The organism is Rhodococcus sp. 4CII (genome assembly GCF_014256275.1).
Taxonomy (GTDB): Bacteria; Actinomycetota; Actinomycetes; order Mycobacteriales; family Mycobacteriaceae; genus Rhodococcus_F; species Rhodococcus_F wratislaviensis_A.
This window is the reverse complement of the sequence record NZ_JACCFE010000002.1, coordinates 3,080,001-3,137,050: the sequence shown is the minus strand read 5'-3', so window position 1 is coordinate 3,137,050 and position 57,050 is coordinate 3,080,001. Positions and strand designations below refer to the sequence as shown.

General features: G+C 67.9%; 54 protein-coding genes and 2 tRNA genes (2 of these 56 cut by a window edge). 39 read left to right on the top strand and 17 right to left on the bottom strand.

What is annotated here, in order from left to right:
• The 5 genes from H0B43_RS15230 to H0B43_RS15210 form a co-directional block, all read left to right on the top strand.
• Window positions 1–1,122: the 3' portion of a multicopper oxidase family protein gene (locus H0B43_RS15230; protein ID WP_185727163.1), read on the top strand. 654 nt of this gene lie to the left of the window's left edge; only the last 1,122 of its 1,776 coding nucleotides appear in the window; the start codon falls outside the window, past its left edge; its stop codon occupies window positions 1,120–1,122.
• A 91-nt stretch (window positions 1,123–1,213) separates the two neighbouring features.
• A complete protein-coding gene (locus tag H0B43_RS15225) occupies window positions 1,214–1,807 on the top strand; it encodes a TetR/AcrR family transcriptional regulator (protein WP_312033739.1) in 594 nt (197 codons plus the stop codon).
• Entirely contained in the window at window positions 1,804–3,294 is a 1,491-nt protein-coding gene (locus tag H0B43_RS15220; RefSeq protein ID WP_185727165.1) for an NAD(P)/FAD-dependent oxidoreductase, read from the top strand. Before H0B43_RS15225 ends, H0B43_RS15220 begins: the two co-directional genes overlap by 4 nt.
• A complete protein-coding gene (locus tag H0B43_RS15215; protein WP_185727166.1) occupies window positions 3,291–5,003 on the top strand; it encodes an FAD-dependent oxidoreductase in 1,713 nt (570 codons plus the stop codon). Before H0B43_RS15220 ends, H0B43_RS15215 begins: the two co-directional genes overlap by 4 nt.
• The gene (locus H0B43_RS15210; RefSeq protein WP_185727167.1) at window positions 4,987–5,637 is read left to right on the top strand and encodes a hypothetical protein; all 651 of its coding nucleotides are present in this window, start codon (window positions 4,987–4,989) and stop codon (window positions 5,635–5,637) included. The genes H0B43_RS15215 and H0B43_RS15210 overlap by 17 nt, the downstream gene beginning before the upstream one ends.
• Before the next feature lie 12 nt (window positions 5,638–5,649).
• On the opposite strand, the gene H0B43_RS15205 is transcribed toward H0B43_RS15210, so the two are convergent.
• Window positions 5,650–6,060 (bottom strand): SRPBCC domain-containing protein, encoded by a 411-nt coding sequence (locus H0B43_RS15205; protein WP_185727168.1) that lies wholly within the window; start codon window positions 6,058–6,060, stop codon window positions 5,650–5,652.
• A complete protein-coding gene (locus tag H0B43_RS15200) occupies window positions 6,057–6,368 on the bottom strand; it encodes a helix-turn-helix transcriptional regulator (RefSeq protein ID WP_185727169.1) in 312 nt (103 codons plus the stop codon). The genes H0B43_RS15205 and H0B43_RS15200 overlap by 4 nt, the downstream gene beginning before the upstream one ends.
• An 85-nt stretch (window positions 6,369–6,453) precedes the next feature.
• Between H0B43_RS15200 and H0B43_RS15195 the strand changes: the two genes are divergently transcribed.
• The 3 genes from H0B43_RS15195 (at window position 6,454) to H0B43_RS15185 (ending at window position 9,552) form a co-directional block, all read left to right on the top strand.
• Window positions 6,454–6,966 (top strand): Fur family transcriptional regulator, encoded by a 513-nt coding sequence (locus H0B43_RS15195; RefSeq protein WP_185727170.1) that lies wholly within the window; start codon window positions 6,454–6,456, stop codon window positions 6,964–6,966.
• A 57-nt stretch (window positions 6,967–7,023) separates the two neighbouring features.
• A complete protein-coding gene (locus H0B43_RS15190) occupies window positions 7,024–8,493 on the top strand; it encodes a catalase (RefSeq protein ID WP_185727171.1) in 1,470 nt (489 codons plus the stop codon).
• Between the two features lie 255 nt (window positions 8,494–8,748).
• Entirely contained in the window at window positions 8,749–9,552 is an 804-nt protein-coding gene (locus H0B43_RS15185) for a metal-dependent hydrolase (RefSeq protein ID WP_185727172.1), read from the top strand.
• A 17-nt stretch (window positions 9,553–9,569) separates the two neighbouring features.
• Here the strand turns inward: H0B43_RS15185 and H0B43_RS15180 are convergent, their stop codons facing one another.
• The 3 genes from H0B43_RS15180 to H0B43_RS15170 form a co-directional block, all read right to left on the bottom strand.
• A complete protein-coding gene (locus tag H0B43_RS15180) occupies window positions 9,570–10,577 on the bottom strand; it encodes an ABC transporter substrate-binding protein (RefSeq protein WP_185727173.1) in 1,008 nt (335 codons plus the stop codon).
• 125 nt (window positions 10,578–10,702) lie between these two features.
• Window positions 10,703–10,776: transfer RNA gene (locus H0B43_RS15175), tRNA-Pro, on the bottom strand.
• A gap of 54 nt (window positions 10,777–10,830) precedes the next feature.
• A complete protein-coding gene (locus tag H0B43_RS15170; RefSeq protein ID WP_185727174.1) occupies window positions 10,831–11,802 on the bottom strand; it encodes a metallophosphoesterase in 972 nt (323 codons plus the stop codon).
• Window positions 11,803–11,869: 67 nt separating this feature from the next.
• Here H0B43_RS15170 and H0B43_RS15165 point away from each other — a divergent pair, with 67 nt between their 5' ends.
• Entirely contained in the window at window positions 11,870–12,337 is a 468-nt protein-coding gene (locus H0B43_RS15165) for a GatB/YqeY domain-containing protein (RefSeq protein WP_005248498.1), read from the top strand.
• A gap of 52 nt (window positions 12,338–12,389) precedes the next feature.
• Here H0B43_RS15165 and H0B43_RS15160 read toward each other — a convergent pair whose 3' ends face one another.
• The gene (locus H0B43_RS15160; protein ID WP_185729951.1) at window positions 12,390–14,735 is read right to left on the bottom strand and encodes a transglycosylase domain-containing protein; all 2,346 of its coding nucleotides are present in this window, start codon (window positions 14,733–14,735) and stop codon (window positions 12,390–12,392) included.
• 257 nt (window positions 14,736–14,992) lie between these two features.
• On the opposite strand from H0B43_RS15160, the gene H0B43_RS15155 reads away from it, so the two are divergent.
• Entirely contained in the window at window positions 14,993–15,316 is a 324-nt protein-coding gene (locus tag H0B43_RS15155) for a WhiB family transcriptional regulator (protein ID WP_005248496.1), read from the top strand.
• A 67-nt stretch (window positions 15,317–15,383) separates the two neighbouring features.
• Here the strand turns inward: H0B43_RS15155 and H0B43_RS15150 are convergent, their stop codons facing one another.
• Entirely contained in the window at window positions 15,384–16,523 is a 1,140-nt protein-coding gene (locus H0B43_RS15150; protein WP_185727175.1) for an ArsA family ATPase, read from the bottom strand.
• Window positions 16,520–17,536: an ArsA-related P-loop ATPase gene (locus H0B43_RS15145; RefSeq protein ID WP_185727176.1), complete on the bottom strand. Its 1,017-nt coding sequence runs from the start codon at window positions 17,534–17,536 to the stop codon at window positions 16,520–16,522. The genes H0B43_RS15150 and H0B43_RS15145 overlap by 4 nt, the downstream gene beginning before the upstream one ends.
• Before the next feature lie 54 nt (window positions 17,537–17,590).
• On the opposite strand from H0B43_RS15145, the gene H0B43_RS15140 reads away from it, so the two are divergent.
• Genes H0B43_RS15140 through H0B43_RS15130 form a run of 3 tightly spaced genes read left to right on the top strand, consistent with a single transcriptional unit; the run spans window position 17,591 to window position 19,033 of the window.
• Window positions 17,591–17,755: a DUF4177 domain-containing protein gene (locus H0B43_RS15140; protein WP_005248493.1), complete on the top strand. Its 165-nt coding sequence runs from the start codon at window positions 17,591–17,593 to the stop codon at window positions 17,753–17,755.
• A 5-nt stretch (window positions 17,756–17,760) separates the two neighbouring features.
• Entirely contained in the window at window positions 17,761–18,237 is a 477-nt protein-coding gene (locus H0B43_RS15135; RefSeq protein WP_185727177.1) for a RidA family protein, read from the top strand.
• A gap of 4 nt (window positions 18,238–18,241) precedes the next feature.
• Window positions 18,242–19,033, top strand: a complete 792-nt coding sequence (locus H0B43_RS15130; RefSeq protein ID WP_185727178.1) for an MBL fold metallo-hydrolase — start codon at window positions 18,242–18,244, stop codon at window positions 19,031–19,033.
• A gap of 65 nt (window positions 19,034–19,098) precedes the next feature.
• On the opposite strand, the gene H0B43_RS15125 is transcribed toward H0B43_RS15130, so the two are convergent.
• Together H0B43_RS15125 and H0B43_RS15120 are read right to left on the bottom strand one after the other, a co-directional pair.
• Window positions 19,099–19,773, bottom strand: coding sequence for a Crp/Fnr family transcriptional regulator (locus tag H0B43_RS15125; RefSeq protein WP_005256089.1), 675 nt, complete (start codon window positions 19,771–19,773; stop codon window positions 19,099–19,101).
• Window positions 19,774–19,992: 219 nt separating this feature from the next.
• The gene (locus H0B43_RS15120) at window positions 19,993–20,265 is read right to left on the bottom strand and encodes a hypothetical protein (protein WP_185727179.1); all 273 of its coding nucleotides are present in this window, start codon (window positions 20,263–20,265) and stop codon (window positions 19,993–19,995) included.
• Window positions 20,266–20,286: 21 nt separating this feature from the next.
• Here H0B43_RS15120 and nth point away from each other — a divergent pair, with 21 nt between their 5' ends.
• The 4 genes from nth to marP are packed head-to-tail and all read left to right on the top strand — an operon-like array spanning window position 20,287 to window position 23,752.
• Window positions 20,287–21,132, top strand: coding sequence for an endonuclease III (nth, locus tag H0B43_RS15115; protein WP_185727180.1), 846 nt, complete (start codon window positions 20,287–20,289; stop codon window positions 21,130–21,132).
• Between the two features lie 12 nt (window positions 21,133–21,144).
• On the top strand, window positions 21,145–21,807 hold the full coding sequence (locus tag H0B43_RS15110) for a TlpA disulfide reductase family protein (RefSeq protein ID WP_185727181.1): 663 nt from the start codon (window positions 21,145–21,147) through the stop codon (window positions 21,805–21,807).
• Complete coding sequence (locus tag H0B43_RS15105; protein WP_185727182.1) at window positions 21,804–22,565, top strand: CoA pyrophosphatase; 762 nt, start codon at window positions 21,804–21,806, stop codon at window positions 22,563–22,565. Before H0B43_RS15110 ends, H0B43_RS15105 begins: the two co-directional genes overlap by 4 nt.
• A complete protein-coding gene (gene marP, locus H0B43_RS15100) occupies window positions 22,562–23,752 on the top strand; it encodes an acid resistance serine protease MarP (RefSeq protein ID WP_185727183.1) in 1,191 nt (396 codons plus the stop codon). The genes H0B43_RS15105 and marP overlap by 4 nt, the downstream gene beginning before the upstream one ends.
• A gap of 3 nt (window positions 23,753–23,755) precedes the next feature.
• Here marP and H0B43_RS15095 read toward each other — a convergent pair whose 3' ends face one another.
• Genes H0B43_RS15095 through nhaA form a run of 3 tightly spaced genes read right to left on the bottom strand, consistent with a single transcriptional unit; the run spans window position 23,756 to window position 26,460 of the window.
• A complete protein-coding gene (locus H0B43_RS15095; RefSeq protein WP_185727184.1) occupies window positions 23,756–24,694 on the bottom strand; it encodes an alpha/beta fold hydrolase in 939 nt (312 codons plus the stop codon).
• 9 nt (window positions 24,695–24,703) lie between these two features.
• Window positions 24,704–25,228 carry a phage holin family protein gene (locus H0B43_RS15090; RefSeq protein WP_185727185.1) on the bottom strand — a complete coding sequence of 175 codons (525 nt, stop codon included), beginning with the start codon at window positions 25,226–25,228 and terminating at the stop codon, window positions 24,704–24,706.
• Window positions 25,225–26,460: a Na+/H+ antiporter NhaA gene (nhaA, locus tag H0B43_RS15085; protein WP_185727186.1), complete on the bottom strand. Its 1,236-nt coding sequence runs from the start codon at window positions 26,458–26,460 to the stop codon at window positions 25,225–25,227. The genes H0B43_RS15090 and nhaA overlap by 4 nt, the downstream gene beginning before the upstream one ends.
• 178 nt (window positions 26,461–26,638) lie before the next feature.
• Here nhaA and H0B43_RS15080 point away from each other — a divergent pair, with 178 nt between their 5' ends.
• Window positions 26,639–28,024, top strand: a complete 1,386-nt coding sequence (locus tag H0B43_RS15080; RefSeq protein ID WP_185727187.1) for an MFS transporter — start codon at window positions 26,639–26,641, stop codon at window positions 28,022–28,024.
• 71 nt (window positions 28,025–28,095) lie between these two features.
• A complete protein-coding gene (locus H0B43_RS15075) occupies window positions 28,096–29,913 on the top strand; it encodes an adenylate/guanylate cyclase domain-containing protein (RefSeq protein WP_185727188.1) in 1,818 nt (605 codons plus the stop codon).
• Window positions 29,914–29,963: 50 nt separating this feature from the next.
• Here the strand turns inward: H0B43_RS15075 and acs are convergent, their stop codons facing one another.
• A complete protein-coding gene (gene acs / locus H0B43_RS15070; RefSeq protein WP_185727189.1) occupies window positions 29,964–31,928 on the bottom strand; it encodes an acetate--CoA ligase in 1,965 nt (654 codons plus the stop codon).
• 390 nt (window positions 31,929–32,318) lie between these two features.
• Here acs and H0B43_RS15065 point away from each other — a divergent pair, with 390 nt between their 5' ends.
• From H0B43_RS15065 to H0B43_RS15045, 5 genes are read left to right on the top strand one after another with little or no spacing between them, the layout of a single operon-like run.
• Window positions 32,319–33,935 (top strand): ABC transporter substrate-binding protein, encoded by a 1,617-nt coding sequence (locus H0B43_RS15065; protein WP_185727190.1) that lies wholly within the window; start codon window positions 32,319–32,321, stop codon window positions 33,933–33,935.
• 38 nt (window positions 33,936–33,973) lie between these two features.
• Window positions 33,974–34,900: an ABC transporter permease gene (locus tag H0B43_RS15060; RefSeq protein WP_185727191.1), complete on the top strand. Its 927-nt coding sequence runs from the start codon at window positions 33,974–33,976 to the stop codon at window positions 34,898–34,900.
• Window positions 34,893–35,870: an ABC transporter permease gene (locus H0B43_RS15055; protein ID WP_185727192.1), complete on the top strand. Its 978-nt coding sequence runs from the start codon at window positions 34,893–34,895 to the stop codon at window positions 35,868–35,870. Before H0B43_RS15060 ends, H0B43_RS15055 begins: the two co-directional genes overlap by 8 nt.
• The gene (locus tag H0B43_RS15050) at window positions 35,867–37,612 is read left to right on the top strand and encodes an ABC transporter ATP-binding protein (RefSeq protein WP_185727193.1); all 1,746 of its coding nucleotides are present in this window, start codon (window positions 35,867–35,869) and stop codon (window positions 37,610–37,612) included. Before H0B43_RS15055 ends, H0B43_RS15050 begins: the two co-directional genes overlap by 4 nt.
• Window positions 37,613–37,643: 31 nt before the next feature.
• Window positions 37,644–38,393 (top strand): oxidoreductase, encoded by a 750-nt coding sequence (locus H0B43_RS15045; RefSeq protein WP_185727194.1) that lies wholly within the window; start codon window positions 37,644–37,646, stop codon window positions 38,391–38,393.
• Window positions 38,394–38,807: 414 nt separating this feature from the next.
• Here H0B43_RS15045 and H0B43_RS15040 read toward each other — a convergent pair whose 3' ends face one another.
• Window positions 38,808–39,644 (bottom strand): HAD-IB family hydrolase, encoded by an 837-nt coding sequence (locus H0B43_RS15040; RefSeq protein WP_185727195.1) that lies wholly within the window; start codon window positions 39,642–39,644, stop codon window positions 38,808–38,810.
• A gap of 382 nt (window positions 39,645–40,026) precedes the next feature.
• Between H0B43_RS15040 and ssd the strand changes: the two genes are divergently transcribed.
• From ssd to H0B43_RS15000, 8 genes are all read left to right on the top strand, one after another.
• Window positions 40,027–41,115, top strand: a complete 1,089-nt coding sequence (gene ssd / locus H0B43_RS15035; RefSeq protein ID WP_185727196.1) for a septum site-determining protein Ssd — start codon at window positions 40,027–40,029, stop codon at window positions 41,113–41,115.
• Window positions 41,112–42,314 carry a TadA family conjugal transfer-associated ATPase gene (locus H0B43_RS15030; RefSeq protein ID WP_185727197.1) on the top strand — a complete coding sequence of 401 codons (1,203 nt, stop codon included), beginning with the start codon at window positions 41,112–41,114 and terminating at the stop codon, window positions 42,312–42,314. Before ssd ends, H0B43_RS15030 begins: the two co-directional genes overlap by 4 nt.
• Window positions 42,311–43,102: a type II secretion system F family protein gene (locus H0B43_RS15025; RefSeq protein WP_185727198.1), complete on the top strand. Its 792-nt coding sequence runs from the start codon at window positions 42,311–42,313 to the stop codon at window positions 43,100–43,102. The genes H0B43_RS15030 and H0B43_RS15025 overlap by 4 nt, the downstream gene beginning before the upstream one ends.
• Complete coding sequence (locus H0B43_RS15020) at window positions 43,099–43,686, top strand: type II secretion system F family protein (protein WP_185727199.1); 588 nt, start codon at window positions 43,099–43,101, stop codon at window positions 43,684–43,686. The genes H0B43_RS15025 and H0B43_RS15020 overlap by 4 nt, the downstream gene beginning before the upstream one ends.
• Window positions 43,687–43,743: 57 nt before the next feature.
• A complete protein-coding gene (locus H0B43_RS15015; protein WP_185727200.1) occupies window positions 43,744–43,962 on the top strand; it encodes a DUF4244 domain-containing protein in 219 nt (72 codons plus the stop codon).
• Complete coding sequence (locus H0B43_RS15010) at window positions 43,962–44,336, top strand: TadE family type IV pilus minor pilin (RefSeq protein WP_185727201.1); 375 nt, start codon at window positions 43,962–43,964, stop codon at window positions 44,334–44,336. Before H0B43_RS15015 ends, H0B43_RS15010 begins: the two co-directional genes overlap by 1 nt.
• The gene (locus H0B43_RS15005) at window positions 44,333–44,689 is read left to right on the top strand and encodes an Rv3654c family TadE-like protein (protein ID WP_185727202.1); all 357 of its coding nucleotides are present in this window, start codon (window positions 44,333–44,335) and stop codon (window positions 44,687–44,689) included. Before H0B43_RS15010 ends, H0B43_RS15005 begins: the two co-directional genes overlap by 4 nt.
• 186 nt (window positions 44,690–44,875) lie before the next feature.
• Window positions 44,876–46,285 (top strand): MFS transporter, encoded by a 1,410-nt coding sequence (locus H0B43_RS15000; protein WP_185727203.1) that lies wholly within the window; start codon window positions 44,876–44,878, stop codon window positions 46,283–46,285.
• Between the two features lie 10 nt (window positions 46,286–46,295).
• On the opposite strand, the gene H0B43_RS14995 is transcribed toward H0B43_RS15000, so the two are convergent.
• Window positions 46,296–47,192, bottom strand: coding sequence for a LysR family transcriptional regulator (locus H0B43_RS14995; RefSeq protein WP_185727204.1), 897 nt, complete (start codon window positions 47,190–47,192; stop codon window positions 46,296–46,298).
• Between the two features lie 83 nt (window positions 47,193–47,275).
• On the opposite strand from H0B43_RS14995, the gene H0B43_RS14990 reads away from it, so the two are divergent.
• Together H0B43_RS14990 and H0B43_RS14985 are read left to right on the top strand one after the other, a co-directional pair.
• Window positions 47,276–48,190, top strand: coding sequence for a CoA transferase subunit A (locus tag H0B43_RS14990; RefSeq protein ID WP_185727205.1), 915 nt, complete (start codon window positions 47,276–47,278; stop codon window positions 48,188–48,190).
• A complete protein-coding gene (locus tag H0B43_RS14985) occupies window positions 48,187–48,969 on the top strand; it encodes a CoA-transferase subunit beta (protein WP_185727206.1) in 783 nt (260 codons plus the stop codon). The genes H0B43_RS14990 and H0B43_RS14985 overlap by 4 nt, the downstream gene beginning before the upstream one ends.
• An 18-nt stretch (window positions 48,970–48,987) precedes the next feature.
• On the opposite strand, the gene H0B43_RS14980 is transcribed toward H0B43_RS14985, so the two are convergent.
• Complete coding sequence (locus tag H0B43_RS14980; RefSeq protein ID WP_185727207.1) at window positions 48,988–51,351, bottom strand: DEAD/DEAH box helicase; 2,364 nt, start codon at window positions 51,349–51,351, stop codon at window positions 48,988–48,990.
• 397 nt (window positions 51,352–51,748) lie between these two features.
• On the opposite strand from H0B43_RS14980, the gene H0B43_RS14975 reads away from it, so the two are divergent.
• The 5 genes from H0B43_RS14975 to H0B43_RS14955 form a co-directional block, all read left to right on the top strand.
• Complete coding sequence (locus H0B43_RS14975) at window positions 51,749–51,952, top strand: cold-shock protein (RefSeq protein WP_005248460.1); 204 nt, start codon at window positions 51,749–51,751, stop codon at window positions 51,950–51,952.
• A gap of 140 nt (window positions 51,953–52,092) precedes the next feature.
• Window positions 52,093–52,677 (top strand): hypothetical protein, encoded by a 585-nt coding sequence (locus H0B43_RS14970; RefSeq protein WP_073368736.1) that lies wholly within the window; start codon window positions 52,093–52,095, stop codon window positions 52,675–52,677.
• Window positions 52,678–52,814: 137 nt separating this feature from the next.
• A complete protein-coding gene (topA, locus tag H0B43_RS14965) occupies window positions 52,815–55,733 on the top strand; it encodes a type I DNA topoisomerase (protein ID WP_185727208.1) in 2,919 nt (972 codons plus the stop codon).
• A gap of 52 nt (window positions 55,734–55,785) precedes the next feature.
• Window positions 55,786–57,000: a DNA polymerase III subunit delta' gene (locus H0B43_RS14960; RefSeq protein ID WP_185727209.1), complete on the top strand. Its 1,215-nt coding sequence runs from the start codon at window positions 55,786–55,788 to the stop codon at window positions 56,998–57,000.
• 31 nt (window positions 57,001–57,031) lie between these two features.
• Window positions 57,032–57,050 (top strand) — tRNA-Thr (locus H0B43_RS14955); it runs 54 nt beyond the window's last position.

The following is a 57,050-nucleotide window of genomic DNA, read 5'->3' as shown; positions in this document are numbered from 1 at the left end:
GGCCTGCCCGCGGGTGAGTTCGAGCTCCCGCTGGTGCTGCAGGACAAGAACTTCACCGACGACGGAAAGCAGAGCGTCCGCTCCAATCCGCTGAATCCGCAGGGCAGCTGGGAGGCCGCCACTCCCGGCGACGTCGGCGTCGTGAACGGCAAGGTGTGGCCGGAAATGTCGGTGGCGCGGGGCCTGTACCGCCTGCGGATGGTCAACGCGGCGTCGTTCAGCGTGTGGAATCTGTTCTTCGAGAACCGGATGAGGTTCTGGGTGATCGGCGCCGAGGGCGGGCTGCTCGACGCGCCCGTCGCCACCGACCACGTCCGCCTCGGACCGGGGGAGCGGGTGGACCTCCTCGTCGACTTCGGTGCTCTCGCACCCGGTACGACGGTGGAACTGCGCAACGACGAGCCGATTCCGGCGCAGGTCGCGCAACGCGGTGTGCAGATCATGCCGCGGTTCTGCCGGTTCCGGGTGGGGACCGCCGCAGGGTTCACCGGCGGTGTGCCGGAGACCCTGCGGGGCGGAAGCCGCGGTCCCGCCGCGCTCTCGCCGCCCGCGCAACCGTCGGTCGTGCGCAACGTGTCGGTGATGCAGCTCGCGGACGGACCGGGCCAGCCGTCCCCGCTGATGTCGTTGAACAATCTTCGCTACACGACCGAGGACATCGAGATGCCCCGGCAGGGGACCGTCGAACAGTGGAACATCGTCAACGTCACGCCCGAACCGCACCCGATCCACCTGCATCTGGTGACGTTCCGGGTGATCGGACGGCAGGCGATCGACACGAACGCGCTGATGCAGGCGGTTCCGGTCCCCGCGATCGGGATGCGGTGGACGCCGTCGGCGGACCCGTTCGTCGTCGGGCCGAACCTGGCGCCGCAGGTATGGGAGTCGGGGTTCAAGGACACCGTGATCGCGGACGCGAATTCGATCACCCGGATCATCGTCCGGTTCCCGACCGCGGACGAGCTCGGGTTCGACCCCGACGCGACGTTCGGGATGTCGGGGGACATGGGCGGGCACGACCACGGGTCGGGTGCGCATCCCTTGCAGGGGTACGTGTGGCACTGCCACATGCTCGACCACGAGGACCACGACATGATGCTGCGGTACCGCCTGGTGCCCTGAGGCCCGTGAGTACTTGTTCAACCGCGGGACGTTGACAAGTGCTCACGGCAACTTAAAGTCAGTCTGGACTGTTTTCTTTTTTCCACCTACAGTGCTGGGTGTGACACCTGACACAGCAGTAGCCAAACCGACCCGCACGCAGGCCGAGCGAACTGCGGCGATGCGCACGAAGCTGCTCGACGCGGCCGTCGACTCCCTGGTGGAGTTCGGGTACGCCCGCACCACCACGCAGGGCATCGCCCGGCGGGCGGGAGTGTCGCGCGGCGCCCAGCTGCACCACTTCCCGACCAAGGAGTCGCTGGTCGTGGCCGCGGTCGAACATCTCGTGGACAAGCGGATGGAGGAGATCCTCGCCGCCGAGGTGGACGCCGGCCGCGGCGTCGAAGTGCTCGCCGACGCCTTCTCCGGTCCGCTGTTCTACGCCGCGCTCGAGTTGTGGGTGGCCGCCCGGACCGACCCGGTGCTGTACGAGGCGACGGTTCCGCTCGAGCGGAAGGTCAACGACGCGCTGCGCCACGGGTCGGCGGAGGTGTTCGGCGATCGCTTCGACGCCGACACCATCGAGCTCAGCATCGAATTGGTTCGCGGTCTCGCGGTGTCGGCGCTGTTCCGCACCGCCGAGGCCGAGCAGTCGCTCCGCGCGCGGCTACTGCCCGTGTGGGAATCGAAGATGGAGAAGTCGTGAATCTTCCACAGCATGTGCACACCCTGATCGTGGGGGCGGGTTTCGCCGGCATGGGGCTGGCCGCACGCATTCTGCAGATGCAGCCGGACGCCGACGTCCTGATCATCGAGCGCGGGCAGGATGTCGGCGGGACGTGGCGCGACAACACCTACCCGGGCTGTGCCTGCGACGTCCCGACGTCGTTGTACTCGTTCTCGTTCGCGCCCAGCGCCGACTGGAGTCACACGTTCGCCCGCCAGCCCGAGATTCACCGCTACCTGAAGAAGGTGGCCGTCGACACCGGCGTCGGATCTCGCGTGGTGACCGACTGCGAACTGCAGGAAGCTCACTGGGACGACGCCGAGGCCCTCTGGACCGTCCGGACCAGTCGTGGAACGGTGACCGCGAACGTCGTGGTTGCCGCGACCGGCGCGCTCTCGACGCCCAGCGTGCCGGACATGCCGGGGCTCGAGACCTTCGGCGGCACCACGTTCCACTCGGCGACGTGGAACCACGACCACGACCTCGCGGGGGAGCGGGTCGCCGTCATCGGCACCGGCGCGTCGGCCGTGCAGTTCGTCCCGGAGATCGCCCCCGTGGCCGGGCACGTGACCGTGTTCCAGCGCACCCCCGCCTGGGTGATCCCGCGCCTCGACCGCGAGCTGTCGGGGGCCGAGAAGAAACTGTACCGGCGACTTCCGCTGGTGCAGAAGGCCGTCCGAGCGTCCGTGTACAGCTTCCGGGAAGCTCTGGGTGGGGTGCTCGCACATGCCACTGGGTTGCTGCCCGTCTTCGAGATGGTGGCCCGGGTGCACCTCCGCAGACAGGTACGGGATCCCGAATTACGCCGCAAGCTCACGCCCAACTTCACGATCGGCTGCAAGCGGATGCTGTTGTCGAACGACTGGCTCCGGACCCTCGACCGCCCCGACGTCACGCTGGTCGACGCGGGACTCGCCGGAGTCACGCGGGACGGCGTCGTCGACGCGACCGGACGCGAGCACAAGGTCGACACCATCGTCTTCGCGACCGGCTTCACCCCGACGGAACCGCCTGTGGCGCACGCATTGCGTGGCGTCGACGGCCGCACTCTCGCCGAGCACTGGGGCGGCAGCCCGAGCGCGTACAAGGGGACCACTGTCGCCGGGTTCCCCAACCTGTTCCTGATGTACGGTCCCAACACCAATCTCGGTCACAGCTCCATCGTCTACATGCTCGAGTCGCAGTCCGAGTACGTGGCCGACGCGCTGAAGGTGATGCGTCGCAGCGGGATCGCCGCTTTCGAGGTCACCGAGGAGGCGCAGCGCCGGTACAACGCCCGCATCCAGTCCGACCTGCGGACCACCGTCTGGAACAAGGGCGGCTGCTCGAGCTGGTACTACGACTCCGAGGGCCGGAACTCGGTGCAGTGGCCGACCTTCACCTGGAGATTCCGCTCGCAACTGCAGCGTTTCGACCAGGAGAACTACGTGTCACGACGCGGGGCCGCGCGGGAGACCGTCGCATGACGCATTACGACGTGGTCGTGGTCGGCTCCGGGTTCGGCGGCAGCGTCGCGGCACTGAGGCTCACGGAGAAGGGGTACCGGGTCGGCGTCCTCGAGGCGGGCAGGCGCTTCGCGGACGACGAGCTGCCGGAGACGAGCTGGCGGTTGCGCCGTTACCTCTGGGCGCCCCGGCTGGGCTGCTATGGCGTGCAACGGATCCACCTCCTGCCCGATGTCCTGGTCATGGCCGGGGCCGGGGTCGGCGGCGGATCGTTGAACTACGCCAACACGCTGTACCAGCCGTCACCCCGCTTCTTCGAGGACAGGCAGTGGGCGCACATCACCGACTGGCAGTCCGAGCTGGCCCCGTATTACGAGCAGGCGAAGCGGATGCTGGGCGTGACGACCAACCCGTCGTTCACCCCCGCCGACGCCGTCATGCGCGAGGTGGCCGAGGAGATGGGCGCCGGCGCGACGTTCACGTCCACACCGGTCGGCGTGTTCTTCGGCGAGCCGGGAGCGACGGTCGCCGACCCGTTCTTCGGAGGAGCGGGGCCCGACCGCACGGGATGCACCGAGTGCGGGGGCTGCATGACCGGCTGCCGTGTCGGCGCGAAGAACACGCTCGTGAAGAACTACCTCCACCTCGCCGAGAAGGCCGGTGCACGGGTTCATCCGCTGACGACCGTGACGGAACTGCGGCCCCGGCCGGGCGGTGGTTACACACTGCGGACCCGCCGCACCGACGGGATTCGCAAGCGGGAGTACACGTTCACCGCCGACCAGGTGGTGGTCGCGGCCGGCACGTACGGCACCGCGCGGCTGTTGCTGGCGATGAAGGAATCCGGCGCGCTGCCGCGATTGTCGCCGCGGTTGGGGTCGGTGGTGCGCACCAATTCGGAGGCGGTCCTCGCCGCCACGGCGAAGAACCGCGCCACCGACTTCACCCAGGGCGTGGCCATCACGTCCTCGTTCCACCCCGACGACCACACCCACATCGAACCCGTGCGGTACGGCAAGGGCAGCAACGCGATCGGGCTGCTGCAGACCGTCCTCAGCGACGGCGGCGGCAGAACACCGCGGTTGCTGAAGACGGTCGGCGTCGCGTTGCGTCGACCCGGGGCGTTCCTGCGCAGCCTGTCGGTGCGGCACTGGTCGGAGCGCACCGTGATCGCGCTCGTGATGCAGACCGACGACAATTCGCTCGAACTCGCGAAGGGGAAGGGCCGCCTCGGTCGCGCGGTCACCAGCCGGCCCGGGCCCGGTGATCCGCCGCCCGAATGGATTCCGCAGGGCCACACGGCCATCCGCAAGGTGGCCGACCGGATCGGGGGAGACCCCGGTGGTTCGGTCGCCGACGTCGTGAACATTCCGATGACCGCGCACTTCCTCGGGGGCTGCGCCATCGGGGACTCACCGGACACGGGTGTCGTCGACCCCTACCTGCGGGCGTACGGACACGACGGCCTCCACGTGGCCGACGGGTCGGTGGTGAGCGCGAACCTGGGGGTCAATCCGTCGCTCACCATCACCGCCCAGGCCGAGCGTGCATTCGCGCTGTGGCCCAACAAGGAAGAGCCCGACCCCCGGCCCGCGCCGGGCAAGCCGTACGTACGTATCGAACCCACTTCGCCCCGGAATCCGGTGGTCCCCGCCGACGCCCCGGGCGCACTGCGGCTCCCCCTGACGGTGGTCACGCGAAAGGAGACAGTCGATGTGGAGCGTGCCTGAATCACACACCGATCGCGCGGACTGGCCCGCGAGCTCACCGCCCCCGTGGCCGGCGGGGGTGCGCGCGACGCTCTGGTGGCACCGCAGCACCGACACCGCTCGGGTACTCGGGCCCGACGGCGCGACCGTGCCACTGACCCTGGTGATGGTGGTCGACTACCTGGACTCACCCGTCGGGCCCTACCGCGAGATCCTGGGCAGCCCGGTGCTGCGGGCGCCGGGTCGTCGCACCGGCTACCTGCCGCGAATGGCGGTGCCGTTCATCGCGGTCGACTCGGAACCGTCCGTGCACGGCGGACGCGTCCACTGGGGACTGCCGAAGGTCCAGGCCGAGTTCGGCGGCGACGTGCACGGCGCCTTCTCGGCGACGGGCGAGTCGTGGCGCGTCACGACGAGCACTCGGCCCCGCGGGCCGCGGCTACCGATCGCCGGGGCACTCGGATTCGCGCAACCGGCCGAGGACGGGCAGGGGCTGGTGACGGCGTCGGCGCGGCTGCGCGGGCATTTCCGGTACGCCCGCGTCGACGTGCGAGCCGAAGGTCCGACCCTGGCCGCGTGGCTGAGGCCCGGCGTCCACCACGGCATCGTGATCACGGACGGCCGGATGACCACCGGTCCCGCGCGTAGGCGCTGACAGCTCGGCGCGCTACTCGATCTCCGCGGCGACGCCGGCGAGGCGCGGCAGCACCGTGTCGCGCCAGCCCGGACCCATCCGCTCGAACGCGTCGCGACTGCGCTTGTCGTCGAGGTCGAAGCCGGAATGTTCGAGGAACAGGCGGGTGCCGGTGCCCTCGGGTGTCACTGTCCAGGTCAGCGTCCAGTTCTCGGTGAATGTGTAGACGAAGCGCCGTTCGGGTTCGACCTCGACCACCTCGCAGGGCACGGAACCCCAGCCGGGCATGTCCAGGTGGAACCGATGCCCGACCGCCGCGGCGATGTCGCCCGCGGCCCACCATCGCGCCAGCAGTTCCGGCTCGGTCAGAGCCCGCCACACCGCGGCGGGCGGCGCGGCGATGAACTGGTCGACGGAGATCACGGTGGTGGTGCGGTCGGTCACGAGTCCTCCTCGAGGATGTCGGCGAGTGTGCGCAAGCGGCCGCGCCAGAACCGCTCGAACGGGTGCAGCCAGTCGCCCACGTCGGCGAGTGGCTGTGCGGTCAGGTGGTAGTGCCGTTGCCGTCCCGAGGGTTCGTCGCGGACCAGCCCCGCCTTGCGCAGCACCTGGAGGTGCTCGGCGACGGCGGGACGGCTGAGGTCGAAACGACCGGCGAGGTCGCCTGCCGTCCGGGGTCCGTCGGCCAGGATTTCCAGCAGACGACGGCGCACGGGGTTCGCGAGGGCGAGGAAGACGTCGTCGTCGGGCACGACACGACAATATGTCGGAAGTTTCCGACACGTCAAGGTGAATCCTTTTCTTGACTAATTCCAAATAACGGAGATACTGGAACACATGCGACACGACACGGATCCCCGAGCGCAACTGCGCGCCGCGGGCCTGCGTGTCACTGCCCCGCGAGTTGCAGTGCTGAATGCGGTTGCCGTACAGCCACATTCCGACGTCGACGACATCGCGGCCGTAGTTCGCGGCGAGCTGGGTTCGGTCTCCACCCAGGCGGTGTACGACGTCCTCAAGGCGTGCACCGCCGCCGGCCTGCTCCGCCGAATCGAGCCCGCGGGTTCGCCCGCACGGTTCGAGACCCGTACCGGAGACAACCACCACCACCTCGTGTGCCGCAGCTGCGGGACCGTCGTGGACGTGGATTGCGCAGTCGGCGAGGCACCGTGCCTCGACCCCTCGCAGTCCCACGGTTTCGAGATCGACGAGGCCGAGGTCGTCTTCTGGGGGCTCTGTTCGCAGTGTCAGACCGGCGCGCAGAGCTCGCAGCGTCAGACCGGCGCGCAGAGCTCGCAGCGTCAGACCGGCGCGCAGAGCGGAACCGGGTCGGCAGCAGCCCTGTCCTGACCCGTCCCTCCGTCCCCACCGCTACACCCTCATCCGATGCAACCTGGAGGCTTTGCCATGCCTGAAACACAGCGCGCGACCACCACCAACGCCGGAATTCCCGTCGCCAGCGACAACGAATCGCTCACCGCCGGGCCTCAGGGTCCCATCCTCCTGCACGACCACTACCTCGTCGAGAAGCTCGCGCAGTTCAACCGCGAGCGCGTCCCGGAGCGCGTCGTTCACGCCAAGGGCGGCGGCGCATTCGGCGAACTGGTGGTGACCCACGACGTGAGCCGGTTCACGAAGGCCAAGCTGTTCCAGCCCGGTGCGAAGACCGAATCGCTGGTGCGCTTCTCCACCGTCGCCGGCGAGCAGGGCAGCCCCGACACCTGGCGCGACCCGCGCGGATTCGCCGTGAAGTTCTACACCGAGGACGGCAACTACGACCTCGTCGGCAACAACACCCCGGTCTTCTTCATCAAGGATCCGATCAAGTTCCCCGACTTCATCCACTCTCAGAAGCGTCTGCCGGCATCCGGTCTGCGCGACCACAACATGCAGTGGGACTTCTGGACGCTGCGGCCCGAGTCCGCGCATCAGGTGACCTGGCTGATGGGCGACCGCGGAATCCCGAAGACCTGGCGGCACATGGACGGATTCGGCTCGCACACGTACCAGTGGGTCAACGCCGAGGGTGAACGTTTCTGGGTGAAGTACCACTTCAAGACCGACCAGGGCATCGAGTTCCTCACGCAGGACGAGGCCGACACCCTCGCCGGCAACGACCCCGACCATCACCGCGCCGACCTGTACGACACGATCGCCCGCGGCGAGTTCCCCAGCTGGACGCTGAAGGTCCAGGTCATGCCCGTCGACGAGGCAGAGGGGTACCGGTTCAACCCGTTCGACCTGACGAAGGTGTGGTCGCAGAAGGACTACCCGCTGATCGAGGTCGGCAAGTGGACCCTCAACCGCAACCCCGACAACTTCTTCGCCCAGATCGAGCAGGCGTCGTTCGAGCCGTCGAATGTCGTTCCGGGAATCGGCTTCTCACCCGACAAGATGTTGCTGGGCCGCGTCTTCTCGTACGCGGACGCACACCGGTACCGCATCGGCGCCAACTACACGCAACTGCCGGTCAACGCGCCGAAGAACCAGGTGAACTCGTACTCACAGGACGGCGCGATGCGGTACGCCACCAACTCGCCCGAGACCCCGGTGTACGCGCCGAACTCCTACGGCGGCCCGCACGCCGACGCGTCACTCGCGGGCGACGAGGGTCTCTGGGCGTTCGACGGTGAGTCGGTACGCGCCGGCTACGTCGAGCACGCCGAGGACGGCGACTTCACGCAGGCGGGCACGCTCGTCCGCGAGGTCCTGGACGACGACGAACGCGACCGCCTCGTGAGCAACATCGTCGGTCACGCACTCGGCGGTGTCAGCGAGCCGGTCCTGCTACGCGTCTTCGAATACTGGAAGAACGTCGACCCCGACCTCGGCAAGCGAGTGGAAATCGGTGTCCGGGAAGGGCAGAGCCGGGGCTGACACGGTGGTGGGGCAGGCGTCAGAGCAGGCCCCACCAATAGATCAGACAGGCGAGAACGAACACGACCACAGTTTCCATTTTCGACCCTCCCTTCGCCCGACTGCACGCAGTCGGACAGTTCCATCATCCACCATGCGCTTCGCACCTCACAGGGGTGTGACGGATGTGTCGGATGTTGTTGCTAGGTTAGGCGGTGTCAGGACACCGGCTCGGATGACCGTGTCCCGAGTCGGGGTCGAAAGGTGCTGTCTTCCATGGTGATGGGTCCTACCCACGCAATGTCCGGTGCGGCTGTCGGTCTGGCGGTGGCAGATCTTCTGCCGCTCGACTGGGGTGGGCCCACCTCGACGGCCGAGACGTTCACGTTCGCTGCGGTGTGTGCCGGCGCGGCGCTGCTCCCGGATCTCGACACGAGCCAGTCCACCGTCTCGCGGTCGTTCGGTCCGGTCAGCAGCGTCGTCGCGAAGGGTGTCGACGCGGTGTCGCTGGGTTTCTACACCGTCACCAAGGGCAGGCGCGACGGTAAGCGGCGCGGCGGGCACCGCACGCTCACCCACACCGCGTTGTTCGCGGCGGGTATCGGGGCGGGCGTCTCCGCGCTGGTCGTCCAGTTCGGCAAACCGGCCATCATCGGAACGTTGTTCGTCTGCCTCGGGCTCGCGCTTCGCGGGCTGGCCGGAGAGCTGGCCAAAGAAAAAGGCTGGCTGGCAGTTTCGGTGGTCGCTGCCGTGCTGTCCGCCCTCACCTGGCAGTCGTATCCGACCGAGGCAGGCTCCACCGGACTCGGTGTCGCGGTGGCGCTCGGCTGCGTCACGCACTGTCTCGGGGACGCCATCACCAAGGAAGGCGTCCCCTTCCTCGCCCCGTTCCTCACGCTCGGCAAGGAACGGTGGTGGGAGTTCCGGCTTCCGTCGTTCCTGTCCATCCGGGCGGGCGGGCCCTTCGAGAAGATCGTGCTCGGGCCCGCCCTCACCGTGGCCGTCGGGCTCATGGTCATCTGGGCCATCGACGGTGCGCCGCAGGCAATCTACGACGCGTTCATGCCCGCCCCCCAGTAAGTCAGCGACTCGGTGCTTCAGGCTGCGAGCATGCTCTCGAGGTCGTCCAGGACGAGCATCGCGCCGGTGGGGCCGAGGGCGAGGAACCAGGTCTCGTCGCTGACGTGCACGGATTTGCCGTCCTTCACTGCCTGCATCTGATTCCACAGCGGGCCGCCGACCACGGTCGACTCGTCGGTGGTGTCGGGCGCGCCGTAGCTGGAGTAGAAGATCCGGTCGGCGTCGGCCTCCCCGATCGTCTCCTGGCTCACCTCGACGGCGAGTTCGTCGACGTTCTGCACCGTCGGACGCGGCAGCCCGACGTCGTTCAGGATGACGCCGATGAACGACAGGTTGCCGTACAGGCGGATCTTGCCGGACATGAACCGCACCAGCGAGATCGTCGGTGCACCCGTGATCGACTCCCGGACCTCGTCGGCCCGGGACTGGTAGGCGTTGAGCACGTCCTGCGCCTTGGTCTCCTCACCGAGCGCATCCGCGACGAGCAGGAAGTTCTCCTTCCACGGGAAGCCGGGACGGATGCCGAACACGGTCGGAGCGATGGACGACAGCTGCGGGTACAGCTTGTCGGCGCGCAGTTTGCTGCCCAGGATCAGGTCGGGATGCAGCGCGGAGATCGCCTCGAGGTTCAGGTTGTTGGTGGTCCCGACGTCCGGCACTCCGGCCAGCTTGTCGGCGAGGTAGGAGGGCTGCCCTGCGGCGCTCTCCGGGCTGGCCAGTCCGACGGGCGTGATCCCCAGGGAGAGCACGTCGTCGAGTTCGCCGCCGTCGAGCACGATCACGCGTTCGGGCTTCTTCTCGATGACGGTCTCGCCCAGCGCGTGGGTGATGGTCCGGGGGAAGGTGCCGGGTTCGGCGTCGGTGCCGAGTTTGGCGGTCTCGGCGTCCGCCGTGGCGAACAGCCGACCGCCGGTGGCGACGTCGGTGTTGCCGGCGGACGAACCGGTGTCGGTGGTGCCGCAGGCGGCGAGAAGGGCAGTGGCCAGGGCAACCAGCCAGGCGCGTACGTAGAGTCTCGAAGACATGAGGTGAGGCTAGCCTGAGCTGTTGGACGGGTGGGTGCGGGGTCCGTGCAACGGGACGGCCCCCACCATGCAGAAGAGGCCCCGACCGGCGAACCGGTCGGGGCCTCTTCTGGTGTCTCACACTGTCGGGGTGGCGGGATTTGAACCCACGACCTCTTCGTCCCGAACGAAGCGCGCTACCAAGCTGCGCCACACCCCGTGTTGAACCTCGGCTAGCTTACATTACGTAGCCAGTCACCATTAAATCCCCTGGTCAGTTGCGCATTACGGTGCTCTCCGACGACTCCGTGCGACCGCGGGTGGCGTCAGTGTCCGAGCCGCCACGCTGGGCCGGAACGAGCGTCAGGAGCGTCGCCTCGGGGCGGCAGCAGAACCTGGCAGGCGCCCACGGGGACGTCCCGATCCCGGCGGACACGTGCAGTTGGGTGTGAGCACCCCACTTCGACGGGCCCTTCACCCGCGAGCGGTCGATGTCGCAGTTGGTGACGAGCGCGCCGTAGAACGGCAGGCACAACTGACCGCCGTGAGTGTGACCCGCCAGCACGAGGTCGTATCCGTCGTCCGCGAACCGGTCGAGCACCCGCGGTTCGGGGGAGTGGGTGATGCCCAGGCGGAGGTCGGCCAGCGGGTTGGGCGGACCGGCGATCGTGTCGTACCGGTCGCGCTTGAGGTGTGGGTCGTCCACGCCAGCCGACGCGATCCGCACCCCCGACACCTCGAGATCGCGGCGGACGTGCGTGACGTCGAACCAGCCGCGCTCGGTGAACGCGGCACGCAGGTCGCCCCACGGCAGCGGCTCGCCGAGGACACGCTTGTGTTCCTTCCGGAAATACTTGAGCGGGTTCTTCGGCTTCGGCGCGAAGTAGTCGTTGCTGCCGAAGACGAACAGTCCGGGCCGCGCGAGCAGATTGCCCATCGCCTGGACCACCGCGGGCACCGCCCGCTGGTGCGACAGGTTGTCGCCGGTGTTCACGACGAGGTCGGGGTCGAGGTTGTCCAGTTCGCGCAGCCAGTTCTGCTTCAGCCGCTGTCCGGGCATCATGTGCAGGTCGCTGATGTGCAGCACCCGCAGCGTCGACGACCCGGGTTCGAGCACCGGCATCGTGACTTCACGCAGCGCGAACGCGTTGCGTTCGATGAGCGAGGCGTAGCCGATGCCGAGGGCGGCGGCACCCGCCGTACCCAGGGCGGCGCGGGTCAGGTTGGCACGGAACTCGTCAGACACCCTTCCAGGATACTGGTGGGCGCAATCGAGGTGCAGTGTCCGAATCGGGGCGCGTAGCGTTTCGCCCATGCCAGATTCACTGAAAGCAAGACTGCGCTCCGACATGACGGCCGCCATGAAGGCCAAGGATTCGCTGCGCACCGCCACCATCCGCATGTTGATGGCCGCCGTGCAGACCGAAGAGGTTTCCGGCAAGGAAGCTCGCGAACTCACCGACGACGAGGTGCTCAAGGTCCTCGCGAAGGAGTCGAAGAAGCGCGGCGAGTCCGCCGAGATCTACACCGAGAACGGTCGGGGCGAGCTGGCCGCGCAGGAGCGCGCCGAGGCCCAGATCATCGACGAATACCTCCCGACCCCGCTGACCGACGCGGAACTCGTCGACGTCGTGGACACCGCCATCGCGCAGGTGGCCGAGGAGATCGGTGAGCGTCCCGGTATGCGTCAGATGGGTCAGGTCATGAAGGCCGCCGGCGCACTCGCGGGCGGCAAGGCCGACGGTTCGCGGCTGTCGCACGCGGTGAAGTCCCGCCTCTGACCCGCAGTGAGTGGGAAAGTGTGCCCCCGCACGCTTTCCCACTCACGTGGGGTTATCGAGGTATGGGCGGCAGCTGGATCGGCGGCAGACCGGGCAGCTGGATGGGCGGAACGGGGATGCCCTGAGCCGGCGCCTGCGGGGGAGCGGCCTTCACCGATCCGTCGCTGACGTAGATCGTGATGGTCGACCCCGGAATGGCGGAACCGGACGGCGACGCGCCCGTGACCGTGCCCTTGGTCGCCTGCGATTCGGTGGTGACGGCGTTCACGGTGAACCCTGCTCCCTGCAGACGGGACGTCGCGGCCGACTGGCTCAGCCCGGTGACGTCCGGAACCTGGCCGTTCTGCGAACCGCGCACATACTTCTGATCGAGCGGCGGCAGCGTCGTCGGTCCGAAGTTGTTGGCGACCGGATTCAACGCGGCGAACCACGTCTGGGCGGGCTCGTTACCGCCGTAGAGATTTCCGTCACCGCAGGGCCGCAGGGGGCCCGAGCAGATCTCACCGGGCGTCGGGGAGTCGCCGAACACGTAGACGGCGGCGGCGAAGTTGTTGGTGAACCCGAGGAAGCCCGAGGACATGTGGGCCTCGGTGGTACCCGTCTTGCCGGACATCGGGAGCGTCCAGCCTGCGCTGCCCGCCGCGCCGGCGGACGTGCCGCCGGGCTTGTCGTCCTTGCTCATGGCGTTGGCGAGGGTGTCCGCGAGGCCGGGCTCGACCACCTGCTCGCAGGCCTGCTGCGTGACCGAGACGGGTTTGCCTTCCCGGTCGAAGACCGAGTCGATCGGGGTGGGCGGACACCACTTGCCGTGCGATGCCAGCGTCGCGGCGACATTCGACAGTTCCAGGGGGTTGACCCAGGTGGGCCCGAGGGTGAACGAACCGAGGTTCTGATCCTTCTGGAAGTCGGCCATGCTGCGGTCGTCGAATCCGGACGTGCCGGGTTCCGCGTACGAGCGCAGACCCAGCCGCACGGCCATGTCGACGGTCGGAGTGACGCCGGTGGCCTGGATGAGCTTGACGAACGCGGTGTTCGGCGACTGTGCGAGCGCGTCCGTCACCGAGAGCGAAGCCGGGTACTTGCCCGCGTTCTCGACGCAGTACGTGGACGCCGGGCAGCCCCGCGCGCCACCGCTACCCATGCCTTTGGCCTCGAACCGCCCGGGGACGTCCAGGATGGCGTTGGTGCCGAGACCCTTCTCCATGGCCGCGGCTGTGGTGAAGATCTTGAAGATCGACCCGGCGCCGTGCCCGGCCAGTGAGTACGGCTGAGCCTGGACGGTCTCGTTGGCGTTCGCGTCGAGGCCGTAGGTGCGACTGCTGCCCATCGCGAGAATGCGGTGCGAATCCTGACCGGGCTGGACCACGTTCATGACATTCGCGATGCCGTCGAGGTTCGGGTCCGCCTTCGCGCTGAGCGCCGCCTTGGTGGACGCCTGGACCGCGGGGTCGAGTGTCGTCTTGATCAGGTAGCCGCCCTTGTCGATCTGCTCGCGGCTGATGCCGGCGTTGGCCAGGTACTGCAGGGCGTAGTCGCAGAAGAACCCGCGATCGCCGGCGGCGATGCACCCGCGGGGCAGCCGGTTGGGCTCCGGCAGCACGCCGAGGGGTGTCTCCTTGAGCTGCCGCAGCTCGGCGGCCCGCTCCGGGATGCTCGAAATCATCGTGTCGAGAACCACGTTGCGGCGCTCGAGGACGCCCTCCGGATTGGTGTACGGGTTCAGCGCCGAGCTCGACTGCACCATCCCGGCGAGCATCGCGGACTGCTGGGTGTTCAGCGCGGACGCGTCGATGCCGAAGTAGGTCTGAGCGGCGTCCTGGATGCCGAACGAGGCGTTGCCGAACGGAACCAGGTTCAGATAGCGGGTGAGGATCTCGTCCTTGGTGAGTTCCTTGTCGAGCGTCAGCGCCATCCGGATCTCGCGGATCTTGCGGGCGGGCGTCGTCTCGATCGCCGCGCGGCGTTCGGCGTCGGTCTTGGCGACGACGAGCAGCTGGTAGTTCTTCACATACTGCTGGTCGAGCGTGGATGCACCCTGCTGGACCTCACCGCTCGTGGTGTTGGTCAGGAAGGCGCGCATGGTGCCCTGCCAGTCGACGCCCTTGTGCTCGGGGAACCGGCGGTCCTCGACTGAGACGATGGCGAGCTTCATCTCGTTCGAGATCTTGTCGCTCGGGACTTCGAACCGCCGCTGGTCGTACAGCCACGCGATGGGATTGCCCGCCGAGTCGACCATCGTCGAGACCGCGGGAACCGTTCCTTCGACGAGTTCGGCGGACACGTTGTCGACGGTGTCAGCCGCCCGGTTGGAGGCGTAACCGAACCCGCCGGCGAGCGGAAACATCACGCCGGCGAGGAGAACACCAGCCAGGGCGGAGGATCCTGCGAGCTTCCCCACTGTTTTTGCAATCGACACGATCTACAGACTACGTGGGGTCTGCGGGTGCGCTGGTTGGGCGCAGAATTCGGCCAGGAAAATGCCCTGAGCACGGGGTATGGACGGGCGTACCAAAAAAGCGTGTTCTTCGTCTTGCGCGTTGCGGTTTCTTTACCTAAATTGTTGGAACAGTGTGATGGAGATAACACTCCATCGCTTATGTGGTGCAGCCTCGGCGTGATAAGCGCTGGCTGCGCAGACTCGAAAAGGGGAAACGAATGCATATGACCACCCCAACCAGCCGTCTGGACGTCGAGCAAGCAGAAGCGCGAATCGCCTGGGTCACTCAGGCCCGTTGCCGGGAAGTCGATCCCGATCAACTCTTTGTACGCGGCGCAGCACAGCGCAAGGCCGCAACCATTTGCCGGCATTGCCCGGTACTGATGCAGTGCGGAGCCGATGCACTCGACAATCGGGTCGAGTTCGGTGTGTGGGGTGGCATGACGGAACGTCAGCGCAGGGCGTTGCTCAAGCAGCACCCAGAGGTGGAATCATGGTCCGATTTCTTCGAGGCTCAGCGGCAGCACCAGTCCGCCGTCTGACATTCGGACACTGACTCACAGGCAGGTAAGCACCAGACGGGTGACCGGTTCTCCGGCAGCGAGCGGATCAGCTCGTGCGGGTGAGCTGGTCGCCCACCGCTCTCAAGGCCTCGAGGTCCGACACCTCGAACGGCAGCGAGGGCACGCCGACGATCGGCACCCGAGGGTGGGCGGCCGTGAACCGGCTCAGCAGTTGGACCTCACGCTTGGCGATCACCGCCCGATGGGCGTGGATCCGCAGCACGGCGGCGGTGAGGGGGTCTCGGTCCCCGAGTTTGTCAGCGGCAGTGACCGCGTGATCGGCAGACAGGGAACTGAGAGTGGGGTGCGTCCGATTCAGGACGAGGCCCGCGAGCGGCATCTCGTCGCCCGCGAGCCGGTCGACGAAAAACGCCGCCTCCCGCAGGGCATCCGGTTCGGCCGCTGCGATCACCAGGAACTTGGTTCCCGACTGTCGGAGCAACTCGTAAGTGCGCGTGGCTCTTTCGCGGAATCCGCCGAACATCGAGTCCAGTGACTGCACGAAACTCGAGGCGTCCGACAGCATCTGACTTCCCACGATCGTGGAGACGCCGCGCAGCGCGAGCCCCATCGCGCCGGTGACGAGCCGGGTGAGGCCGCGGCCGGGTGCGGTGAGCAACCTGATCATGCGACCGTCGAGGAAGGCGCCCAGGCGCTGGGGTGCGTCGAGAAAGTCCAGGGCGTTACGGGACGGCGGCGTGTCGACGATCACCAGATCCCATTCGTCGCTGGAGGCGAGCTGCCCCAGCTTCTCCATCGCCATGTACTCCTGCGTTCCCGAGAACGAGGTGGCGACGGTCTGATAGAAGGGATTCGCGAGAATCTGCTCCGCCTTCTCCGGGGTGGAGTGCTCGATCACCATCTCGTCGAACGTGCGGCGCATGTTCAGCATCATGGCGTGCAGTTCGCCCGTGGCGCCCGGTCCCAGCTGCACCGGTTGCGGCGAGTTGTCGAGTTCCGCGACGCCGAGGGCCTGCGCGAGTCGGCGCGCCGGGTCGATGGTCAGCACGACCACCTTCCGCCCCTGTTCCGCCGCGCGCAGCGCCAGCGACGCGGCAGTGGTGGTCTTGCCGACGCCACCGGCACCGCAGCACACGACGATCCGCGTGGCCCGGTTCTCCAGAATTCCCGCCACATCCAGTGCGGCGGCGGTGCGGCGGCGCTCGTGTTCAGCAGTCTGCGTCATCGGACACCCTGTTCCGTCAGATACTCCGCGAGCTCGTACAGCCCGCCCAGGTCCACGCCATCGGCGAGCGACGGCAGATGCAGTCGCGCCCCGTCCACTTCGGCGAGCTGTCCCGCACTCTCCTCCTGCGCCTCGAGGACCGACGCGTGCTCGATCGTCTCGGTGAGCAGCCCCGCGAAATCGTCCTCGTCGAGGGTGATCCCGCTCGTGCGCAGCCCGGCGCGGATGGCGTCGGCGTCGATCCGGCCCTTCGCGGCGTCGGCCAACGTCTCGGCGGGCAGGAACTGCGGGCTGGTGCGGTTGACGACGATGGTGCCGAGCCTCAGGTCGGCGTGCGCCAGTTCCACTGCGGCGTCGGTGGTCTCCTGCACCGGCAGCGCCTCGAGCAGGGTCACGAGGTGGACGACGGTCTCGTCGGAATGCAGCAGACGCACCACGCCTTCACTCTGCGAGCGCACCGGACCACCCTTCGCGAGGTCGGCCATCGCCTTCGTCACGTCGAGGAAGTTGCCGATCCGCCCGGTAGGCGGCGCATCGACGACGACGGCGTCGTACACCCGCTTGCCGGACTTGTCACTGCGCACCACGCATTCCTTGATCTTGCCGGTCAGCAGCACGTCCCGGAGGCCGGGCGCGATGGTGGTGGCGAACTCGATGGCACCGAACTTGCGCATCGCGCGGCCGGCGAAACCGAGGTTGTAGAACATCTCGAGGTATTCGAGGAAGGCGGTCTCGATGTCGATGGCCAGCGCCATCACCTCACCACCCCCCTCGGCGGCCGCGACCTTCGTCTCCTGCGGTGGGAGCGGGGGCACGTCGAAGAGCTGGGCGATTCCCTGCCTGCCCTCGACCTCCACCAGCAGCACGCGACGCCCGCCTTCGGCCAGGGCGAGCGCCAACGCGGCGGCCACCGTGGACTTTCCGGTGCCGCCCTTTCCGGAGACGAAGTGCAGCCGGGCCCGTGCAGCCTTCTCGGGCCACGCGGGGGTGAGCTGGTCTGGGGATGCAACCACGGGTCGAGCCTATAAGTCTGGGAGGCGGGATGTGCGGGGGATAGGCTCACCGGCATGAGTGAATTGACTTCCTGGGAGTACGCCACCGTTCCGCTGCTCACACATGCGACCAAGCAGATCCTCGATCAGTGGGGCACCGACGGCTGGGAACTGGTGACGGTTCTCCCCGGACCCACCGGTGAGCAGCATGTCGCGTACCTGAAGCGTCCGAAGGGCTGAAGGCCGTGGCAGAGACACAGAACTGGTCCGCTCGCCTGGCCGAGCTCGGCATCACGCTGCCGTCCGTCGTCCCGCCGGTGGCCGCGTACGTGCCCGCCGTGCGCACCGGCAACTACGTGTACACGTCCGGGCAGTTGCCGATCGTCGAGGGCACCCTGACGATCGCCGGCAAACTCGGCGCAGACGTGTCGGACGAGGACGCGAAGGCGGCGGCCCGGGCGTGCGCACTCAACGCGCTGGCAGCGGTCGACGCCCTCGTGGGCATCGACTCGGTGGTGCGGATCGTCAAGGTCGTCGGATTCGTCGCCTCCGCCGAGGGATTCACCGGGCAGCCCGGCGTCGTGAACGGTGCATCCGAATTTCTCGGTGAGGTGTTCGGGGACGCCGGCGCCCACGCGCGCTCGGCCGTCGGGGTCGCGGAGTTGCCCCTCGGCGCCCCCGTCGAGGTGGAGCTGATCGCCGAAGTGCGGCCGGAGTCGTAACGCCATGACGCTTGCCCATCCGGCGTACGCCCAGGTGCGGGCGGTCACCCCGACCGTCTCGGTGATGCTCGAGAACAATCCCGGCATGATGACACTCGACGGAACCAATACGTGGATTCTGCGTGCGCCGGGCCGGGACGAGTGTGTGGTGGTCGACCCGGGTGACGCCGACGAGGAGCACCTCTCCCGCGTCGCGGCACTCGGTCCGGTCGCGTTGACGCTGATCACGCACCGTCACTTCGATCACACCGGCGGAGTGCAGAGGTTCTTCGAACTCACCGGCGCGCCCGTGCGTTCGGTGGATCCCGAGTTCCTCCGCGGCGGGGGCGCCGTCCTCGTCGACGGCGAGACCATCGACGTCGCTGGACTCACCCTCACGGTGATCGCCACACCCGGGCACACGAAGGACTCGGTGTCCTTCGCCGTGGAGGGCGAGGGCACCGTCCTCACCGGCGACACGATCCTCGGCCGCGGCACCACGGTGCTCGACGACACGGACGGCGACCTCGGCGACTACCTGTCGTCGCTGCGCCGCCTGCTGGACCTCGGCTCCGGCCGCCAGGTCATGCCCGGTCACGGACCCGAGCTTCCCGACCTGAACGCGATCGCGCAGCAGTATCTCGATCATCGGGAGGAGCGGCTCGACCAGGTGCGGGCCGCGCTCGACGCGCTCGGCGGCACCCCGACCGTCCGGGAGGTGGTCGAGCACGTCTACTCGGACGTCGACCCGAAGTTGTGGCCGGTCGCCGAGAAATCCGTCACCGTGCAACTCGCCTACCTGCGCAGTCGCGCCTAGCCACCGAACGACGTCGGCCACCCCCTCCCTGCGGAGGGGGTGGCCGAATTCGTCAGGTGCGAGAACTACCGCGCGCGGCGTGCCAGGCGCTCGGAGTCGGAGATCAGCACGCTCTTGCCTTCGAGGCGCAGCCATCCTCGGTGAGCGAAATCGGCGAGCGCCTTGTTGACGGTCTCGCGGGACGCACCGACGAGCTGGGCGATCTCTTCCTGCGTGAGGTCGTGCGTGACCCGCAGCGAACCCGCCTCCTGCGTGCCGAACCGCTGCGCGAGCTGCAGCAGCGCCTTGGCGACACGGCCGGGAACGTCCGTGAAGATCAGGTCGGCCAGGTTGTTGTTGGTGCGACGCAGACGGCGCGCGAGCACCCGCAGGAGCTGTTCGGCGATCTCGGGGCGGTGGTCGATCCACGCCTTGAGCGCTTCGCGGTCCATGCTGACCGCGCGGACCTCGGTGACCGTCGTGGCGGTGGACGTACGCGGTCCGGGGTCGAAGATGGACAGCTCGCCGAACATGTCGGACGGGCCCATGATCGTCAGCAGGTTCTCCCGGCCGTCCGGCGAGCGGCGACCGATCTTCACCTTGCCGGACACGATGATGTACAGGCGGTCACCGGGCTCACCTTCGTTGAAGATGACATGTCCGCGGGGGAAGTCGACAGGCTGCAGCTGCTTGGTCAGCGCCGCTACCGCTGAGGGCTCGACTCCTTGGAAGATGCCGGCTCTTGCCAGGACGTCGTCCACGTGCGCTCCTTGGGAATATTGTTCGTCTGTATGCATATTGTGCGCGATTTGCTGCATGTCGACGATGCCCCGGTTATCCGCGGCGTGTCGCTGTGCAACAGGTACGGCTCTGAAGTCTACGTTGAGACGGCTCGGTCTGAGTGACCGATACCACGGAAGTCGCAAAAGTTAACCGGGGAATGCGTCCTGCGGTGTGTCGTTGCGGGTACTTCGCGGGGGTCAGCTGGCGCGCCGCGAGCCCACTTCGGTGATCGCGGCGTCGTCGGTTTCGAAGTCTGCACGACCCTTGCGACGACGATGGAAGCGTGCCAATGCGTGGGGGAATCCTTCGTGGGCCAGGGTGGCCACTTCGTCGTGACTTGCCTGGTCGAGGAACTCCTCCACCTCTTGCTGACGAACCGTGAGCCGGCGGAGTCTGAACTCCACCCGCTCCATGGCCAGCGCAAACAGCATCAGCAGCACTGGGAAGAGGACCACAGCGAGACCTTGCATACCGGGAAGTAAACACTGCAAATGTCTCAGAAGCGACACAGCGGCGATTCGGATCGGTCGGGTATCCGTAGAGTTGATCGCGTGCATGCGACCCCCAGCGACGGCTCCGAAGTGCGTGGACGCACCCGTTCGCGGGCGGCGAAGCAGGAAGAAACCCGGCTCGGTCTCGTCCGGCGTGCCCGCAGAATGAACCGTCGGCTCGCGGAGGCCTTCCCTCATGTCTACTGCGAACTCGACTTCACCACACCCCTCGACCTCGCCGTCGCGACGATCCTCTCCGCGCAGTGCACGGACGTGCGGGTGAACATGGTGACGCCGGCGCTGTTCGCCCGCTACCCCGATGCCAAGGCGTACGCGGAGGCCGAACGGACCGAACTCGAGGAGTACATCCGGTCCACCGGCTTCTACCGCAACAAGACGAACTCGCTGATCGGGCTCGGGCAGGCACTGCTGGAGCGCTTCGACGGCGAGGTCCCGGGCAATCTGAAGGACCTCGTGACGCTGCCGGGGATCGGCCGGAAGACGGCCAACGTGATCCTCGGAAACGCGTTCGACGTGCCCGGCATCACGGTCGACACCCACTTCGGGAGGCTCGTCCGGCGCTGGAAGTGGACGGAGGAGGAAGACCCGGTCAAGGTGGAGCACGCGATCGGCGCCCTCATCGAGCGCAAGGAGTGGACGCTCCTGTCGCACCGGGTGATCTTCCACGGCAGACGCGTCTGCCACGCCCGCAAGCCTGCATGTGGGGTGTGTGTGCTCGCGAAGGATTGTCCGTCGTACGGGTTGGGCCCCGTCGACCCCGACGTCGCGGCAGAACTGGTTCGAGGACCGGAGACGGAGCATCTGCTGCGTCTGGCCGGCAGGTGAGGGTAGAGACGAGTGTCTAGTGCAGCGCGGTGGAGTCTGGCCGCTCTCGTTGTCGTGGTGGCGCTGGTGGTCGCAATCTGGCCCCGAGGTGACGATGCCGGGGCGCCGTCGTACGAGGACCGGTTCGGTTCGGGGAGCAGTACCCCCACATCGGTGAACACCGACCCGGACGCGCTCGCGGCGCTGCGGGCGCAAGCGGATCTGGCACCGTGTCCCGCTCCGGCGTCCACCGGGGAGCCGTCGGCCGGCGCGGTCCTCTCCGGCATCGCGCTCGAATGCGTCGGCGACGGCACCCCGGTCGATCTGGCGGCCGCGCTCGGAGGCCGGCCGGCGCTGCTGAATCTCTGGGCGTACTGGTGCGGCCCCTGCGCCGAGGAGCTGCCCTATATGCAGCAGTTTTCCGATCGTGCCGGGGACGCGGTTACCGTGCTTACGGTGCACACCGATCCCAACGAGTCCAGCGCGCTCTCCAGACTGATCGACTACTCCGTCACCCTGCCCGGTGTGCAGGACGGCGACGGACGAGTCCGCGGGGTGGTCGGAGCCCCGCCGGTGCTGCCCGTCTCGGTGCTGATCCGGCCCGACGGCACGGTGGCGAAGGTCCTGCCGCAGCCGTTCCACAGCGTCGACGACATCGCGGCTGCCGTCGAACAGAACTTGGGGGTCGCGGCATGACGTTCTCGATGGACGGCGTCGTCGTCCCGTCCTGGCTGCGCCGGGTCGTGCAGCGGACTCCGGCCGACCCGCACCGGATCAACCCTGTCCTCGACCGGCGCGCGCCCACGGGCACGGCCACCCGTGAGGCGGCTGTGCTGGTGCTGTTCGGCGGGCCCGCGGAGGCCGACCCCCTGATGTCGGGCGGCCTGCCCGCCGGCGCCGACGTCCTGCTGACCCAGCGGGCGTCCACGATGCGTCAGCACAGTGGCCAGGTGGCGTTCCCCGGTGGTGCCAGCGACCCCGGCGACGAGGGCCCGATCGCCACGGCGCTGCGAGAGGCCCAGGAGGAAACCGGTCTCGACCCGTCCGGGGTCCGTCCCCTCGCCGTGCTCGAGGAGATCTTCATCCCCCCGTCCGGATTCGACGTCACCCCGGTCCTCGCGTACTGGGAGAAGCCGAGCGAGGTCGGCGTGGTCGACCCGGCGGAGGCGGAGCGCGTCGCCCGGGTTCCCGTGCACACCCTGATCGATCCCCGGAACCGATTCCAGGTGCGGCATCCCGCCGGATACCAGGGTCCGGCGTTCGCCGCCGACGGCATGCTCGTGTGGGGGTTCACGGCCGGAATCCTGGCCGCCCTGTTCGCGATCTCCGGTTGGGAACAGGAGTGGGACCGCCGCGACATCCGCGACCTCGACACCGTCCTCGCGGAACTCGACAACGATCTCGACGACGACCACCTGACGCACGGTCCCGGCCGACCGGCGGTCGAGCGATGACCGGGTCGCGCTGGATCGACCTGGCGATCGTGCTGATCGCGTTCGTCGCCGCGACCTCCGGTTGGCGTCAGGGTGCCGTGGCATCGGTGCTCGCGTTCATCGGGGTTGTGCTCGGCGCGGTGGCGGGCATCCTGATCGCCCCGCACGTGCTCGTGCACGTGGACGAGGGCCGCGGTCGCGTACTGGTAGGCATCGCCCTGATCGTCGTCCTGGTGATCATCGGCGAGGTGGCGGGCATGGTGCTGGGCCGCGCCGCCCGCGGAAGCATGCACAGCCCGGTCGCCCGTTCAGTCGACAGCGTGATCGGGGCCTGTGTGCAGGCCGTCGCGGTGTTCATCGCGGCCTGGCTGCTGGCGATCCCGCTGACGTCGTCGTCCCAACCCCAGCTGGCTGCCGCGGTGCGTGGGTCGAGCGTTCTCGAGACGGTCGACAACATCGCACCCGCCTGGATGCGGCAACTGCCCACCGAGTTCACGGCCCTGCTCGACACGTCGGGGCTTCCCGACGTCATCGGGCCGTTCGGGCGCACTCCCATCACGACCGTCGACCCGCCGGACGCCAGCGTGCTGCAGAGCCCCGTGGCGTCCTCGCTGCAGTCGAGCGTGCTGCGGATCCGGGGTGTGGCCCCGAGTTGCCAGCGGGCTCTGGAGGGCTCCGGGTTCGTCGTCGCGCCCGACCGGGTGATGACCAACGCGCACGTGGTCGCGGGAACGGCGGGAATCGTCGTCGACACCGCGAACGGGCCGATGGACGCCGAGGTCGTGTTGTTCGATCCGTCCGCCGACGTCGCGATTCTCGAGGTGCCCGGATTGGATGCCCCGGTGCTGAACTTCGCGCCCGAACCGGCGCGGACCGGCGACAACGCGCTGGTGCTCGGATACCCGGGCGGCGGACCGTACACGGCCAGCGCCGCGCGGATCCGGGAGATCCTGGACCTGAGCGGTCCTGACATCTACCGGGCCGGCACCGTCCAGCGTGAGGTGTACACGGTGCGCGGTTCGATCCGGCAGGGCAACTCCGGCGGACCACTCGTGGACAGTGACGGGCAGGTGCTCGGGGTGGTGTTCGGCGCGGCCGTCGACAACAGCGACACCGGGTTCGTGCTCACCGCCGCCGAGGTCTCGCGTCAGCTGCAGGCGGCGTCCAGGGCGTCCGCCGCCGTCGACACGGGGGCGTGCATTCTCTGAGCGTCAGGCCGTGCGCGGCGCGACGAGGTCGAGCAGTGCGGCGTTCACGCGTTCCGGGGCCTCCCAGTGCGCGTAGTGGCCGACACCGGTGACGGTGTGCATCTGCTGGGTGGGCGCGAAGCGGTGGCTGCGGCGCACCGTCTCCGCGAGCACGTACGGGTCGAGGTCGCCGTGGATGTGCAGGACTGGGATCCGCAGCGTCTGATCCATCGACGCCATGAACCGGCTGCCGTCCGGCCGGAACTGGCTGCGGAACGCCCACCGCTGATACTCCAGGGTGCAGTGCGCCGTGCCGGGAATCTGGATCGCGGACCGCATCCGCGACATCACCACGTCGAACTCGGGGTTCGCCGTCCACGACGGGCCCGAGCGCGCGCGGATCAACCGCTCGACCTCCGACCCGTCGTCCCGGGTGAGGCGCCGCTCCGGTCGCCACGGCACCTGGCAGGACACGAAGGAGGGCAGCAGGGCCTTGCGCTGGTACCGGTCGTGGAGGACGGCCTGCTTGAGCGCGAGAGGATGCGGCGAGCTCACCAGGGCGATCGACCGGACGAGCCGGGAGTGGAGCACGGCGGTGGCCCAGCAGACGAGGCCGCCGTCGGCGTGCCCGACGAGGGTCGCGTCGCCGTAGCCCATCGCCCGGATCAGGCCCGCGATGTCACCGGCCAGTGTCCACCCGTCGTAGCCGCGCGGCGGTTTGTCGGAATCGCCATAGCCGCGGAGGTCGACGGCGACGGCCCTGTACCCCTTGTCCGACAGCGCGGTCAGCTGGTGGCGCCATGACCACCAGAAATCCGCGAAACCGTGCAGCAGGACGACGAGCGGCGCATCCGGTGCGGATGCGCCGACCTCGACGGTGTGGAATCGGATTCCGTTGGCATGGATGTCGCGATGAATCCAGGGGCCGTCGAAACGGACGGTAGACGGATCTGGTGGTGCCACCGGAGCGAATTACCGCGCGTGACGTCCGCTGGACGATGCGAGATGGGCTTCCGCATCCGAGTACGACGACGGAAGCACGGTCTTGGCCTGCTTCAGGGAGTCGATGGTCTTCTCGGGGGCGCGTAGCTTCCGCACCCGCAGGTAGCCGAGGAGGGCGAGTATCGCCGTCACCACGACCATGATCAGGAAGACGATCAGGAACGCGAGCCAGCGGGCGATCCACACGTCCAGGAGTTCGGCGAGGAAGAAGAAGAAGAAGAACGAGCTGAACAGCAGCACGGTGAACGCGAGGATGAAGAACAGGCTGCCCTGCAGGCCCTTCTTGACCTCGCCGGTGACCTCGGCCTTGGCGAGCTCGACTTCGGCGCGAACCAGGGTGGACACCTGCGCGGTCGCGTGCTTGACCAGAGTGCCGAGGCTCGCCTCGCCGGGCGTCTGGGCGTCCACGTCCGTCAGCGGGATCGACGACACCGTGTTCGGCACCCCGTCTCCCGTGTAACGCGGGCTGTCTCCCTTGCCGTGAGTGATGCTCACTTGTCGACCCCTCCAGGTAGCTCTTGCTCTTCCGAGTCATCATTTCGGGCCGCATGGACCCGACCGCGTCGCCACAGTAACGCTGATCCGATCAGCGACGCTGTCAACGATGTCACGAGCACCGCGACCTTAGCTATCTCGGCCGCGCTGCCGTCACCGATCCCCTCGAGCGCGAGATCCGCTACGAGAAGGCTAACGGTGAACCCGATCGCGCCGAGCACTGAGAGGGCAAACATGTCGCGGAACCCCAGTGCCCGCGGTTTCTTCGCGATGCCCAGGCGGATCGCGAGCCACGAGATCCCGAAGATCCCGACGGTCTTGCCGACGAGAAGTCCTGCGATCACGGCCTGGGAGACGGGGTTGGTGAATAGTTGCCCGAGGAGTTCGCTGTTCAGGGCCACCCCGGACGCGAAGAGGGCAAACAGGGGGACGCAGACGCCGGCCGACAGGGGCTGGATGCGGTGCTCGAGCCGTGCGCCGGGGGCCTCGTTCTCCCCGGGGTCGCGTCGCACGCGGGTGAGGAGGCCGAGGGCGACGCCGGCCAGCGTCGCGTGGATCCCGGCATCGTGCATGCAGTACCAGGTGAGCAGTGCGAGGGGGACGTAGAGCAGCGGCGTGGTGATGCGCCGGTGCTGGGCGAACGCGTAGACGGCCAGGCAGAGGGCGGCGCCGAGCAGCCACAGCAGGGCGATCGAGGTGGTGAACAGCACCGCGATCAGCACGATCGCGAGAAGGTCGTCGACGACGGCCAGGCTGAGCAGGAACACCCGGGCGCTCGCCGGGATGCGCGAACCGGTCAGTGCGAGCACTCCCAGTGCGAACGCGATGTCGGTGGCGACGGGGATCGCCCAGCCCCGATCCATGCCGGGAGTGCCTGCGCCGATCGTCGCGGCGATGATCGCGGGCACCACCACACCGCCGCAGGCCGCGATGATCGGGAGCAGGGCTCGCTTGCGGTCGGCGAGTTCGCCCACCACCAGTTCCCGCTTCAGTTCCAGGCCGGCGACGAAGAAGAAGATCGCGAGCAGTCCGTCCTGCGCCCACGTCCCGACCGTCAGGTGCAGGTGGAGTGCCGCGGGCCCGATCTGCCAGTCGCGGAGCGCGAAGTACGACTCCGAGACGGGGGAATTCGCCCACACGAGGGCGACGGCCGCGGCGGCGAGCAGGATCGACCCGCCGACGGTCTCGGTGCGGAGGTAGCGGGAGAGTTCGGAGCGAAGGGGCTGGGTCACGAGGATCGCTCGCTTTCGAGTTGTCGTCCGGGTACGGCAAATGCTCTGCCGACCAGACTTCCCGGCGCACCGAGGAGAGCTTATCCAATTTGCCAAGCGAAAGACATGAGGTGTTCAATTCCTAAGGAATGGACTCTCGTCCCAATAGTTGAAATAGCATCGTGCAGGAGTAAGTCGAGTGAGCAGTGCCGTCGATACGTCGAAGCCAGAACCGGACGACGGGACCACCGTCGCCGGCGTACCCAGAAGCCGGATCGTCGTCGCGAGCATGGTGGGGACGTCCATCGAGTTCTACGACTTCTACATCTATGCCACCGCGGCAGTGTCCGTGTTCCCACACCTGTTCTTCCCCAAGGGAAACGGCACCACCGCCCTGCTGGCGTCCCTCGCCACGTTCGGCCTCGCCTTCGTCGCCCGCCCGCTCGGGTCGATCCTGTTCGGCCACTTCGGTGACCGCATCGGGCGCAAGACGACGCTCGTCGGCTCACTCCTCACGATGGGCATCGCCACGTTCGTGATCGGCCTATTGCCGACGTACCACCAGATCGGCATCGTGGCGCCCGCCCTGCTGGCGTTGATGCGGTTCTGCCAGGGGCTCGGCCTCGGCGGCGAGTGGAGCGGTGCGGCGTTGCTCGCGACCGAGACCGCGCAGAAGGGCAAGCGGGCCTGGGCGGCGATGTGGCCGCAACTCGGCGCGCCCATCGGGTTCTTCCTCGCCAACGGCCTGTTCCTGATCATCACGCTGTTCCTCGACCACGACAACGGCAGCCCCGACCTGGACGGCGCGTTCCTCACCTGGGGCTGGCGTATCCCGTTCCTGCTCAGCGCGATCATGGTGATGATCGGTCTGTACGTGCGCCTGAAACTCGAGGAGACACCGGTGTTCGCCCGCGCCGTGGAGCGGGGCGAGAAGGTGAAGACCCCGCTGGCCGAGGTGTTCAAGACCAGCTGGCGTCAACTGGTCATCGGCACGTTCGTCATGCTCGCCACGTACACGCTGTTCTACATCATGACCACCTGGGTGCTCAGCTACGGCACCGGCAAGACCCCCGCCCAGGGCGGCACCGGAGCCGGGTTCCAGTACGCCGACTTCCTGGTGCTCCAGCTCGTCGCTGTCCTGTTCTTCGCGGGCGCCGTCCCCGTGTCGGGGTGGCTGGCCGACCGCTACGGTCGCCGCATCACGCTGCTGACGATCACCGCACTGATCATGGTGTTCGGCCTCACGTTCGGTGTGATGCTGAACCAGGAAGGGATGGGCAACGCCCGCATGCTGGCATTCCTCGCCATCGGAATGTTGTTGATGGGCATGACCTTCGGCCCGATGAGCGCGGTCCTGCCCGAGCTTTTCCCGACCAACGTGCGGTACACCGGTTCGGGGATCGCCTACAACACCGCCAGCATCCTGGGCGCCGCCGTGGCCCCGTTCATCGCCACTTGGCTGGCCACCACCTACGGCGTCGGCTGGGTGGGGATCTACCTGCTGATCGCCGCCGCGCTCACGTTCGTCGCTCTCCTCGTCATGCGGGAGACCCGCGACCAGTCGCTCGACGACGTAGGGGCGTAGCCCCCGTGCGCCTTTCTGGTTGCTCCAGCTACCAGAAAGGCGCACGAGCCCGAAGGGCCTATAGTTCTTGCATGGCGAAAGCCGTGCTGCTGTCCCGAAGGGCCCGGATCCGGCTGCCGACGCAGGATCTGTGGTCGTTTCTCGCCGATACCGACCGGCTCAATCGCAACATCGATCTGTCGCCGGTGCAGTTCGCGCCGACATTGGATCGACGCCGCAAGGGACACTTTTCGGCGGAGACCCGCTCGTACGGGCGGCGGGTGCGGTACGAGGAGTTTCCGTTCGAGTGGATCGAGGGCCGCTTCTATCAGGTCCTCCGCCGATTCTCGGGCGGACCGCTGACGGAGATCTCCACCGGTGTCCGGCTGCATCCGGCCGCCGACGACACCGAGGTCGAGGTGTTCGCGCGGATCGTTCCGCGGACGTGGTTCGGTGCGATTGTGGCGAGAACGCTGCTGGCGCGCACGGGTTTACGGAAGACGGTGGCGCTCGCACGCGCGTTGGAACTCCACGACCGCGATCCGCAGGCGCACCCCGTCCCCGCCCTGCCGCCCCCGGAGCGGCTGGACCTGGGCCGGTTGGAGGCCCGGACGGCGCAGTTGTCTCGATCGCACGACGGTCGGAACCTGATCGGGCACTTGGAGTCCCACTTGCGGACCGCCTCCGATCTGGAGGTGACGGGCATGCGCCCGTTCGAGTTGGCGGACCGCTGGGGTGCCGACCGCATGCAGGTGCTGTACGTCTTCCTCCACGCCGCGGACTGCGGTCTGCTGGACCTGAGCTGGAGTGTGCTGTGCCCGGTCTGCCGGACCGCCCGCGAGGACGCCGGCCGAATTCGACAGTTGCCGAGCCGCGTCCACTGCGACACCTGTGACATCGCCTTCGACACGGACCTCGCGAGGTCGGTGGAGATCCGCTTCGACGTCAACCCGGCCGTCCGCCGGGCGGAGCGGGCGCGCTACTGCATCGGTGGTCCGGCGAATTCACCGTCGGCGGTGGCTCAGTTGCGGCTCGAGCCGGGGGAGCGGTGGTCCGAGCGGCTCGACCTCGACGCGGGGTGGTTGCGGCTCCGGTGCTATCAGGTGGGCGCCCCGGTGGACTGCGACGTCGGCTCTTCCGGTGGAACGGTGCGGGTCGAGTGCGGGCCCGGTGAACTCCGGGTGCGGAGTTCACCCGACACCGGCGGGTCGATCCGCCTGGAGGTCGCCAACCGGCTCCCCGGTGAGGCGCTGGTGGTGGTCGAGCGGGAGCGGTGGAGGGATGCCGCGGCAACCGGTGCGCTCGTCACGTCGCTGGAGGGTTTCCAGGACCTGTTCCCGGATCAGGGGGTGGCCCCCGGCGACGAGATCGGGATCGCGAACCTGGCGGTGCTGTTCACGGATCTGAGTGGTTCGACCGCCTTGTACGAGCGCATCGGCGACGTCCGGGCGTTCGCGTTCGTGCAGAGCCATTTCCGGTACCTGCGGGAGGCGGTGGTGCGGGCGAACGGCGGCGTCGTGAAGCAGATGGGCGACGCGGTCATGGCGACGTTCGCGGCCGCGACGGAGGCCTGGGCGGCGGCCTCCTCGATGCAGTCCGGCTGGGACGACTTCCGCCGCGAGCACCTGGGTGCGGACCACTCGGTGGCGCTGAAGGTCGGGCTGCACCAGGGGCCTGCGGTGATGATCGACAACGACGGCAGCGTCGACTATTTCGGCGCGACCGTCAATCTCGCAGCGCGGGTGCAGGGGTGTGCGAACGGCGGCGACATCGTTCTGTCGCGGGCCGTGCACGACGACCCTGAGGTGGGTGCCCTGCTCGCGGTGTCGGACTACCGGTGCGACGTGTTCACTGCAGGTCTGAAGGGGATCGACGAGGAGCAGACGCTGTGGCGGCTGCGCCGCCCGTGAGTGGATGAGGGGTGCAAGGACTCGTCAACCACTCACGGGGGCGGAGCGACCTACTTGCCGCGGATGGCGTCGAAGACCTTGGGGTCGACGAGGGTGGAGGTGTCGCCGAGGTCGCGGCCTTCGGCGATGTCCTTGAGCAGGCGCCGCATGATCTTGCCGGAGCGGGTCTTGGGGAGTTCGGGGACGATGGTGATCTGGCGGGGCTTGGCGATCGGGCTGATCTCCCGGGACACCTCGGCCTTGAGTTCGGCGATGAGGGTGTCGCCGGTGTTTTCGACGCCTTCGCGGAGGATGACGAACGCGACGATGCCCTGGCCGGTGGTCTCGTCGGCGGCGCCGACGACGGCGGCCTCGGCGACGCCGTGGTGTCCGACGAGGGCGGATTCGACCTCGGAGGTGGAGATGCGGTGCCCGGAGACGTTCATGACGTCGTCGACGCGGCCGAGGACCCAGAGGGCGCCGTCGTCGTCGTATTTGGCGCCGTCGCCGGCGAAGTACCAGCCCTGCTCGGGGTAGCGCGACCAGTAGGTCTCGCGGTAGCGGTCCATGTCGCCCCAGATGCCGCGGAGCATCGCCGGCCACGGCTTGTCGAGCACGAGGTAGCCGGAGCCGCCGGCGCCGAGTTCGGTGGCGTCGTCGTCGACGATCTTCGCGGAGATGCCGGGCAGCGGGGCCATCGCGGAGCCGGGTTTGGTGGCGGTGATGCCGGGCAGCGGGGAGATCATGATCGCGCCGGTCTCGGTCTGCCACCAGGTGTCGACGATCGGGGCCTGGTTTCCGCCGATCACCTCGCGGAACCACTTCCAGGCCTCGGGGTTGATCGGTTCGCCGACGGAGCCGAGGAGCCGGATCGAGGACAGGTCGTGGGCGTCGGGGATCTCGCGGCCCCACTTCATGAACGTGCGCACCAGGGTGGGTGCGGTGTAGTAGATGCTGACGCCGTACTTCTCGATGATCTGGAAGTGGCGGTGCTCGTCGGGGGAGTTGGGGGTGCCCTCGTAGACCACCTGGGTGACACCGTTGGACAGCGGCCCGTAGACGATGTAGGAGTGGCCGGTGACCCAGCCGATGTCGGCGGTGCACCAGTACACGTCCTGGCCCGCCTTGTGGTCGAAGACGTTGTGGTGGGTGTACGAGGCCTGGGTGAGGTAACCGCCGGAGGTGTGGATGATGCCCTTGGGCTTTCCGGTGGTGCCGGAGGTGTAGAGGATGAACAGTGGGTGCTCGGCGTCGAACGGGGCCGCGGTGTGGGTGCCGGACGCCTTCTCGACGGTCTCGTGCCACCACAGGTCCCGGCCGTCGGCGGTGTCGACGTCGATGCCGGTGCGTTTGACGACGAGCACGTGCTCGACGGACTTCGCCCCGTCCACCGCCTCGTCGACGGCGGGCTTGAGGGGTGCGGCCTGGCCGCGGCGCCACTGGCCGTCGACGGTGACGACGAGTTTGGCTTCGGCGTCGTCGATGCGGGAGCGCAGTGCGCTGGCGGAGAATCCGGCGAAGACCACGGAGTGGGTCAGGCCGAGGCGGGCGCAGGCGAGCATGGTGACGATGGCCTCGGGGATCATCGGCATGTAGATGGCGACGCGGTCGCCGGCGACGAGTCCGAGGTCGGTGAAGGTGTTGGCGGCCTTGCTGACTTCGGTGAGCAGGTCGTTGTAGGTGAGGTCGCGGGTGTCGCCCGGTTCGCCTTCGAAGTGGATGGCGACGCGGTCGCCGTTGCCGGCGAGGACGTGGCGGTCGACGCAGTTGTAGGCGACGTTGAGTTCGCCGCCGACGAACCATTTCGCCACGGGGGCGTCGGACCAGTCGAGTACCTCGGAGAACGGGGTGTGCCAGTGCAGGCGTTCGGCCTGCGCCGCCCAGAACGCGAGGCGGTCCTCGTCGGCGGCGGCCTGGAGTTCGGGGCCGGCGTTGGCGGTCTCGGTGAACGCCGGGCTCGGCGGGTACACCTGCGGGACGGCGTCAGACTGTTCCGACTTCTCCGTCGCTCCGCTCGCCTGTGCTGCACTGGTCATTGTCGCCCGGCCTTCTTTCCAGTCTCGAATTCGGCACTTCTAGCACGTGTGAGGGTAGTCACAAGGGCTGCGGTGCGCACCGTTGCACAGGGTTGCATGCCCCTGTTCTGCGACGATCGGTCGAATAGGCGCGACGGACGGCTGTCGGAGGCGACGAGCGGGAAGCTCAGGTCCCGCGATGTTTCGATCGGATGCCGATTGGACGAGTTTCCTCCGACGGGCTACACGGATCGGAACCCTGACTTATCGTCAACCCATTATCCGGCCGGGCTCGGGAGGTTGATCATCCGCTTGACGGTCGCCTCGTCCGCCCCGTCGCCCTTCGACGGAGGCGCTGGTCCGGGCTGTGCCTGCCACTGCTCGGAACCACGCAGATCTGGGAGGATCGCTTTGCGCATCACACGTGTGGCCACCGCCGTTCTGGCGGTGGGCCTGGCGGCAGGGATGCTGTCCGCCTGCTCGTCCGGCGATTCCACGAGCGGCGGTGGCAGCGGCATTGTCAACGCATGGGCGAGTGAGCCGCAGAACCCGTTGGTTCCCACCAATACCAGCGAGAATCAGGGTGGCCGCGTCGTCGATTCCGTGTTCGCGGGTCTCGTTTCCTACAACGCCGACGGCGGGGTCGAGAACGAGGTCGCCGAGTCCATCGAGACCACCGACGGCAAGAACTTCACCGTGAAGCTGAAGGACGGCTGGACGTTCACCGACGGCACCCCGGTCACCGCCGCCTCCTTCGTCGACGCCTGGAACTACGGCGCGTTGTCGACGAACGCACAGATCCAGGCATCCTTCTTCGACCCGATCCAGGGCTACGACGAGGTGGCGGCCGAGAACCCGACCGCGCAAACCATGTCGGGCCTGAAGGTGGTCGACGACTCCACGTTCACCATCGAACTCAAGCAACCCGAGGCGGCGTTCCCGGACCGTCTCGGGTTCGCCGCCTACTACCCGCTGCCGGCGGTGGCGTACAAGGACATGGCCGCGTTCGGGAAAAATCCGGTCGGCAACGGCCCGTACATGATGTCCGGCCCCGATGCCTGGCAGCACAACGTCCGGATCGACACGGTCGCGAACCCCGACTACACCGGCAACCGCAAACCGAAGAACGCCGGCGTCGACTTCGTCATGTACAACAGCCTCGACACCGCCTACACGGATCTGCTCGCGGGCAACGTCGACGTCCTCGATCAGGTGCCGCCGAGCGCGGTCACCACGTTCGAGACCGACCTGCCGGGCCGCACCGTGAACCAGCCGTCCGCGACCATCGAGACGTTCACGATCCCGGGCCGTCTGCCGCACTTCAGCGGCGAGGAGGGCACGCTGCGCCGCCAGGCCATCTCCATGTCGATCAACCGCGACCAGATCACCCGGCAGATCTACAACAACACCCGCACCCCGGCCCTCGACTTCACCAGTCCCGCGATCGAGGGCTGGTCGGATTCGCTGGCCGGCAACGGCAACCTGAAGTACGACCCGGAGGCGGCGAAGCGGCTGTGGGCGCAGGCCGACGCCATCGCCCCGTGGTCGGGCAGTTTCGAGATCGCGTACAACGGCGACGGCGGGCACAAGGAATGGGTGGACGCCACCGCCAACAACATTCGCAACACGCTCGGTATCGACGCGAAGGGCAAGGAGTACCCCACGTTCGCGCAGATCCGCACCGAGGCCACCAACCGGACCATCCCCAGCGCATTCCGTTCGGGATGGCAGGGCGACTACCCGCAGCAGTACGGTTTCCTCGCGCAGAACTACCAGACCGGCGGCAGTTCCAACGACGGCGACTACTCGAACCCCGAATTCGATCGGCTGCTACGCGCCTCCGCGGGTGAGGTGGATCCCGGCAAGGCGCAGGACCTGTTGAATCAGGCACAGGAGGTTCTGCTGCGCGATCTGCCCGCCGTCCCGATGTGGTATCGCAACGCCGCCAGCGGCTGGTCGGAGAACGTCTCGAACGTGACCATCGACTGGAAGGGCATCCCGATGTACTCCGACATCGAGAAGAACTGACGCGCAGGAGTTCTCTGCGACGAAGAGGAGGTGATCCGATGCTCTGGTACGTCGGTCGCCGGTTGCTCCAGATGATCCCCGTGTTTCTCGGTGCCACGTTCCTGATCTACGCGATGGTGTTCCTACTGCCCGGCGACCCGATCGCCGCGCTGGCCGGCGACAAGGCGCTCAGCCCCGCGGTGGCGGCACAGCTGCGTGCCCGGTACCACCTCGACGAGCCCTTCCTGACGCAGTATCTCCTGTATTTGAAGGGCATCTTCACCCTCGACTTCGGCGTGTCCTTCTCAGGTCGGCCCGTCAGTGAAGTTTTGGCGCAGGCCTTTCCGATCACCATCAAGCTGTCGCTGATGGCGCTCGCGATCGAGGGGATCTTCGGGATCGGCTTCGGACTGTTCGCCGGGCTCCGCAAGGGTGGCATCTTCGACAGTTCCGTCCTCCTCGTCAGCCTGGTGATCATCGCCATCCCGATCTTCGTCATCGGTTTCCTCGCCCAATTCTTCATCGGCGTGAAATGGGGGTGGGTGCCGCCGACGGTCGGCGGCAACACGAGTTTCAAGAATCTGCTGTTGCCGGCCTTCGTGCTGGGTTCGGTGTCGTTCGCGTACGTTCTCCGGCTCACCCGGACGTCGGTTGCGGAGAACCTGACGGCGGACTACGTGAGAACTGCGACCGCCAAGGGGCTTTCACGTCGTCGCGTCGTGCAGGTGCACGTGCTGCGCAACTCGCTGATCCCGGTGGTCACGTTCCTCGGCGCGGATCTCGCCACCCTGATGGGCGGCGCGATCGTCACCGAGGGCATCTTCAACATCAACGGGGTGGGCGGCACGATCTATCAGGCGGTCACCCGCGGTGAGGCGCCGACGGTCGTGTCGTTCGTGACGGTGCTGATCGTCATTTATCTGATCGCCAACCTGGTCGTCGACCTCCTGTACGCCGCGCTCGACCCGAGGATCCGCTATGTCTGAGAAATTGGAGAGGGACGAGTCCGCCTCGCGGGGCGACCGGAAGACGCGTCAGGCACATTTCGTCGCGCCCGAAGAAGTGGCGGCGCCGGGGGAGGTCGACGCCGTTCACATCGACCAGCCGCCGACGAGCATATGGTCGGATGCGTGGCGGGACCTTCGGAAACGCCCGCTGTTCCTGGTGGCCACCGTGATCATCGTCGTGGTGATCGTCGTGGCCGCTTTTCCGTCCCTGTTCACCAGCACGGACCCCAGGTTCTGCGACCTGGAGTTCAGCATGCAGGGACCGTCGGCGGGCCACTGGTTCGGGTTCGACAAGCAGGGCTGCGACATCTATTCCCGCACGATCTACGGGGCCAGGGCGTCGGTGCTGGTGGGTGTCGGTGTCACGTCCATGGTGCTCGTCGTGGGTGTGGTGTTCGGTGCGGTCGCGGGGTTCTACGGCGGCTGGGCGGACTCGCTGCTGTCGCGGGTGGCCGACATCTTCTTCGGCATCCCGCTCATCCTGGCTGCGATCGTTCTGATGCAGCTGTTCGCCCATCGCACCATCTGGACGTTGATCGTCGTTCTCGCCCTGTTCGGCTGGCCGCAGATGGCGAGAATTGCTCGCGGCGCGGTGATCTCGGCGAAGAACAACGACTACGTGATGGCGTCGCGGGCGCTGGGAGTCTCGAATGTGCGCACTCTCGTCCGGCACGTGCTGCCGAACTCGCTGGCCCCGATCATCGTGATCGCGACCATCTCGCTCGGCATCTACATCGTGGCGGAGGCGACGCTGTCGTTCCTCGGCATCGGTCTGCCGTCCACGGAGATCTCGTGGGGCGGCGACATCAGCACCGCGCAGGTCACGCTGCGTCAGGGTTCGCCGATCCTGTTCTACCCGGCAACCGCGCTGGCCGTCACGGTGCTCGGTTTCATCATGATGGGCGACGCGCTCCGGGACGCGCTCGATCCCAAGGCGAGGAAGAGGTGAGCGCGATGTCGACGAACGATTCGGCCCGGCCGCAGAGTTCGTCCGAAGAAATTCCCCTGCTCGAGATCCAGGACCTGGAGGTGTCGTTCCGCTCCCATTCCGGGCTCGTGCCCGCGGTGCGCGGTGTCAGCCTCACGGTGTATCCGGGGCAGACGGTGGCGATCGTCGGTGAATCCGGGTCGGGCAAGTCGACCACCGCGCACGCGATCATCAACCTGCTGCCGGGGACGGGACAGGTGACCGGCGGGCGGATTCTCTTCGCGGGTCAGGATCTGGCGGAGGCGCCCGAGCGCGACTTCGTCGCCTTGCGAGGACGGAAGATCGGGCTCGTCCCGCAGGATCCGATGTCGAACCTCAACCCGGTGTGGAAGGTCGGGTTCCAGATCGAGGAGGCGTTGGAAGCCAACGGGATCGCGAAGGGCAAGGCCGCGAAGGCGCGCGCCGCCGAGCTGCTCGAGGAGGCGGGGCTGGCCGACGCCGAGAGCCGCCTCGGCCAGTATCCACATGAGTTCTCCGGGGGCATGCGGCAGCGGGCGCTCATCGCGATCGGGCTCTCGGCCCGGCCGCAGTTGCTGATCGCGGACGAGCCCACGTCGGCGCTCGACGTCACGGTCCAACGTCAGATCCTCGACCATCTCGACGGTCTCACCAACGAACTCGGCACCGCGGTGCTGCTCATCACCCACGACCTCGGGCTCGCCGCCGAACGCGCCGAGCACCTGATCGTCATGAGCAAGGGACGGGTCGTCGAGGCGGGTCCGGCGCTGGAGATCCTGCAGCGCCCGCGCCACCCGTACACCCGGAAGCTGGTGGCGGCCGCTCCGTCGCTCGCGTCGCAGCGCCGGAGTTCCGCACTGGCCCGAGCGGACATCCGGGAGCATGCCCTCGAGGTGGTGGGGGAGGCCGAACAACACGGCGAGATCGGCGTCGAGTTCGGCAAGGCCACCGACGACGTGGTCGTGGCCACCGGACTGACCAAGGTGTTCAAGATCCGCCACGGGCTGCGCAAGTCCACCGACTTCACCGCCGTCGACGACGTCTCCTTCGCGGTCCGGCGCGGGACGACCACGGCCATCGTCGGCGAGTCGGGGTCCGGCAAGTCGACGGTCGCGCAGATGGTCCTCGGCCTTCTCGCTCCCACGTCGGGGAATGTCGTGTTCGACGGCACGGACGTCGCGACGCTGGATCGTCGCGAGACGCTGGCGTTCCGGCGCCGGGTTCAGCCGATCTTCCAGAATCCGTACGGCACCCTCGACCCGATGTACTCGATCTTCCGCACCGTCGAGGAGCCGCTGCGCACCCACAAGGTGGGGAGCAAGGCGGAGCGGGAGGCGCGGGTCCGGGACCTGCTGGACAAGGTCGCACTGCCGCCGTCGGTGATGCGGAGGTTCCCGAACGAGCTGTCGGGCGGACAGCGACAGCGGGTGGCGATCGCGCGGGCGCTGGCGCTGCAACCGGAGATGGTGGTGTGCGACGAGGCGGTGTCGGCGCTCGACGTGCTGGTCCAGGACCAGATCCTCACCCTGCTGAACGACCTTCAGGCGGAGCTGGGGCTGACCTACCTGTTCATCACCCATGACCTGGCCGTGGTCCGGCAGATCGCCGACGACGTGCTCGTCATGTCCGCGGGTGCGATCGTGGAGAAGGCCACGACGGACGAGGTGTTCGACTCCCCGCAGGAGGACTACACGCGGAAGTTGCTGGACGCGATCCCGGGCGGATCGATCCGGCTCGGCGCCTGACCCGGGACGGCGCCGGGTAGCGTTCCGATACGTGAGCGACCCGTTGCAGCCCCTCGTCGACCTTCTCGGTGTCCGCGACGCCGCGGACCGTGCGCGCGACGCGCTCGGCGCGGTTCACCGGCACAAGACCAACCGCCGCGGCTGGCCGACCACCGCGGCCGAGGCGGCGGTCCGTGCGGCCCGCGCCTCGGCGTCGCTGGACGGGGGGAGCACCGAACTGCCCGCTCCCGGAGTGGCCGGCGACCCGATTCTGTCGGGGGCACTCCGAGTCGGGCAGGCCCTCGATGGTGACGCACTCACCCTGCTGCAGTCCACGTGGCAGCGGGCTCCCCTGCAGGCGCTCGCGCGGTTGCACCTGCTGGCCGCGGCCGACCTGGTGGACGATCAGGAATTGCTGGGAAGGCCGCGTGCCGCGTCCGGCGTGGGAGAGCGGCTCGACGGTCTCGCCCAGCTCGTGACGGGCGGAACGGATGCGCCCGCACCGGTCCTGGCGGCCGTGGTGCACGGGGAACTGTTGACGCTGAGGCCGTTCGGGGTCGGCGACGGCATCGTCGCCCGCGCCGCGTCGCGTCTGGTTGCGGTGTCGAGCGGGCTCGATCCCCACAATCTCGGGGTCCCGGAGGTCAGTTGGTTGCGCCGGCAGCAGGCGTACCGCAACGGGGCTGCCGCATTCGCGTCGGGTGAGCCGGCGGGGGTCGGGAGCTGGGTGATCCTCTGCTGCGGCGCACTCGAGGCGGGAGCGCGCGAGGCCATGTCCATCGCGGACGCCGCGGCCGGTTAGCTCGAATCCATTGCGCCGCAACGGAACCCCGAACATGTGAAACGGGCGGCGCTGCCGACTGCTGTCGACTTCGCCGCCCGCTAGCACGGACAACCGGTTACCAAGCGTGCAAAGGTGGGTTGTGTGGGTGGCCTCGGCGAGAGTCCGAATATCGTCGGGTCGTCCTTGCAACCTGTGCAGGGTCCTTGCCGGTGAAGACTCGAGTCTCGCAGGCCCACAACGCTTCTGCCCTTATAGTGGCTTATGCTTCGCGTGGGTACCTAGTGCCCGTGCTGGGAATCCTGGTCGGGAGATCGATCCTTCTCTTCTGGGTCGACCTTGGCCTTCCGTTCTTCCGTAACTCCTTTGTACCCCGTGACCCCCCTCACAGCAAGTATCAAATTCGGTTTGTGACCGTGTCGCGGGTTGCGGCATTCAGCGCTTGCGGCGCAACACTCCATAAGTGAAAGCGCCCGCGACCAGCGCCCCGACGCTCACCGCCGCCGTGGTTGCCACGGTGGCGGCGGACGGCGACTGGAGGCGGGCCCGGAGGGACACCGGATTCGAGAAAGTCAATATGGGCCAACCGTTTCCGGCTGCCGCCTTCCGGAGGGCGCGGTCCGGATTGACCGCCGTCGGGTGTCCGACAGCCGTCAGCATGGGGAGGTCGGTCACCGAATCGGAGTAGGCGTAGCATGCGGACAGGTCGTAGTGGTATTCGTCGGCGATTTCCTGTATCGCTTCCACTTTGCCCTCGCCGTAGCAGTAGAACTCCACCTCGCCCGTGTACAGCCCGTCCGCGACCGCCATCCGGGTGGCGGTGCTGTGCGTCGCCCCCAGCGCGTCGGCGATCGGCGACACCACCTCCTCGCCCGACGCGGAGACCACGATGACGTCATGACCCCGCAGCTTGTGGTCCGCGATGAGATCTGCCGCCTCGGCGAACACCAGGGGGTCCACGATGTCGTGGAGAGTCTCGGCGACTACCGATCGCACCTGTTCCACGTTCCAGCCCGCGCACATGCTCGTGAGGTAGGCGCGCATCCGCTCCATCTGATCGTGGTCGGCGCCCGACAGCAGGAAGAGGAATTGCGCGTAGCTGCTCTTGAGGACCGATCGCCGGTTGATCAGCCCCTGGTCGAAGAACGGTTTGCTGAAGGCGAGCGTGCTGGATTTCGCGATGATCGTCTTGTCGAGGTCGAAGAATGCGGCAACCCGACCCGTCTCGGTGTGTCGACCTGTCTTGGCACTTCTCTGTGGCTTCGCGGTCACAATTCCCAAGGATATGCGGACTTCGGCCCTGGGCGGGTGTTCGAGCGAAGGGCGCGGGTGCGCAGTTTCCGGTGCCCTCGACACGGTAAAACCCTTGAACAGTTGAACTTGCAAATACTGATCTGGGGAGGTGTAGTATTGCTGATGTCCGGATTTGATCCGGACGATGTTCAGCCCGACCCCCCGGGGCTGAACACTGACGACCCTCGCCTCCTCCCCCCCTGGCGAGGGTCGTCCTCTGTGTGCGGCAGGTTATTTGCGCCGCGATCCTCACTGTTCGCGAATTGGTGCGTCCGTACCAGTTTCTATCCACAGCCCAGAAGTTGTCCACAGATCGTGCCGGGCGCGTCCAGCGGACCTCCGCGGCAGGCACGCTCACTGCATGGACGCAGAAGGCGGGGGCGAAGTGCTGGTTCTGGTCGACGATCCGGCGCTGCTGCACAGCATCAGGCGCGTGGCCGCGGCGGCAGACCGAGCGGTCGACGAAGTCGACGTCGCCGGCGCCCGGCCCGTATGGGGCACCGCCCCGATCGTCGTACTCGACGCCCGGGCGGCCGCGGCGTGCCGCAACCGGCTTCCCCGCCGACGCGGGGTGGTCCTGCTGTGCGACGGACCGCCCGGCATCGACGAGTGGCGAATCGCCACCGCTGTCGGAGCGGAGCACGTGCTGGCGGTGCCCGACGACGAGTCGGCGCTCGTCGCCGTTCTCGGAGAGCAACCCCAGCGGCCCGACGCGGACGGCACCGTCCTCGCGGTCGTGGGCGGATGCGGCGGTGCGGGAACGTCCACACTGGCGGCCGCGACGGCACTCGCCGGCGCGTCACGACCGCAGTCCACGCTGCTGGTCGAGACCGACGCCTGGGGTTCCGGCCTCGACGTCCTGCTGGGAATCGAAGACGCGCCCGGACTGCGGTGGTCGGGTCTGTCGATCGAGGGCGGCCGAATCTCTTCCGGCGCGCTCAGGGATGCACTCCCCGCGCACGGCGAGCACGTGCGGGTTCTCGCCTGCAGCAGGAAGGGCACCGGCGGCGCGGGCCCCACGGCGGCCGCGGTGCGTGCGGTCGCCGACGCGGGCCGCCACGCCGGCGATCTGGTCGTGTGCGACGTGTCGCGATTTCCCGGACCTGTTACGGAAACAATCGTCGACATCGCGGATCTGGTGGTTCTCCTCGTGCCCGCCACCGTCCGCGCCTGCATCGCCGCGGGCAAGGTGTCGCAGTGGATCACCGAGCGAAACCCCAACCAGGGATTGGTGGTTCGCGGACCGGCGCCGGGCGGACTCCGCGGCGTCGATGTCGCGGCAGTACTCGACCTGCCGCTGATCGCGTCGATGCGGGCGGAGCGCACACTCACCGGAATGCTCGAACACGGTGGGCTGAGGCCGGGTCGGCGGTCGCCGCTGGGGGCCGCGGCCGACGCCGTCCTCGACACGCTCGGCAACAGGCCGCGGTCGCGGGAGTGGGCGGCATGAGTTCGCTCGTCACGCCCGATCTTCTCGACCGGGTCCGCGAACGTCTCACGCAGACGTCGGGCGAACCGACGCCGGCGACGGTCGCGGCGGCCATCCGCACGGAGTCGGGTGGCGTGCTCGGCGACACGGACCTGCTGGGTGCGCTGCGGGTGCTCATGACCGAACTCACCGGTGCGGGCCCCCTCGAGTCGTTGCTGACCGAATCCGGTGTCGCGGACGTACTCGTCACCGCGCCCGATCAAGTGTGGGTCGATCGGGGCCGTGGGCTCGAGCGCACCGCTGTCCGATTCGCCGACGAGGCCGCGGTGCGCCGCCTCGCGCAACGCCTCGCGTTGTCCGCGGGACGCCGCCTCGACGACGCACAACCGTGGGTCGACGGAAGGCTGCGGGGCGTCGGAAACGGTTCGTTCGGAGTGCGGCTGCACGCGGTTCTCGCTCCGGTGGCTCAAGGTGGCACCTGTCTGTCGCTGCGAGTGCTGCGCCCGGCCACCCAGGGGCTCGGGGCGCTCGTCGCGGGCGGTGCCGTCACCGAGGCCGCCCACGAACTGCTGGCGTCGATCGTGCACGCACGGCTCGCCTTCCTGGTCACCGGGGGCACCGGCGCGGGCAAGACCACGCTGCTGGCCGCACTGCTCGGGGCGGTCGATCCCGCGGAACGGATCGTGTGCGTGGAGGATGCCGCCGAGTTGGCGCCGACGCACCCGCACGTGGTCCGGCTGGTGGCCCGGGCCCCCAACGTCGAGGGCGTGGGTGAGGTGACCGTCCGGGACCTCGTCCGTCAATCCCTGCGGATGCGCCCCGACCGGATCGTCGTGGGTGAGGTGCGGGGCGCCGAGGTGGTCGACCTGCTGACGGCGCTCAACACGGGTCACGACGGCGGGGCCGGAACGGTGCACGCCAATTCACCGGAGGAGGTCCCGGCCAGGCTCGAAGCGCTTGCGGCGCTGGGCGGAATGGATCGGGCGGCGCTGCACAGTCAGCTGGCCGCGGCGGTGCAGGTGATCCTGCACGTCCACCGGTCCTCGGGAGGCTCGCGGCGGCTGACGCAGATCGGCGTCGTCACGCGCGACGCGCACGGGCACGTCACCATCGTTCCCGCCTGGAGTTCGGACTCGGGTGCGGGTCCGGCGGTGGACCGACTCCGCGAGTTGTGCACTCGGCGTGGACCGGTGGACGCGGAGGAGGGGGGACCGTCGTGATCGCAGCTCTGGTGGTGCTCGCCTGCGCGGTGCTGGCGGTGCCGTCGTCGAGGTCGCGGCCTCGGTTGCTCGCGATCACGGGCAGCGACGGAGGGCGCAGGCGGTTACGCGTGCAGTGGGCGGTTCCGGCGGCGCTCGCCGGCATCCCGGTGGTCTACGGCGTGGGCGGACCGTACGCTGTTGCCGCCGCCGTGATCGTCTGCGCGACAGCGAGATTCAGGGTGTCGCAGCGCAGTACGGGGCGCGCCAAGGACGCCGAGTTGCGGGTCGTCCTCGCGAGTCTCGAGGTGGTGACGGCGGAACTCCGCGTCGGCGCCCACCCGGCCGCGGCATGCGAGACGGCGGCCGACGAATCGGCGGGCAGTGTGTCGGCGGCGTTCCGCGCCGCGTCGGCGCGCTCACGCCTCGGAGGATCGGCGGCCGAGGGGTTCCGGATCGCGGACTCCCGGGTCGGCACCGAGCTGGGGCGGATCGCCGACATCTGGGCGGTCGCCGAGGCGCACGGTCTCGCGCTGGCCGAACTGCTCGAGGCAGCCCGCGCGGACCTGCTGGGACGCAGTCGCTTCCGCCAGCGAACCGAGGCGGCGCTGGCCGGCGCGAGGGCGACCGCGACGGTTCTGGCCGGGCTGCCGCTCCTCGGTGTCGGACTCGGGCAGATGATGGGTGCGTCCCCGCTGGACGTGCTGTTCGGCGGCGGGCTGGGCGGAATCCTGCTGCTCCTCGGGGCAGGTCTGGTGTGTGCGGGACTGTTGTGGACCGACCGGATCACCGGACGCGTGACCGGATGATCTGGTGTGCGGTACTCCTTCTCGCCTGCGCCGTGCTCGTCCTTCCCGGACCGCGATCGCCGGCGCAGCGGTTGCGCGATAGCTACGCGGTCCCGGGTGATACCGGAACCGTGGTGGACGACGGCACGGGCCGCGCAGACCCGCTCGCCGTCGCGGCCACGTTCGATCTGCTGGCGGCCTGTCTGCGCGCGGGACTTCCGGTGGCGACCGCGGCGCTGGCGGTGTCGCCATCGGCACCGGCGCCGCTGTCGGAATCACTCCGCCGCGCCGCGGACCTGCTGTCGCTGGGAGCGGACGCCCCGACCGCGTGGGAGGCGGCCGCGTCGGACCCGGCCACCGAATCGCTCGCCCGCATGGCGCGCCGCTCGGCCCGTTCGGGTTCGTCGCTCGCGGGCTCCATGACGGAACTCGCCGCCGACGGTCGCATCCAGGTCGAGCACCTCGCGGCGGCGTCGGCCGAACGAGCGGGCGTGCTCATCAGCGGTCCGCTCGGGCTGTGCTTCCTGCCCGCGTTCATCTGTCTGGGGATCATCCCGGTCGTGGTCGGGCTGGCCTCGCGCGTGCTCGACGGCGGGCTGTTGTGACAAGTCGACACTTCCGGCGCAGAACCGCTGCTCCGGCACTTGAGAAGGGGGAACATCATGAAGCACGGAATCCGGGCCTTGGCGGGAATTCGGGAACTGACCAACCGCGTGACGCTGCTCGCGGTGGACGAGGACGGCATGTCGACCGCCGAATACGCCATCGGCACCATCGCGGCCGCGGCATTCGGGGCCGTGCTGTATTCGGTCGTCACCGGCGACAGCATCGTCACGGCCCTCACGAACATCATCGACAAAGCGTTGAACACCGCGGTGTGATGAGTTCCGCCAGGGACCTGCGCCGGTCCGAGGCCGGCGGCGTCACCGTGGAGGCGGCGATTGCGATCGCGTCGATCGTGGCGGTGATCGTGCTGTGTGTCGGCGCGATCACCGCGGCCACCTTGCACGTCCGGTGTGTCGATTCGGCTCGTGAGGCCGCTCGGCTCGCCGCGCGTGGAGATCGCGAGTCGGCGGTCTCCACGGCGGCGAAGGTTGCCCCCGGCGGCGCCGATGTGGAGATCCGGACCGAGGGGGAGTTCGTCGTCGCCACCGTGCGGGTGCACAGCCCTCTCCTTCCTCTCGTGAACATCTCCGCGGAAGCGGTGGCCGCCCTGGAGCCGACGGTGCCGGGGTGGAGTGGGGGTGGGCGGTGAGGTCGGGGATGTCCGACGAGCGCGGTGCTGCGACGGTGCTGGCATGTTGTGCGCTCGCGGCGCTGGTGGTGGTCACGGCGATGCTGGTCCACATCGGCTCCGCGGTGTCCGTGCGGCATCGCGCGCAGTCGGCGGCGGATCTGGCTGCTCTCGCCGCCGCGGTCGGGCTCGACCGTGGCACCGCCGCGGCGTGCGCTGCGGCCCAGGAGATCGCGGGCCGAATGCACACCCGACTGGTGTCCTGCGCGGTCGAGAGTTGGGATGTCGAGGTCACGGTCACCGCCCCGGTGCTCCTGTCGTCGCTCGGTGTGCGGGATGCCCGGGCGGTCGCGCGGGCAGGTCCCGTGGAGTGAGGCCCGGGGCGGAGGGCCGGTGGCCGCATCACCGCAGCCTGGGAATGGTTTCCCGGAATTATGACCAGATCCGTATCAATTACCCACTCAGGAAGTATTGGACGGCATGGATCTTGTGATGCGAGTCTCACTGGAGCGAGCCGGTTTCCGTCGAAATCGCTCCCCTTTGGCGAGAGAGGGCACTACATGACCACGGCACCACCGAAGCGGACCGACGCCGAGGCGAAGGCGCGGAGAGCGGGCATCGCCTCGTTCATCGGCACCACCATCGAGTGGTACGACTTCTACATCTACGGCACGGCGTCGGCCCTGGTCTTCGGTCAGGTGTTCTTCTCCGACACGCTGCCGGCGGGAATGGGCACTCTGCTCGCTTTCGTCACTCTGTGGGCCGGGTTCCTCGCCCGCCCGATCGGCGGCATCGTCTTCGGGCACCTCGGAGACAAGATCGGCCGGAAGACGACCCTCGTCATCACCCTCATGATGATGGGCACCGCCACCGTAGGTATCGGCCTCCTGCCCTCCTACGCGCAGATCGGGGTGTGGGCACCGGCCGGACTGGTCTTCCTCCGCGTCGTCCAGGGCGTGGCGGTCGGCGGCGAGTGGGGCGGTGCGGTGCTGATCGCCAGCGAGAACGCGCCCAAGGGGAAGGGGATTCTGTACTCGGCCTTCGCCCAGCAAGGATCGCCCGCCGGGAATCTGCTGGCCACGATGGCGTTCTTCCTGCTCTCCGCCATGCCCACCCCCGACTTCGTGCTCTACGGGTGGCGTATCCCGTTCCTGATCTCCGCGGCGCTGGTGATCGTCGGCATGATCATCCGTCTCAAGCTCGAAGAGTCGGACGCCATGAAGACCGTACTGAAGCAGAAGAAGACCGTGGCACTGCCGATCGGCGAGGTGCTGCGCAAGCACTGGGTCCTCGTTCTCCTCGGCGCGGGCGCACTTCCCCTGGCACAGGTGACGTACTTCAAGAACACCTTCGCGTTGTCGTGGGCCACGAGTGAGCTCGGCTACGACAGAGGCACGTTCCTCGGCGCCATCGCGATCGCCCTCGTGGTCCAGTTCATCGTCCAGCCGTTCGGCGCCGTCCTCGTGTCGCGGATAGACATGCGGAAGGCCATGTGCATCATGGTTATTCCCGAGTTCGTCCTGATGCCGGCGATGTTCTTCGCGATCCGCACCGAAAACTTCACGATCGCCGTGGTCGCCATGTGTCTCGCCACCATTCCGCACTCGATGTTCTACGGCGCCATCGCCGGTGTGCTCGCCCGTGCCTTCCCGGCCAACATCCGCTACACCGGCCTCTCGCTCGCGTACCAGCTGTGTTCGCTGGTGGTCGGCGGCGGCACCCCGGTGCTGGCGCAGTGGATGCTCAATTCGTCCGGAAACATCGTCGGTGTCGCCTTCGTCTCGGCCGGGTATGCGGCGGTCTCCCTGATCTGCACGCTGTTGTTGCTGAATCGGACCGGATTCGACGCGCGACGGTTGTCGACCGCCGAGCAGTCCGACGCGGACGAACTGCGATTCGACACCGACCAGGACGACGAGGTGGGCGACGCCCCGAGCGAAGGGCAGGCGCGTGCGACAGCCCACACCTGACCAGCGAATGTCATTCCGGGGTGGGCAACGCCTCCTCGGACAATCTGAGGACCTCCCGCAGCGCGGCGCTGTCATCGTCCGCACGCCAGGCGATCCGCAGTTGCAGGGTGCTCGGACCTCCGGTCAGGGGCAGGAACACCACGTCCGGGTTGTTCACGTTCTCGGCGACGGAGGAGACGGTCAGCGCGCAGCCGACCTCCGCCGACACCAGCGCCATCAGCGCCATCGAGTCCGGCGCGCTCTGCACGATCCGCGGCGTGAAACCGGCATCGTGGGCTGCCCTCTGCAGGGAGTCGCGCAGTGCCGATCCGGGATCGGCGGGCAGCGTCACCCAGGGCTCGCTCGCCAGCTCCTCGATGCGGATGTCGTCCCTGGCCGCGAGCGGGTGGTCGGCAGGCAACGCCACCACGAAGTCCTCGTTGAGGATGACGCGGGACGCGATGCCCGGGGGTGTGAAGATCCACCGGACCAAGCCGATGTCCAGGGTGCCGTCGAGGAGTTTGTTCAGCGCTTCGCTCGCGAAAGCGGAACTGTCCAAGACGAATTCGATTCCAGGGTGGGTGTGCCGGACAAGCTTGGCCCAACGTCCGATGAGGAGGTGGGACGACACTCCGGCGAATCCGATGCGCACTCGGCCGACCTGCCCGCGCCCGGCGGCGGCCACGGCGATCTCCGCGAGCCGGCAGGCATCCAGAATCTCGCGGGCCGGACCGAGCAAGGCCTCGCCGGCGGGCGTGAGTCGGACGTTCCGCGTATTCCTCTCGAAAAGGGTTGCCCCGAGCTGCTTTTCCAATTGCCGGATCGTTCTGCTCAGCGGGGGCTGCGCCGAGTGCAGGCGCTGGGCGGCCCGTCCGAAGTGCAACTCCTCGGCGACCGCGAGAAAGGCAGTGATCTGAGAAATCTCCACGACAGAACTATTGCAGTCCGAGCAACAGAGCTGTCAACACCAGTGAGTGCGGTGAGTGTAATCCGGGCCGAAAGGGCACGACGATGAGCAAAGTGGTCAGCATGGCGGACGCCGTCGGGATGTATGTGGAAGACGGCATGACCGTGTGCCTCGAGGGCTTCTCGCATCTCATCTCGTTCGCAGCCGCGCACGAGATCATCCGGCAGGGGCGGCAGAATCTCACGCTGTGCCGGATGACGCCGGACATCGTGTCGGATCAACTCGTCGCCGCCGGCTGCGTGACCAAGCTCGTGGCCTCGTTCTTCGCCAGCGGTTCGGCCGGCTCGTTACACGAACTGAGGCGCCGGATCGAGCACCACGACCCGGTGGCGCTCGAGGTGGAGGAGTACAGCCACTACGGGATGGTCTGCCGTTATCAGGCGGGCGCCGCCGGCCTTCCGTTCTTTCCGCTGCGGTCCTACGCAGGCAGCGACCTTCCGCGGCTCAACCCCCGGATCCGCCTCGTCGACGATCCCTACGGGGACGGCACGGTGTATGTGGTACCCCCGCTGAATCCGGACGTCACCATCGTCCACGCGCAGCGGGCCGACCGTCATGGCAACGTGCAGATCTGGGGCATATCCGGCGTCCAGCAGGAGGCGGTGTACGCCGCGAAGAAGGCGATCGTGGTGGTCGAGGAGATCGTCGACGACGACGTCGTTCGCTCCGACCCCAACCGCACGTTGATCCCGTCCCACGCGGTCGACGCCGTCGTCGTGTGCCCTCGTGGGGCTCATCCGTCCTACGTGCAGGGCTATTACGACCGTGACTGCGCTTTCTACCGGCGATGGACCGCGATCAGCAAGGACTCCGGATTGCTGCAGGCCTGGCTCAAGGAATGGGTCCACGGCACCGCGAATCATGACGAATACCTCGACAAACTCGGCGGCAACTACTGGGACGACCTCGCCGTCGCGCCTCGATTGTCCGAACCGGTCGATTACGGGAGCAGGAAATGACGACAGCATCAGCCGGAGCGATCTCGGCGACGGAGGTCATCGTGTCCGTCGCCGCCCGCGAACTCGCCGGAAAGGGGCGTGTCTTCGCCGGTGTCGGCCTGCCGACACTCGCCGTCGATCTCGCCAAGCGGACCAGCAACCCGGACGTCGAATTGATCTACGAGTCGGGCGTGTGCGGCGCCCACCCCGCCGCGATGGCCGAGGGGATCGCGGACTCGGTCGTGGTGTCGGGCGCGGAGTCGGTGGTGTCGATGTCGGCGTTGTTCGGTTACGTGCTGCAGGGCGGCAACGTCGACGTCGGATTCCTCGGCGCGGCTCAGATCGACAGGTACGGCAGCCTGAACACGAGCATCATCGGGGAGTGGGACAAGCCGACGGTCCGGTTGCCCGGCGCCGGTGGCGCAGTGGAGATCATGCCCAACGCCGGCGAGATCTTCGTGGTGATGCGCCGGCACGACCCGAGCGCCTTCCCGGCGGAACTCGACTTCTGCACGTCGCCGAGTCCGGTCCGGGCCCGAGAGTCCGGCAACGGAATCATGCCGCGGGGTAGAGGGGTGACGAGGGTGTTCACGAACCTCGGGGTCCTGTCTCGGCAGGGCCCGTTCGACGAGCTCGAATTGGTCAGCGTGCACGAGGGTGTCTCCGTCGACGACGTGCGGGCGCAGACCGGCTGGGAGCTGAGGGTGGCCGACGACCTCACCGTCACCGCCCCGCCGTCTGCCGAGGAGATTCACCTGCTGCGGGATGTGATCGACAAGGTCAGGCTCTATTTGCGCTGAGCGTCTCAGCCGCGGCCCTCACCCGAGCGAATCCAGCACAGCCGTCAGGACACGGATCGCCCCGTCCTTGTCGAGGGGGTCGTTGCCGTTCCCGCACTTCGGCGAGTACACGCAGGACGGGCAACCGGACGTGCATTCGCACGATTCGATGGCCTGACGGGTCGCGCCGAGCCACCGGGAGAGTTCGGCGTGACCGCGGTCGGCGAATCCGGCTCCGCCGGCGTGACCGTCGTAGACGAAGACGGTGGGGAGTCCGGTATCGGCGTGCAACGCCGTCGAGACGCCGCCGATGTCGCCCCGATCGCACGTGGCGACGAGGGGAAGGAGCCCGATCGCGGCATGCTCGGCGGCGTGGAGCGAACCCGGCACGCGTTCGGCCGCGACACCCGCCTGCTCCAGCAGTTCCGGGGTGACGGTGTACATCACGGCGCGGGTGGGGAGGGTGTGTTTCGGCATGTCCAGTTCCACTGCGTCGAGAACCTCGCCCGAAGACAGGCGTCGCAGGTATCCGATCACCTGGTGGGTCACCTCGACCTCGACGAGCGCGACCTCGACCTCGCCGAACTGCTTCTGCTCGAGCACCGACGTAACGGTGATCTCGGTGGTTTCGCGGGCGGATGTCGTCCACTCCGGGTCTTCCGCGTGCACCAGGGCGAGACCTTGGTCGAGGTCGAGTTCATCGACGACGTACGACTCGCCCTGGTGGATGTGCACGGCGCCGGGATGCGCGGTGGCCGGGGCCCGTCCGGTGTCGACGGTCCCGAGCATTCGTCCGGATTCGGACACCACAATCGCCACCTGGGTGCCGATTCCGCCGCGGATATCCAGTGCGCTATGAGGATTTGTCCCGGCGGTGACGAACCAGCCGTGCGCGCGTCGTCGGATGAGGCCCTGCTCCGCGAGTTTCGCGAGAACGTCGAGTGCTCCGAAGGCCTCCGCCTCGGCGTCGGACAGCGGTAGTTCCATTGCGGCGCAGAGTAACTGCGGGCCGAGGACGTACGGGTTGCTCGGGTCGGTGACGGTCGCCTCGACGGGTTTGTCGAGTAGTGCGGACGGGTGGTGGACGAGGTAGGTGTCGAGGGGGTCGTCGCGCGCGACGAGGACCACCAGGGACCCTTCTCCTCGTCGGCCGGATCGGCCTCCCTGCTGCCAGAACGACGCCACCGTCCCGGGGAAGCCTGCGACCACCACGGCGTCGAGTCCGGCGATGTCGACGCCGAGTTCCAGCGCGTTCGTCGTCGCCGCCCCCAGCAGGGTGCCGTCGGCGAGTGCCGTTTCCAGCTCACGGCGATCCTCGGCGAGGTAACCGGCACGATACGACGCGACCCGCGACGACAGTTCGGGATCGATCTCCCCGAGTAGGCGTTTGGTCGCCATCGCGGTCAACTCCGCGCCCCGGCGGGAGCGCACGAAGGTGAGGGTGCGGGCCCCTTCGACCATCAGATCCGCCATGATGCGGGCGGCTTCCGAACCGGCAGGCCGTCGGACGGGGCTTCCGTTCTCCCCGGTCACCTCCCGCATGAGCGGGGGTTCCCACAGTGCGACCGTGCGGGGGCCGTGTGGGGAACCGTCTTCCACGACCTCGGTGCAGGGTGCCCCGATCAGCCGCGACGCCGCCGCTCCCGGATCCGCAGTGGTGGCGGACGCGAGGATGAAGACGGGATCGGCGCCGTACCGTGCGGCGATGCGCCGGAGCCGACGCAGTACGAGCGCGACATTCGAGCCGAAGACGCCACGATAGGAGTGGCATTCGTCGATCACGACGAACGCCAGATTGCGGAAGAAGTGCGCCCACCGCTGATGGGTGCGCAGGAGGGAGATGTGCAGCATGTCGGGGTTCGTGAAGAGCCACCGCGAGTTCTCCCGGGCCCAGTGCCGCACCTCGAGCGGGGTGTCGCCGTCGAAGAGGCACGGGCACGCGCCGCGCAGATCGTCGCCGGCGTCGAGGACATCCGAGTCGATGAGCGACGTCACGGACCGCAGCTGGTCAGCACCGAGCGCCTTGGTCGGGGAGAGGTAGAGGGCGGTCGCCCGCGGATCCGTTGCCAGAGTGGTGAGTACCGGAAGCTGGTAGGCCAGCGACTTGCCCGAGGCGGTGCCCGTCGACACCACGACGTTCGTCCCGCCGTGGGCCAGGTCGGCGGCGACGGCCTGATGGGTCCACGGGCGCGGGATCCCGTTCTCCTGCATGGCCCGGACGACGCTGGGATGCGCCCACGCGGGCCATTCGGAGACGGAAGAAGTCCGGGCCGGCATTTCCGCGGCGAAAGTGAGCGGGTTTTCGTCTCGGGGAACACCCTCGAGGACCCGGTTCAGGAGCGCTCGACCGTATGTTTCGCCCGTATTTCCACTGTCGTGCCGTGGTGAAAACGGTGTACTCACTGAACTCTCCGGGCTGTCGTAGGGGACGGGCGAGTAGCTTCCACACCGCCACGACCTGCGCATTTGATGATAACGAGTGCCCCTTCGGCGTTGTCGCCCGGGGTACGGCCATCACCTGGCGATTCCGCTGTTTCGGGGCTGTTCGCTACAAGATCAACTTTTTGTGTGAATTGTTAGGATTTCGACTGTTGCGTACGCGGAGTTCATGGTTGACTACAACTGGTCGCAGCTTCTGTGTTCGTAGGCTTGAAAGAGTGAACGCTCGCAGGATCGATGTTGCGAACGCGGTGCTCTGCTTTTCCTGAGGGGGAAATCAAGAAGTACAGCGGTCGGAACCGGCCCGGTGGACTGTATGTGCTGTCCGCCGAATCCGGTGGTTAGAAAGAGAAGGAAAAGCATGGCACAGGGCACTGTGAAGTGGTTCAACGCGGAAAAGGGCTTCGGCTTCATCGCACCCGAAGACGGCTCCGCTGACGTCTTCGTTCACTACTCCGAGATCCAGGGCAGCGGCTTCCGCACCCTCGAGGAGAACCAGCGCGTGGAGTTCGAGGTCGGCCAGGGTACCAAGGGGCCCCAGGCTACCGGCGTTCGCGCAGTCTGATTCTGCCGTTCACATTCGTGAACATGTAAATCAGATAGGCGGGGTCCTCGTGGCCGCGTCTGATTCGTCCCCCATCGCCTGAGGCGGTGGGGGACGAATCGTTTTCACGGCAACGGTGCCGTGTCCAAGGGGGTACTTCGATGAGCCAACTGTCCTTCTTTTCCGCGGAGGCGATGCCCCCGGCAGTCACCGACCTGTGTGGCCTTCTCGCAGCGACGGGTCAGGTGGTCACGTCGGCGGGACGTGCGCGCATCTCGATCGTGGTGGACGCGCAGTGGCGTGCGGAGGCGATCGCGGAGTTGATCGCGCAGGCCGGACTCGAGGTCGAGATCACGCGCAGCGACGAGGGCAGCCCGCTGGTTCGGACCGCGTCCGTGGTCGATTTGCGGCCTCTCGCGGACCAGTGGACGAGGGGAGCGGTCAAGGCGGTGCCCCCGGGGTGGGTGCCGTCGGGGCGGCAACTGAGGGTGTGGGCGCTCGCGTCCGGGCGGGGGGAAGCGGAGGGCGAGCGGTTCGTCCTCGGACTCGATCCGCATGCCCCGGATACCCACGCGCCGTTGGCTCAGGCGTTGATGCGGGCCGGTATCGCGCCGACTCTCATCGGTACTCGGGGGTCCGGTCCGGGACTCCGGATCTCGGGTCGGCGTAGGCTCGGCAGACTCGTCGAGAGCATCGGCGAGGCTCCCGGAAATGTGGACGACCGTACCGGTTGGCCCCACGTGTAGAGCCGCGTAGACGGTACTGATCTGCGAGGATGGGTTCCGGGTATGTCACTCTAGTAATAGGCGAACCGGGTATAAAAGGGTTTGTCTGCACAACTGTCGAGTGGCAGCGATCGACTTCAGGAAGGCTCGGGCTTCAGGTGGCTAAAGGGGACAACGGCAGTGCACAGGGTGCGGCGGGAGCGTCCGGCCAGCCTCGCCGCCTCGTGATCGTCGAGTCGCCGACCAAGGCCCGCAAGATCGCCCCGTACCTCGGAAAGAACTATGTCGTCGAGGCGTCGGTGGGTCACATCCGCGACCTTCCGCGCGGTGCCGCCGATGTGCCGGCCAAGTACAAGGGTGAGCCCTGGGCGCGGCTCGGTGTCAACGTCGACCAGGATTTCGAACCTCTCTACGTGGTCAGCCCGGAGAAGAAGTCCAAGGTCACGGAGCTGAAGAGCCTGCTCAAAGACGCCGACGAACTCTTCCTCGCCACCGACCCCGACCGCGAGGGCGAGGCGATCGCCTGGCACCTCCTCGAGACGCTCAAGCCGAAGATCCCGGTTCGCCGTATGGTCTTCCACGAGATCACCGAGCCGGCCATCCGTGCCGCGGCCGAGGACACCCGCGAACTCGACAACGACCTGGTCGACGCACAGGAGACCCGCCGCATCCTCGACCGTCTGTACGGCTACGAAGTGAGCCCGGTGCTGTGGAAGAAGGTCATGCCGAGGTTGTCGGCTGGCCGCGTGCAGTCCGTCGCCACCCGGGTCATCGTCCAGCGTGAGCGCGAGCGGATGGCGTTCCGCTCGGCGTCCTACTGGGACATCTCGGCCACCCTGGACGCCGGCGCCGACGCCAGCCCCCGCAGTTTCGGCGCGCGTCTGGTCAACGTCGACGGCTCGCGAGTGGCTACGGGCCGCGACTTCGGTTCGGACGGTCAGCTGAAGACCGGCACCGTCACGGTTCTCGACGAGGCTCGTGCGCGGCGCCTGGCCGAGTCCCTCGCCGGCGTCGATCTCACGGTCTCGTCCGCGGAGAGCAAGCCGTACACCCGCAAGCCCTACGCGCCGTTCATGACGTCGACGCTGCAGCAGGAGGCGGGCCGCAAGCTCCGGTTCACGTCCGAGCGGACCATGCGGATCGCGCAGCGACTGTACGAGAACGGCTACATCACTTACATGCGTACCGACTCGACGACGTTGTCGTCGTCGGCGATCGCCGCCGCCCGCGCGCAGGCCACGGAGTTGTACGGCGCCGAGTACGTTCACGACACGCCGCGCCAGTACACGCGCAAGGTCAAGAACGCGCAGGAGGCACACGAGGCCATCCGCCCCGCCGGCGACGTGTTCCAGACGCCCGGTCAGCTGCATTCCCGCCTCGACACCGACGAGTTCCGTCTGTACGAGCTGATCTGGCAGCGCACCGTGGCGTCGCAGATGGCCGATGCACGGGGCACGACGCTGACCCTGCGGATCACCGGGACCGCGGGCACCGGCGAGGAGTGCACGTTCTCCTCCTCGGGTCGAACGATCACGTTCGCCGGATTCCTGAAGGCGTACGTCGAGAGCGTCGACGAAGAGGCCGGCGGTCAGTCGGACGACGCCGAGTCGCGGCTGCCGGTGCTCGTCGAGGGCCAGGCGGTCACCGCCACGAAGCTCGATCCCGACGGTCACACCACCAACCCGCCTGCCCGCTACACCGAGGCGAGCCTGATCAAGACCCTCGAAGAGCTGGGCATCGGCCGTCCGTCCACGTACTCGTCGATCATCAAGACCATCCTCGATCGCGGATACGTCTACAAGCGCGGCAGCGCCCTCGTCCCGTCCTGGGTGGCGTTCGCCGTCATCGGGCTGCTCGAGATGCACTTCGGACGGTTGGTCGACTTCGACTTCACCGCCGGCATGGAGGACGATCTCGACGCGATCGCCGGTGGCCGGGAACAGCGGGGCAATTGGCTCAGCAGCTTCTACTTCGGCGGCGATCACGGAGCCGAGGGGTCGGTTGCCCGTGAGGGTGGGCTGAAGAAGATGGTCGGCGTCAATCTCGAGGAGATCGACGCCCGCGAGGTCAACTCGATCCGGCTGTTCGACGACGCCGAGGGCCGGGAGGTCCACGTCCGCGTCGGACGATTCGGTCCGTACCTCGAGCGGATGGTCCAGAACCCAGACGACCCCGAGGGCGACCTCATCTCGCAGCGGGCCAACCTGCCCGACGACCTCCCGCCGGACGAGCTGACGCCCGAGTATGCGGACAAGCTGTTCTCGACGCCGCAGGAGGGGCGCAAGCTGGGCGTCGACCCACTGACCGGCCACGAGATCGTCGCGAAGGAGGGCCGCTTCGGCCCGTACGTCACCGAGATCCTGCCCGAGCCGGAACCGGAGCCCGAACCGGCCGTGGTGCCGGTGACCGACGAATCGGCCGACGGTACGACCAAGACGAAGACGGCCGCCAAGAAGGCGCCGGCGAAGAAGGCAGCGAAGAAGGCCGCCGGTCCCAAGCCGCGGACGGGTTCGCTGCTCAAATCGATGGACCTGGCCACGGTGACCCTCGACGACGCGCTCAAGCTGCTGTCGCTGCCCCGCGTGGTGGGTGTCGATCCGGAGTCCAAGGAAGAGATCACCGCGCAGAACGGACGCTACGGCCCGTACCTGAAGAAGGGAACGGATTCGCGGTCCCTCGCCACCGAGGACCAGATGTTCACGGTGACCCTCGACGAGGCCCTGAAGATCTATGCGGAGCCCAAGCGGCGCGGACGCCAAGCCGCCGCCACCCCGCCGTTGCGTGAGCTGGGTGTCGACTCGGTCAGCGAGAAGCCGATGGTGATCAAGGACGGCCGATTCGGGCCGTACGTGACGGACGGCGAAACCAACGCCAGCCTCCGCAAGGGCGACGAGGTGGAGTCCATCACCGACGCCCGCGCCTCGGAACTGCTCGCGGATCGTCGTGCCCGTGGCCCGGTGAAGAAGAAGGCCGCCGCGAAGAAGGCGCCTGCCAAGAAGGCGGCGAAGAAGACCGCTGCGAAGAAGGCGCCCGCCAAGAAGGCGGCCGCGAAGAAGGCTGCGGACAAGAAGGCGTGAGCCGGTACCGCGGGCCGGCCGGGATGTCGCACGAGCCGGTTAGGCTGGCGCCGTGACGGTATTCGACCGGTTGGTGGGCCAGGCGGACGTCGAGACCGAACTGACGGCCGCGGCCACCGCGGCCCGTCGTGGAGTCGGTGCGATGGGCTCCGCGATGACGCATTCGTGGCTGTTCACGGGCCCGCCCGGATCGGGTAGGTCGGTGGCCGCACTGTGTTTCGCCGCTGCCCTGCAGTGCACGAGTGACGGCACTCCCGGCTGCGGCGTATGCCATGCCTGCACCACAGCGATGGCCGGCACGCACGGCGACGTCCGGCAGGTCGTCCCCGAAGGCCTGAGCATCAGCGTCAAGGAAATGCGTGCCATCGTCCAGACCGCCTCCCGCCGGCCGAGTACCGGACGCTGGCAGATCGTCGTCGTCGAGGACGCGGACCGGCTCACCGAGGGCGCGGCCAACGCTCTTCTGAAGGTGGTCGAGGAGCCGCCGGACCGCACCGTCTTCCTGTTGTGTGCGCCCTCGGTCGACCCGCAGGACATCTCGGTGACGTTGCGATCGCGCTGCCGGCACATCCATCTCGTGACGCCGTCGGCCGATTCCATCGCGACGGTGCTCCGTGAGCGGGATGGTCTCGATCCCGCCGACGCACAATTGGCGGCCTCGATCAGCGGCGGACACGTCGGACGGGCCAGGCGACTTGCGACGGATCTGAACGCCAAGGTGCGTCGCAAGGACGCTCTGGACCTCGCCGTCGCGGCACTGCGACCGGCAACCGCATTCGCCGCAGCGGAGGATCTGGTGCGGTCCGCGGACGCCGAGGCCAAGGAGATGAGCGCTGCTCGGGACGAGCAGGAGACCGAGGAGTTGCGCACTGCGCTGGGTGGGGGCGGCACCGGCAAGGGTGCGGCAGGAGCCCTTCGTGGCTCGGCCGGGGTACTGAAGGATCTCGAGAAGCGGCAGAAGTCGCGAGCCACCCGCACGGGGCGTGATGCGCTCGATCGCGCACTGGTCGATCTGGCCGGCCTCTACCGCGACGCGCTCGCCGTCGCATGGAAGTCGACCGCGGCCGCGAACCATCCGGACATGGCTGATCGAGCCGCGGACCTGGCCTCGCGAACCACCCCGGAAGGCCTTCTGAAGTGCATCGAAGCGGTGCTCGAGTGTCGCGAGGCGATCACCGTCAACGTCAAACCGCAGTGGGCGGTCGACGCCATGGTGGCAAGTCTCGGGGACGCGTTCAGGGAGCCGTTTTCGCATACTGGGGGTTGAGGCGCTAGACTCGCCACCGCCGAAAGGCACCGCTGCCTTAGCTCAGTCGG

Excerpts from the sequence above, each read along its gene's own strand:
- H0B43_RS15215 (WP_185727166.1), top strand. The coding sequence starts at position 3,291 with ATGACGCATTACGACGTGGTCGTGGTCGGCTCCGGGTTCGGCGGCAGC.
- H0B43_RS15210 (WP_185727167.1), top strand. The coding sequence starts at position 4,987 with ATGTGGAGCGTGCCTGAATCACACACCGATCGCGCGGACTGGCCCGCG.
- H0B43_RS15195 (WP_185727170.1), top strand. The coding sequence starts at position 6,454 with ATGCGACACGACACGGATCCCCGAGCGCAACTGCGCGCCGCGGGCCTG.
- H0B43_RS15190 (WP_185727171.1), top strand. The coding sequence starts at position 7,024 with ATGCCTGAAACACAGCGCGCGACCACCACCAACGCCGGAATTCCCGTC.
- H0B43_RS15185 (WP_185727172.1), top strand. The coding sequence starts at position 8,749 with ATGGTGATGGGTCCTACCCACGCAATGTCCGGTGCGGCTGTCGGTCTG.
- H0B43_RS15180 (WP_185727173.1), bottom strand. The coding sequence starts at position 10,577 with ATGTCTTCGAGACTCTACGTACGCGCCTGGCTGGTTGCCCTGGCCACT.
- H0B43_RS15165 (WP_005248498.1), top strand. The coding sequence starts at position 11,870 with ATGCCAGATTCACTGAAAGCAAGACTGCGCTCCGACATGACGGCCGCC.
- H0B43_RS15155 (WP_005248496.1), top strand. The coding sequence starts at position 14,993 with ATGCATATGACCACCCCAACCAGCCGTCTGGACGTCGAGCAAGCAGAA.
- H0B43_RS15150 (WP_185727175.1), bottom strand. The coding sequence starts at position 16,523 with ATGACGCAGACTGCTGAACACGAGCGCCGCCGCACCGCCGCCGCACTG.
- H0B43_RS15140 (WP_005248493.1), top strand. The coding sequence starts at position 17,591 with ATGAGTGAATTGACTTCCTGGGAGTACGCCACCGTTCCGCTGCTCACA.
- H0B43_RS15130 (WP_185727178.1), top strand. The coding sequence starts at position 18,242 with ATGACGCTTGCCCATCCGGCGTACGCCCAGGTGCGGGCGGTCACCCCG.
- H0B43_RS15120 (WP_185727179.1), bottom strand. The coding sequence starts at position 20,265 with ATGCAAGGTCTCGCTGTGGTCCTCTTCCCAGTGCTGCTGATGCTGTTT.
- nth (WP_185727180.1), top strand. The coding sequence starts at position 20,287 with ATGTCTCAGAAGCGACACAGCGGCGATTCGGATCGGTCGGGTATCCGT.
- H0B43_RS15105 (WP_185727182.1), top strand. The coding sequence starts at position 21,804 with ATGACGTTCTCGATGGACGGCGTCGTCGTCCCGTCCTGGCTGCGCCGG.
- marP (WP_185727183.1), top strand. The coding sequence starts at position 22,562 with ATGACCGGGTCGCGCTGGATCGACCTGGCGATCGTGCTGATCGCGTTC.
- H0B43_RS15075 (WP_185727188.1), top strand. The coding sequence starts at position 28,096 with ATGGCGAAAGCCGTGCTGCTGTCCCGAAGGGCCCGGATCCGGCTGCCG.
- acs (WP_185727189.1), bottom strand. The coding sequence starts at position 31,928 with ATGACCAGTGCAGCACAGGCGAGCGGAGCGACGGAGAAGTCGGAACAG.
- H0B43_RS15060 (WP_185727191.1), top strand. The coding sequence starts at position 33,974 with ATGCTCTGGTACGTCGGTCGCCGGTTGCTCCAGATGATCCCCGTGTTT.
- H0B43_RS15055 (WP_185727192.1), top strand. The coding sequence starts at position 34,893 with ATGTCTGAGAAATTGGAGAGGGACGAGTCCGCCTCGCGGGGCGACCGG.
- ssd (WP_185727196.1), top strand. The coding sequence starts at position 40,027 with ATGGACGCAGAAGGCGGGGGCGAAGTGCTGGTTCTGGTCGACGATCCG.
- H0B43_RS15030 (WP_185727197.1), top strand. The coding sequence starts at position 41,112 with ATGAGTTCGCTCGTCACGCCCGATCTTCTCGACCGGGTCCGCGAACGT.
- H0B43_RS15020 (WP_185727199.1), top strand. The coding sequence starts at position 43,099 with ATGATCTGGTGTGCGGTACTCCTTCTCGCCTGCGCCGTGCTCGTCCTT.
- H0B43_RS15015 (WP_185727200.1), top strand. The coding sequence starts at position 43,744 with ATGAAGCACGGAATCCGGGCCTTGGCGGGAATTCGGGAACTGACCAAC.
- H0B43_RS15010 (WP_185727201.1), top strand. The coding sequence starts at position 43,962 with ATGAGTTCCGCCAGGGACCTGCGCCGGTCCGAGGCCGGCGGCGTCACC.
- H0B43_RS15000 (WP_185727203.1), top strand. The coding sequence starts at position 44,876 with ATGACCACGGCACCACCGAAGCGGACCGACGCCGAGGCGAAGGCGCGG.
- H0B43_RS14990 (WP_185727205.1), top strand. The coding sequence starts at position 47,276 with ATGAGCAAAGTGGTCAGCATGGCGGACGCCGTCGGGATGTATGTGGAA.
- H0B43_RS14985 (WP_185727206.1), top strand. The coding sequence starts at position 48,187 with ATGACGACAGCATCAGCCGGAGCGATCTCGGCGACGGAGGTCATCGTG.
- H0B43_RS14975 (WP_005248460.1), top strand. The coding sequence starts at position 51,749 with ATGGCACAGGGCACTGTGAAGTGGTTCAACGCGGAAAAGGGCTTCGGC.
- H0B43_RS14970 (WP_073368736.1), top strand. The coding sequence starts at position 52,093 with ATGAGCCAACTGTCCTTCTTTTCCGCGGAGGCGATGCCCCCGGCAGTC.